This window comes from Neolewinella persica DSM 23188, from assembly GCF_000373105.1.
Lineage (GTDB): Bacteria > Bacteroidota > Bacteroidia > Chitinophagales > Saprospiraceae > Neolewinella > Neolewinella persica.
This window is the reverse complement of record NZ_KB890413.1, coordinates 1-56475: the sequence shown is the minus strand read 5'-3', so window position 1 is coordinate 56475 and position 56475 is coordinate 1. Positions and strand designations below refer to the sequence as shown.

Annotated in this window: 57 protein-coding genes and 1 pseudogene (1 of these 58 only partly in view); 25 read left to right on the top strand and 33 right to left on the bottom strand. The window is 52.7% G+C overall.

Going from position 1 to position 56475, the window contains the following annotated elements:
• The 4 genes from B036_RS0100295 to B036_RS0100280 all read left to right on the top strand — a co-directional run.
• Positions 1-1216: the 3' portion of a metal-dependent hydrolase family protein gene (locus B036_RS0100295; protein WP_020566684.1), read on the top strand. It extends 164 nt beyond the left edge of the window; the window shows 1216 of its 1380 coding nt (coding positions 165-1380); its start codon lies beyond the left edge, outside the window; it ends in the stop codon at positions 1214-1216.
• A gap of 284 nt (positions 1217-1500) precedes the next feature.
• Positions 1501-2538: a radical SAM/SPASM domain-containing protein gene (locus B036_RS0100290; RefSeq protein WP_020566683.1), complete on the top strand. Its 1038-nt coding sequence runs from the start codon at positions 1501-1503 to the stop codon at positions 2536-2538.
• Positions 2539-2719: 181 nt separating this feature from the next.
• Positions 2720-3322: a DUF1801 domain-containing protein gene (locus B036_RS0100285; RefSeq protein ID WP_020566682.1), complete on the top strand. Its 603-nt coding sequence runs from the start codon at positions 2720-2722 to the stop codon at positions 3320-3322.
• A gap of 48 nt (positions 3323-3370) precedes the next feature.
• Positions 3371-4522, top strand: coding sequence for a hypothetical protein (locus B036_RS0100280; protein ID WP_020566681.1), 1152 nt, complete (start codon positions 3371-3373; stop codon positions 4520-4522).
• Between the two features lie 167 nt (positions 4523-4689).
• Here B036_RS0100280 and B036_RS0100275 read toward each other — a convergent pair whose 3' ends face one another.
• Positions 4690-5829, bottom strand: a complete 1140-nt coding sequence (locus B036_RS0100275; protein ID WP_157471971.1) for a hydroxymethylglutaryl-CoA reductase — start codon at positions 5827-5829, stop codon at positions 4690-4692.
• A gap of 263 nt (positions 5830-6092) precedes the next feature.
• On the opposite strand from B036_RS0100275, the gene B036_RS0100265 reads away from it, so the two are divergent.
• Positions 6093-6827, top strand: coding sequence for a metallophosphoesterase (locus B036_RS0100265; RefSeq protein ID WP_071596742.1), 735 nt, complete (start codon positions 6093-6095; stop codon positions 6825-6827).
• A 61-nt stretch (positions 6828-6888) separates the two neighbouring features.
• Here B036_RS0100265 and B036_RS27495 read toward each other — a convergent pair whose 3' ends face one another.
• From B036_RS27495 to B036_RS0100245, 5 genes are all read right to left on the bottom strand, one after another.
• The gene (locus tag B036_RS27495; RefSeq protein ID WP_020566677.1) at positions 6889-7518 is read right to left on the bottom strand and encodes a glycosyltransferase; all 630 of its coding nucleotides are present in this window, start codon (positions 7516-7518) and stop codon (positions 6889-6891) included.
• Positions 7493-7810, bottom strand: a complete 318-nt coding sequence (locus B036_RS33845; protein ID WP_052333897.1) for a hypothetical protein — start codon at positions 7808-7810, stop codon at positions 7493-7495. The genes B036_RS27495 and B036_RS33845 overlap by 26 nt, the downstream gene beginning before the upstream one ends.
• 86 nt (positions 7811-7896) lie before the next feature.
• Positions 7897-8928 carry an aldose epimerase family protein gene (locus tag B036_RS0100255; protein WP_020566675.1) on the bottom strand — a complete coding sequence of 344 codons (1032 nt, stop codon included), beginning with the start codon at positions 8926-8928 and terminating at the stop codon, positions 7897-7899.
• Positions 8929-9031: 103 nt separating this feature from the next.
• Entirely contained in the window at positions 9032-10153 is a 1122-nt protein-coding gene (locus B036_RS0100250) for a methylmalonyl-CoA mutase family protein (RefSeq protein WP_020566673.1), read from the bottom strand.
• A 147-nt stretch (positions 10154-10300) separates the two neighbouring features.
• On the bottom strand, positions 10301-10825 hold the full coding sequence (locus B036_RS0100245) for a hypothetical protein (protein WP_020566672.1): 525 nt from the start codon (positions 10823-10825) through the stop codon (positions 10301-10303).
• Between the two features lie 568 nt (positions 10826-11393).
• Between B036_RS0100245 and B036_RS31440 the strand changes: the two genes are divergently transcribed.
• Entirely contained in the window at positions 11394-13673 is a 2280-nt protein-coding gene (locus tag B036_RS31440; RefSeq protein WP_157471970.1) for a M43 family zinc metalloprotease, read from the top strand.
• A 102-nt stretch (positions 13674-13775) separates the two neighbouring features.
• On the opposite strand, the gene B036_RS0100235 is transcribed toward B036_RS31440, so the two are convergent.
• A complete protein-coding gene (locus tag B036_RS0100235; RefSeq protein ID WP_026231537.1) occupies positions 13776-14357 on the bottom strand; it encodes a DUF2911 domain-containing protein in 582 nt (193 codons plus the stop codon).
• Positions 14358-14693: 336 nt separating this feature from the next.
• Positions 14694-15533 carry an alpha/beta hydrolase gene (locus B036_RS0100230; protein ID WP_020566669.1) on the bottom strand — a complete coding sequence of 280 codons (840 nt, stop codon included), beginning with the start codon at positions 15531-15533 and terminating at the stop codon, positions 14694-14696.
• Positions 15534-15706: 173 nt separating this feature from the next.
• On the opposite strand from B036_RS0100230, the gene B036_RS0100225 reads away from it, so the two are divergent.
• Together B036_RS0100225 and B036_RS0100220 are read left to right on the top strand one after the other, a co-directional pair.
• On the top strand, positions 15707-16408 hold the full coding sequence (locus B036_RS0100225; protein WP_020566668.1) for an alpha/beta hydrolase-fold protein: 702 nt from the start codon (positions 15707-15709) through the stop codon (positions 16406-16408).
• A gap of 15 nt (positions 16409-16423) precedes the next feature.
• Positions 16424-16981, top strand: coding sequence for a DinB family protein (locus tag B036_RS0100220; RefSeq protein WP_020566667.1), 558 nt, complete (start codon positions 16424-16426; stop codon positions 16979-16981).
• 63 nt (positions 16982-17044) lie between these two features.
• On the opposite strand, the gene B036_RS0100215 is transcribed toward B036_RS0100220, so the two are convergent.
• The 9 genes from B036_RS0100215 to B036_RS0100175 form a co-directional block, all read right to left on the bottom strand.
• The gene (locus B036_RS0100215) at positions 17045-18499 is read right to left on the bottom strand and encodes a YHYH protein (protein ID WP_157471969.1); all 1455 of its coding nucleotides are present in this window, start codon (positions 18497-18499) and stop codon (positions 17045-17047) included.
• 90 nt (positions 18500-18589) lie between these two features.
• Entirely contained in the window at positions 18590-19678 is a 1089-nt protein-coding gene (locus B036_RS0100210; protein WP_157471968.1) for a cytochrome-c peroxidase, read from the bottom strand.
• Positions 19668-20633 carry a YHYH protein gene (locus tag B036_RS27485; RefSeq protein WP_083926093.1) on the bottom strand — a complete coding sequence of 322 codons (966 nt, stop codon included), beginning with the start codon at positions 20631-20633 and terminating at the stop codon, positions 19668-19670. Before B036_RS27485 ends, B036_RS0100210 begins: the two co-directional genes overlap by 11 nt.
• A gap of 85 nt (positions 20634-20718) precedes the next feature.
• Positions 20719-21336 (bottom strand): DUF6702 family protein, encoded by a 618-nt coding sequence (locus tag B036_RS27480; protein ID WP_020566663.1) that lies wholly within the window; start codon positions 21334-21336, stop codon positions 20719-20721.
• A gap of 69 nt (positions 21337-21405) precedes the next feature.
• Complete coding sequence (locus tag B036_RS0100195) at positions 21406-22374, bottom strand: YHYH protein (RefSeq protein ID WP_044101467.1); 969 nt, start codon at positions 22372-22374, stop codon at positions 21406-21408.
• 171 nt (positions 22375-22545) lie between these two features.
• The gene (locus B036_RS0100190; protein WP_020566661.1) at positions 22546-23208 is read right to left on the bottom strand and encodes an MbnP family protein; all 663 of its coding nucleotides are present in this window, start codon (positions 23206-23208) and stop codon (positions 22546-22548) included.
• A gap of 73 nt (positions 23209-23281) precedes the next feature.
• Positions 23282-23749 (bottom strand): hypothetical protein, encoded by a 468-nt coding sequence (locus B036_RS0100185; RefSeq protein ID WP_020566660.1) that lies wholly within the window; start codon positions 23747-23749, stop codon positions 23282-23284.
• Positions 23746-24054, bottom strand: a complete 309-nt coding sequence (locus tag B036_RS0100180) for a hypothetical protein (RefSeq protein ID WP_020566659.1) — start codon at positions 24052-24054, stop codon at positions 23746-23748. Before B036_RS0100180 ends, B036_RS0100185 begins: the two co-directional genes overlap by 4 nt.
• Positions 24038-24613, bottom strand: a complete 576-nt coding sequence (locus tag B036_RS0100175; RefSeq protein WP_020566658.1) for an RNA polymerase sigma factor — start codon at positions 24611-24613, stop codon at positions 24038-24040. The genes B036_RS0100180 and B036_RS0100175 overlap by 17 nt, the downstream gene beginning before the upstream one ends.
• Positions 24614-24820: 207 nt before the next feature.
• Between B036_RS0100175 and B036_RS0100170 the strand changes: the two genes are divergently transcribed.
• The 3 genes from B036_RS0100170 (at position 24821) to B036_RS0100160 (ending at position 27484) form a co-directional block, all read left to right on the top strand.
• Positions 24821-25381 (top strand): hypothetical protein, encoded by a 561-nt coding sequence (locus B036_RS0100170; RefSeq protein WP_020566657.1) that lies wholly within the window; start codon positions 24821-24823, stop codon positions 25379-25381.
• Between the two features lie 145 nt (positions 25382-25526).
• Positions 25527-26114 (top strand): MarC family protein, encoded by a 588-nt coding sequence (locus B036_RS0100165; protein ID WP_020566656.1) that lies wholly within the window; start codon positions 25527-25529, stop codon positions 26112-26114.
• A gap of 137 nt (positions 26115-26251) precedes the next feature.
• Positions 26252-27484 carry a serine hydrolase domain-containing protein gene (locus tag B036_RS0100160; RefSeq protein ID WP_020566655.1) on the top strand — a complete coding sequence of 411 codons (1233 nt, stop codon included), beginning with the start codon at positions 26252-26254 and terminating at the stop codon, positions 27482-27484.
• 29 nt (positions 27485-27513) lie between these two features.
• Here B036_RS0100160 and B036_RS0100155 read toward each other — a convergent pair whose 3' ends face one another.
• Positions 27514-28296 (bottom strand): hypothetical protein, encoded by a 783-nt coding sequence (locus tag B036_RS0100155; protein WP_026231533.1) that lies wholly within the window; start codon positions 28294-28296, stop codon positions 27514-27516.
• Positions 28296-29642 carry a tRNA (N(6)-L-threonylcarbamoyladenosine(37)-C(2))-methylthiotransferase MtaB gene (mtaB, locus tag B036_RS0100150; protein ID WP_020566653.1) on the bottom strand — a complete coding sequence of 449 codons (1347 nt, stop codon included), beginning with the start codon at positions 29640-29642 and terminating at the stop codon, positions 28296-28298. The genes B036_RS0100155 and mtaB overlap by 1 nt, the downstream gene beginning before the upstream one ends.
• A 513-nt stretch (positions 29643-30155) precedes the next feature.
• Between mtaB and B036_RS0100145 the strand changes: the two genes are divergently transcribed.
• The 3 genes from B036_RS0100145 to B036_RS0100135 all read left to right on the top strand — a co-directional run bounded on the left by B036_RS0100145 (position 30156) and on the right by B036_RS0100135 (position 32052).
• Entirely contained in the window at positions 30156-30899 is a 744-nt protein-coding gene (locus B036_RS0100145) for a glycosyltransferase family 2 protein (protein ID WP_020566652.1), read from the top strand.
• A 411-nt stretch (positions 30900-31310) separates the two neighbouring features.
• Positions 31311-31688, top strand: coding sequence for a hypothetical protein (locus tag B036_RS0100140; protein WP_020566651.1), 378 nt, complete (start codon positions 31311-31313; stop codon positions 31686-31688).
• 136 nt (positions 31689-31824) lie between these two features.
• On the top strand, positions 31825-32052 hold the full coding sequence (locus B036_RS0100135; protein WP_020566650.1) for a DUF433 domain-containing protein: 228 nt from the start codon (positions 31825-31827) through the stop codon (positions 32050-32052).
• A gap of 12 nt (positions 32053-32064) precedes the next feature.
• Here the strand turns inward: B036_RS0100135 and B036_RS0100130 are convergent, their stop codons facing one another.
• Both B036_RS0100130 and hisS read right to left on the bottom strand, forming a co-directional pair.
• Entirely contained in the window at positions 32065-32445 is a 381-nt protein-coding gene (locus B036_RS0100130) for a hypothetical protein (RefSeq protein ID WP_020566649.1), read from the bottom strand.
• A gap of 21 nt (positions 32446-32466) precedes the next feature.
• On the bottom strand, positions 32467-33813 hold the full coding sequence (gene hisS, locus B036_RS0100125; protein ID WP_020566648.1) for a histidine--tRNA ligase: 1347 nt from the start codon (positions 33811-33813) through the stop codon (positions 32467-32469).
• Between the two features lie 187 nt (positions 33814-34000).
• Between hisS and B036_RS0100120 the strand changes: the two genes are divergently transcribed.
• On the top strand, positions 34001-34369 hold the full coding sequence (locus tag B036_RS0100120) for a four helix bundle protein (protein WP_020566647.1): 369 nt from the start codon (positions 34001-34003) through the stop codon (positions 34367-34369).
• 474 nt (positions 34370-34843) lie between these two features.
• On the opposite strand, the gene B036_RS0100115 is transcribed toward B036_RS0100120, so the two are convergent.
• The gene (locus B036_RS0100115; RefSeq protein ID WP_020566646.1) at positions 34844-36187 is read right to left on the bottom strand and encodes a tetratricopeptide repeat protein; all 1344 of its coding nucleotides are present in this window, start codon (positions 36185-36187) and stop codon (positions 34844-34846) included.
• A gap of 194 nt (positions 36188-36381) precedes the next feature.
• Here B036_RS0100115 and B036_RS27475 point away from each other — a divergent pair, with 194 nt between their 5' ends.
• Positions 36382-36948 carry an RNA polymerase sigma factor gene (locus B036_RS27475; protein WP_020566645.1) on the top strand — a complete coding sequence of 189 codons (567 nt, stop codon included), beginning with the start codon at positions 36382-36384 and terminating at the stop codon, positions 36946-36948.
• Entirely contained in the window at positions 36945-37691 is a 747-nt protein-coding gene (locus tag B036_RS0100105; RefSeq protein WP_020566644.1) for a hypothetical protein, read from the top strand. Before B036_RS27475 ends, B036_RS0100105 begins: the two co-directional genes overlap by 4 nt.
• 574 nt (positions 37692-38265) lie before the next feature.
• On the opposite strand, the gene B036_RS0100095 is transcribed toward B036_RS0100105, so the two are convergent.
• Complete coding sequence (locus B036_RS0100095) at positions 38266-39222, bottom strand: alpha/beta fold hydrolase (protein WP_020566642.1); 957 nt, start codon at positions 39220-39222, stop codon at positions 38266-38268.
• Positions 39223-39247: 25 nt separating this feature from the next.
• Positions 39248-39979, bottom strand: a complete 732-nt coding sequence (locus tag B036_RS0100090) for a TetR/AcrR family transcriptional regulator (protein ID WP_026231532.1) — start codon at positions 39977-39979, stop codon at positions 39248-39250.
• Between the two features lie 516 nt (positions 39980-40495).
• On the opposite strand from B036_RS0100090, the gene B036_RS0100085 reads away from it, so the two are divergent.
• Positions 40496-42769 (top strand): aconitate hydratase, encoded by a 2274-nt coding sequence (locus tag B036_RS0100085; RefSeq protein ID WP_026231531.1) that lies wholly within the window; start codon positions 40496-40498, stop codon positions 42767-42769.
• 109 nt (positions 42770-42878) lie between these two features.
• Positions 42879-43568: a hypothetical protein gene (locus tag B036_RS0100080; protein WP_020566639.1), complete on the top strand. Its 690-nt coding sequence runs from the start codon at positions 42879-42881 to the stop codon at positions 43566-43568.
• 36 nt (positions 43569-43604) lie between these two features.
• Here the strand turns inward: B036_RS0100080 and B036_RS0100075 are convergent, their stop codons facing one another.
• From B036_RS0100075 to B036_RS0100055, 5 genes are all read right to left on the bottom strand, one after another.
• Complete coding sequence (locus B036_RS0100075; RefSeq protein WP_020566638.1) at positions 43605-44141, bottom strand: hypothetical protein; 537 nt, start codon at positions 44139-44141, stop codon at positions 43605-43607.
• Between the two features lie 194 nt (positions 44142-44335).
• Positions 44336-44803, bottom strand: coding sequence for a DinB family protein (locus tag B036_RS0100070; RefSeq protein WP_020566637.1), 468 nt, complete (start codon positions 44801-44803; stop codon positions 44336-44338).
• A gap of 97 nt (positions 44804-44900) precedes the next feature.
• A complete protein-coding gene (murI, locus tag B036_RS27470) occupies positions 44901-45749 on the bottom strand; it encodes a glutamate racemase (RefSeq protein WP_020566636.1) in 849 nt (282 codons plus the stop codon).
• Positions 45750-45831: 82 nt separating this feature from the next.
• Positions 45832-46338, bottom strand: coding sequence for an OmpH family outer membrane protein (locus B036_RS0100060; protein ID WP_020566635.1), 507 nt, complete (start codon positions 46336-46338; stop codon positions 45832-45834).
• 280 nt (positions 46339-46618) lie between these two features.
• Positions 46619-47137: an OmpH family outer membrane protein gene (locus B036_RS0100055; RefSeq protein WP_020566634.1), complete on the bottom strand. Its 519-nt coding sequence runs from the start codon at positions 47135-47137 to the stop codon at positions 46619-46621.
• Between the two features lie 432 nt (positions 47138-47569).
• Between B036_RS0100055 and B036_RS0100050 the strand changes: the two genes are divergently transcribed.
• The 3 genes from B036_RS0100050 to aat all read left to right on the top strand — a co-directional run bounded on the left by B036_RS0100050 (position 47570) and on the right by aat (position 49149).
• Positions 47570-48037, top strand: coding sequence for a redoxin domain-containing protein (locus B036_RS0100050; RefSeq protein WP_020566633.1), 468 nt, complete (start codon positions 47570-47572; stop codon positions 48035-48037).
• A 34-nt stretch (positions 48038-48071) separates the two neighbouring features.
• Positions 48072-48371 carry an ATP-dependent Clp protease adaptor ClpS gene (locus tag B036_RS0100045; RefSeq protein ID WP_020566632.1) on the top strand — a complete coding sequence of 100 codons (300 nt, stop codon included), beginning with the start codon at positions 48072-48074 and terminating at the stop codon, positions 48369-48371.
• Positions 48372-48462: 91 nt separating this feature from the next.
• A complete protein-coding gene (gene aat / locus B036_RS0100040; RefSeq protein WP_020566631.1) occupies positions 48463-49149 on the top strand; it encodes a leucyl/phenylalanyl-tRNA--protein transferase in 687 nt (228 codons plus the stop codon).
• Positions 49150-49310: 161 nt separating this feature from the next.
• On the opposite strand, the gene B036_RS0100035 is transcribed toward aat, so the two are convergent.
• On the bottom strand, positions 49311-50174 hold the full coding sequence (locus B036_RS0100035; protein ID WP_020566630.1) for a DUF2911 domain-containing protein: 864 nt from the start codon (positions 50172-50174) through the stop codon (positions 49311-49313).
• Positions 50175-50365: 191 nt separating this feature from the next.
• Here B036_RS0100035 and B036_RS0100030 point away from each other — a divergent pair, with 191 nt between their 5' ends.
• On the top strand, positions 50366-51688 hold the full coding sequence (locus B036_RS0100030; RefSeq protein WP_020566629.1) for a serine hydrolase domain-containing protein: 1323 nt from the start codon (positions 50366-50368) through the stop codon (positions 51686-51688).
• Positions 51689-52369: 681 nt separating this feature from the next.
• On the opposite strand, the gene B036_RS0100025 is transcribed toward B036_RS0100030, so the two are convergent.
• From B036_RS0100025 to B036_RS0100015, 3 genes are read right to left on the bottom strand one after another with little or no spacing between them, the layout of a single operon-like run.
• On the bottom strand, positions 52370-53470 hold the full coding sequence (locus B036_RS0100025; protein ID WP_020566628.1) for an AAA family ATPase: 1101 nt from the start codon (positions 53468-53470) through the stop codon (positions 52370-52372).
• 51 nt (positions 53471-53521) lie between these two features.
• Complete coding sequence (locus tag B036_RS0100020; protein WP_020566627.1) at positions 53522-54793, bottom strand: DUF4350 domain-containing protein; 1272 nt, start codon at positions 54791-54793, stop codon at positions 53522-53524.
• Complete coding sequence (locus tag B036_RS0100015; protein ID WP_157471967.1) at positions 54786-55517, bottom strand: hypothetical protein; 732 nt, start codon at positions 55515-55517, stop codon at positions 54786-54788. Before B036_RS0100015 ends, B036_RS0100020 begins: the two co-directional genes overlap by 8 nt.
• 302 nt (positions 55518-55819) lie before the next feature.
• Between B036_RS0100015 and B036_RS0100010 the strand changes: the two genes are divergently transcribed.
• Both B036_RS0100010 and B036_RS34060 read left to right on the top strand, forming a co-directional pair.
• Positions 55820-56149 carry a DUF2853 family protein gene (locus tag B036_RS0100010; protein ID WP_020566625.1) on the top strand — a complete coding sequence of 110 codons (330 nt, stop codon included), beginning with the start codon at positions 55820-55822 and terminating at the stop codon, positions 56147-56149.
• A 140-nt stretch (positions 56150-56289) separates the two neighbouring features.
• Positions 56290-56475 (top strand): annotated as a pseudogene (locus B036_RS34060) (transposase); the annotation flags it as partial.

The following is a 56475-nucleotide window of genomic DNA, read 5'->3' as shown; positions in this document are numbered from 1 at the left end:
CCTTACCCCTTTACTGGGCCAGGACTGTACCCTGATCCGCCCAGCCCGGGTGTTCGATGGCGAAAACTTCCAACAGGGGAAGGTCGTCCTCGTCCTGAACGATCAAATCGCTGCTTTTGACACCGAGAAAAACATGGACGTTCCCGCTGGCTGTACTACGGTCGATTACCCCGACGGCACGCTCCTTCCCGGCATGATCGAAGGCCACAGCCACCTGCTGTTGCACCCCTACAATGAAACGGACTGGAACGACCAGGTACTCAAAGAGTCTTACGCCGAAAGGGCGATCAGGGGAGGAATTCACGCAGAAAAGACGGTGCGTGCTGGTTTCACTACCGTCCGCGACCTCGGCTCTGAAGGTGCCGGCTATGTCGACGTCGGGTTAAAGGAAACCATCGAAAAAGGCGTCATCCAGGGGCCACGCATGATCGTGGCCGGAAAAGCCATGGTGACCACCGGCAGTTATGGTCCCAAAGGCTTTGCCGACCATGTAACGGTACCCCTCGGCGCGGAAACTGCCGACGGGCTCGATGAGCTCACCCGCGTTGTCCGTGACCAAATTGGACGGGGCGCCGACGTCATCAAAGTCTACGCCGATTACCGCTGGGGCGCCAACAAAATGGCCATGCCGACCTACACGCAGCGCGAACTCGAACTGGTGGTGGAGATCGCCAACAGCAGCGGCCGGCAGGTGGTGGCCCACGCCGCTACGGCGGAGGGGATGCGCCGCGCGGTGATGGCCGGAGTCGCCACCATCGAGCATGGCGACGGCGGTACCCGTGAAGTCTTCGAACTGATGAAGAAACACGGCGTCGCGCTCTGCCCGACCCTCGCCGCCGGTGATGCCATCGAGCAGTACAAGGGCTGGAAAAAGGGCGTAGATCCGGATACCGACCGGATCGTCAACAAACAAAAGTCCTTCGCCCTGGCGCTGGAAGTCGGCGTTACCATCGCCGCCGGAGGCGACGTCGGCGTCTTCCCCCACGGAGATAATGCCCGCGAACTGGAGATGATGGTCGACTACGGCATGACGCCCCTGGCCGTCCTCCGGTCCGTCACCGCGGGTAACGCTGCCGTCTTCGAACTGGCGGACCGCGGCCAGATCAAACCCGGCCTGCTGGCGGACCTGGTGGTGGTGCAGGGAAACCCACAAGCGGAGATTTCTGCTTTGCGGAAAGTGAGGGCGGTGTTTAAGGGAGGCGTTTTGGTCAGGTAATCGTTCGGGTTTTCGGGTTGTCCAGTTGTCCGGGTATTAGCTTATCCAATACGCTAGTTTCCGACAACCCGACAACCCGACAACCCGACAACTCCGATAATTCGGTCTGGTTTTCTCAGCAACTCGGCAGACGAACTTTTGTCCGGCTGCGCCAGGCCAAAAGAATTCGGCTGACGAGTTTGGTGAACGACACCCGATAACTCCGACAACTTGATGATCCGGCAACCTGATAACTTGACCCCCCGACAACAAGAGAACCTGATATCCCGACTATCTTTGCTCCCATGGCCAAGCTATACCCCAAAGACACGATAAACTTCCTCCGCAAACTAACGCCCCGCCGCGTTACCAATGCAGTCAAGGTAACGGCCAGCTACTACGCTACGCGTTGGCTGCAACGCCCGGTGGTGTGGGGTAAACCCTTCACCGTTTCCTTTGAACCAACCACGGCCTGTAACCTCAGGTGCCCCGAATGCCCCAGCGGTCTGCGCCAGTTTACCCGTCCGACCGGTAACCTGAAAGCCAATTTTTTCAGCCGGACGATGGACGACATCGCCGATCAGCTGCTTTACCTGATCTTTTACTTTCAGGGAGAACCTTACATCAATCCTGACTTTCTGGACATGGTTAAGGATGCCTCTGACCGCGGCGTGTATACCATCACCTCCACCAACGGCCACTTCCTCAACGACGCCAACGCCAAACGGACCATCGAAAGCGGCCTTGATCGCCTCATCATTTCCGTAGACGGAACTACGCAGGAGGTCTACGAGCAATACCGCAAGGCCGGCAAACTGGAATCGGTGCTCCAGGGCGCCCGAAACCTGGTGAAATGGAAAGAGGAACTCAACAGCCCTACGCCCCACCTTATTTTTCAATTCCTGGTCGTCAAGCCCAACGAACACCAAATGGAGGACGTCGTCCGCCTCGCCGACGAAATCGGCATCAACGAAGTAAAATTCAAGACCGCCCAACTCTACGACTACGAAAATGGCAACCCCCTGATGCCGACCGACGAAAAGTACGCCCGCTACTACAAGAAAGCAGACGGTACCTACGGACAGAAAAACAAAATGCAGAACCACTGCTGGAAGCTCTGGCACAGCTGCGTCATTACCTGGGACGGCCTGGTGGCCCCGTGCTGCTTCGACAAAGACGTGACCCACCGGCTGGGCGACGTTAAGGAAGAAAACCTGAACCAGGTTTGGGAAAGCGCGGCCTACGATGACTTTCGGACCAAACTCCTCAAAGGGCGTTCTGAGATTGACATCTGCCAGAACTGTACCGAGGGATGCGAGGTTTGGCTGGGCGCGGAGGTTTAGTCTTGTAGTCTGGTGGTCTTGTTGTCTAGTAGAGCTGCCGCATGGCTCTGCTCGCTCCGCTCGTAAGTATGGAAATTTGCCTAATTTTGAAAGTAAGCGTTCGAAAACTTGCCGGCTTAGCCTTTGCAATATTTCTTGACTACCAGACTACCAGACTACCAGACTACCAGACTACCAGACTATGTACAAGCCCTCCTCCCCCCAAGACTTCATCGCCCACGCCCCCGACCACTACCGTATCGGCCTGCAAGCCATGCGGGAGGTCCTTTTGACCACGGACATGGAAGAAAATATCAAGTGGAACATACCGGTCTACGGCTACGGGAAGAAGAATGTGGTCAGCTTGTTTTATGCGAAAAGCTATCTGGGTGTCTGGTTCGTTAACGGCGCGCTTTTGGCGGACCCCAACCAGTTGTTGGTCAACGCCAGTCCGGAGAAAACGGTGGGGCAGCGGCAGCTACGCTTCGAAAACAGTGATGTAGTAGATTTAGAGCTGTTACGGGGTTTTGTCGAAGAGGCGATACAACTGCAAAAAGACGGTATAGAATTTGTGGCTGGCCCCGCGCTGGAAACGGAGATTCCACCGGAACTGCAAGCCGAAATGGAAGCTGACCCGGCGTTAGCTGCTGCCTTTGCGGACTTCGCGCCCTATAAACAGCGAGAATTTTGTGAGTTAATAACTACCGCCAAGCGGGCAGATACCAAGGAGCGAAGGTTGATCAGTGCGGTACAGATGATCAGGGCAGGCGAGGCTCCCGGAGACAAATACCGTAAAAAGCCTTAATTTCATCGTGGTCAATAGCCGTTAAGTAACGGTGCAGACCCACCTGCCATGCCTGATGAAGCCCTACCCATAGTCAACGTTTTTATCTCTTTCCGGGAGGTAGGTGATGCCGGTGGTATCAACCAGGTGATTGATATCCTGGCCGCGCTTAACGTGGAACATTCCCGGCGGAAGGCTTTTGAATTGCGATACTTTTATGACCGGACGCTGGCTTTTGATCGCTACGATAAAGGCGTTACCGTCAACCTGGAAAAGGCAGACCTGGTCATCGTGCTGGATACACAAGCCTACGTTGGCAGTGAGTACATAGAAGAACACGAACGCTCGTGGGTGGAACTGGCCAGTAATGATTACAAGAAGGAAGTCCTGGTCCTTCACCTGGAACCTCCGTTGATCTCGACAAGCTGGGTGACCAGATTATTGGCCACCGAAGTACCGGAAGAGCCTGGAAAATTCTTCTACGGCCACGCCCGGAAGAAGGAGCTGTGGCCCATCGTTTCAGAGGAGATCGAAGATGCCGCATTTCGGATCGCTGAACGGAAAAAAACAGCGGCGTTGGCAGCCTTCCGACCGCTGGTGCCGGCAGCGGTTGCTTCCGGAGGGGGAGTCCAACCGGAGGAAACAATCTCCACCTTCACCTGGGTAGGTTTGTTAATCATGGTGATGTCAGTGGCCTGGGGGCTAGGCTTGTATTTTACCGGACCGGATGCGACCACTCTTGTGAGGGCCTCCGGCCCGATTACCTTCAATGAGGAATCAGCTCGCAGGGGAGGAAGGTCTTATCTTGACCCCGTCAGAGGCTTGGCCGATGAGCCGATGGCCCGTGCGCTTTCCGTCAATGGAAACGGAGGGGCAGTTAATGGTGGCTCAAATTATTACCCCAGTCCCGCTTATCAGTCCACCGTCAACCCCGTTGGCGTTTACCGTACAGAGACCTACGGCCGCTACGAATCCTGTCAGGGACGAGACGCGCAAGGGAACAAGCCATGTAAGCGCAACCGACGCTGGTACATCGTTAACGAGGCAAGGGATATTCATCATCAGATCAACTTCACCGAACGGACGCACAAGGACATCTATGCCATCCGCCCCTTTAGTAACGGATTAGCGCAGGTCTACTTCTACGATGGCAGACAGATGTACCTGGAATTTTGTGTGGGGTTGGATGATCGGGTGGTGGAGTGTGTCTTACGACCTTGATGACTGGTCGAGGGCTTTCAGCCCGAGCCGGGCAAGGGAGCGCAGCGATTTTGTCCGGGGTATGGTCGTATGGTTCACACGACTGACCTGCTCCAAAAGCTTCTGAGCGGAGCGAGCATTCATCTGTGGCAGCACTACCCCCTACCTACTACCAGGCCGAATGCCGTCTAAGCGTTAGGCCTCCGGCCTAACGATTGGTGTGCCTGCACAAAATGCCCTTCCGCCAAAGCTGCCAAAATAGACAATTCCCCCGCCAGGCAAACCCCGGCAGTGATCTCCGCCAGCTTGCGGGCTTTGCCCGCACCGTAGCAATCCATTATCTCCAGGCACTCTCGTTGGGTGCCCAGTCGGGTCCCTCCGCCAACGCTTCCGACAATGAGGTTTGGAAAGGTGCCCGAAGCATAAAGATTTCCTTCGGGAGTCGTTTCCAACCGAATGATACCGACGGCAGCTTCGGCCACGCAGGCAGCATCCTGCCCGCAGGCGATGAACAGCGCGGCAAGGCCGTTGGCACAGTGGGCCTGTACACCCAGGGTGCCGGATTTTAGTGAGCCATAGGCCGCTGCGCGGCCAAAACGCTCCATGGCCTCGGGCGTAGATTTTAGGACGGAGACTACAACCTCCCGGGGCAACACCACTTCGATGCCAACCTTTCTTCCCCGCACGTGCTGGAAACTTTGAAAATTAGCTTTTTTATCACCCGAAGCATTGGATTCTATGTAAAAGGCAATTACCTCCTCTTTGCAGGTTCGGAGAATATGCTGACAAATATGATTGGTACAAATGGTAACCATATTTTGCCCGGCGGCGTCACCCGTAGTAAACTCAAAGACGAGCGTAACGCTATTGCCTTCAATGATGGGCTTAACCTGTTTGAATTCAGCGTACTGGCTGGTCTGTCCGGTAATATGCCGAAAAGCTTCTGCCTCCGATAATGCCCAGGCTACAAACCGGCTGGTTGTGGCCAGGTCGATAAACTTAAAATAGGGCGCTCGTTGAACCCCTTCATCGAGTATTTCCGCCTTAGCGCCTCCACTTAGGGTGATTGCCTTCATGCCCCGCGAGTAGGAGGCGACTAATGCTCCCTCAGTAGTGGCTAGTGGAACCTTAAATTCACCCCGGGCGTGGCTGCCCTGCATCAATAGCGGCCCGGCCAGGCCAACGGGGACTTGTGCCATACCGATGAAGTTCTCGATGTTGCCACGGAGATCGTCAGGCTCGGGATGGGGGATTTTCCCTGCAAGGTGCGGGTGATCTGCCTCCAACGCTGAAGGGTGATCAGGAAGAGACGTCGGTGAAATTGGCATGGGCGGACTTACGTTCAGGTTTGTGAACGACTGAAACGGGGGGCTAGTTCAGCGACCATCCATCATCATACTGGTTAAAGAACAAAATCCACGATGATTATTCAAGGTGCTACAAACTTCGTTCTTCGACCATTTGCTGCTGAATTCCTTCCCTTGCACCTGCGGCCGCGCCCGAAAAATCTCCGGTTTCAAAATATCCCTGTGCATTGAATCCGTACTTTCCCGATAGCATATCGTATTTTACCCGCGTTATCCCTCAAATCGTGCACACCAGAATAGCCCAAATTACGGACCTTCACCTTCTTTCCCCCGGCAACATGCTGATGGACATAGACGTGAACGCCCGCCTGCAAAGCGTGCTGGATCATGCGTCAGAAAATAATCCGGACGCCTATTTTCTTACGGGTGACTTCTGCGCGCAGGATCCCGTTCAGGAAATTTACCACCAACTCCGACCCCTGCTCGACGCCTTGGGGAAACCTTATTACATCACTCCGGGAAATCACGATGATCGGGGAATGTTACGCAATGCCTTTTACCTCGATGGCCACAACGATGAGCCCATCAAAGGATTGGTGCGGGTCAATAACCTCGATTTTCTTTTCATCGACTCGGCCCACGGAGTGGTCGACAAGGAACAACTTGTCTGGTTGCGCAAAGCGATTACTCTTTATCCGCGGGCCGCTATTGTCATGCACCACCCTCCGGTTCCGATGGGGGTACGGTTTATGGACAATAAGTATCCGCTGCGGGAAACGGAAGACCTGTTACATATTCTTACCTCCGATGGCCGGCGACGTCGCATTTTCTGCGGCCATTTTCATACTTCCCGGACGGTAGAACACGAAAACCTGCAGGTGCACCTTTGTCCTCCGACCAGCTTTTTCATCAAGCCGACCGCCGATGATTTTGAGCAGGTAATCCTGCCACCAGCTTATTTAATGTTAGAATGGACAGAAGGCGGAGATTTTCGGGCAGTGCCGACTTACGTCCCTTAGGAATGCCAACAAACTAAGGCGGTCGGGAATTGTGGTTTATTTATTTCGCATGCTTAAATGCTTACTTGTGGGGAAACGCCCACCGGTAGATGCTTAGTAGCGTGGTGTGTGGGATACTCAACTTATAGCAGGTGAAGATTAACAGGAAAATCAACTGGGTGAATACAATGCCGTAGGTGAAATAACGACGGGAAGAGGTCGTCACTGCTTGATCCATTAGGTTGAAATTCCCCGTTCGCTTCCTTAACCTGACCACCATATCGTGCCCCTCCAAAAGCAGGAACTCTTCCCGATAGCCGCCTATGTCTTTGAAATCTTGCTGATGAACGAATAAAGATTGGTCGCCAAAACGGAAAGCATCAACGTTGAATTTGCTTAGGCGACTAAAAAGGCGCAGCCACCAGCTTTCTGATTGTCGGTCAAAGTGCACGGAAAAGCATGCCGGAAGGCCTTTTTGGGCGGCGGCGCGCAGGTGCATTGGGAGGTTGGATGGCGGTAAGGTATCAGCATGAAGAAAATACAACCAGCTGCCGTTGGCGATGGCTGCGCCGGCGTTCATTTGCCGGGCTCTGCCTGGCGCAGAAGCAATGACGGTTGCGCCCATTTTTCGCGCCAGGTCAGGCGTGCCATCAGTACTCCCTCCATCAACCACGATAACCTGGGGGTTACCTCCGGGCCATTCGTCGCTCAACCTCTTCAGGGTAGTGGGCAGTGAGGTCGCTTCGTTCAGCGTCGGCAGGATCACGGAGCACCAGGGCGTCGTGCTGGGGTTCTTGTTCCGAGTGGCGTTGTTCCCGGAGAGATTTGTTAGCGGCATCTTTGTGTTCCGGCAGGTAATGAACGATGGCTGCGGTAAGTCCGATGATCAGTAGCCACCAGTCAAGCAGGCCGGCTCCGCCGGCCAAAAGCACCTCAACAATCTTCGCGCCAAGCAATAAGCCAAAGGCGCCGTAAATGATAATTTGTTTAGTCGATGCAAGCATGCTGGATGTTTTAATGGTCTCTACGAGCGGCAGCGAGCATTTTCCTGCGGCAGCCCAATAGACCAATAACCCAATAGTCCAACTACTTACTCAAACCGATACACAGTAGTCGTACGATAAGTACCGCCAGGTTTAAGCAAGGGAGTTGTAAAAGCTTCCTGGTTGGGTGAGTCCGGGAAGTGTTGTGTCTCCAGACAGATGGCACCTTGTACCGGTAATGGTGTGTGGTCTCGTCCAGAAAATAATCCTGGCTTAAAATTTGCGGTGAAAACCTGTACACCTGGCTCCGTAGTGTAGCAGGATAATTGACGGCCGGAGGCCGGATCCCGGAGGGTAGCAAACTCCCGTAATTTGCCGTTGTACCCATTAATCGCCCAGTTGTGGTCATAGCCGCTGGCAAGGGCTATTTGGGGGTGGTCCGCCGCAATGTCCTGTCCGATAGGCTTGGCTTTGGTGAAGTCAAACGGCGTCCCGGCCACTGGCGCCAAAGTGCCCAGCGGGATCAGCGTCTCGTCCACCGGCGTGTATTGGTCCGCGTCGAGTTGGAGCAATTGACTTCTGACGTTACCACCTCCGGAAATATTGAAGTAAGTGTGGTTCGTCAGGTTAACGATGGTGGTTTTATCCGTGGTGGCGGTGTAGGTAAGGCGGAGCTCGTCATCGTCGGTCCATTCGTATTTACAGCTTACGTCCAGGCGACCAGGAAACCCCTCGTCGCCGTCGGGGCTTACGTGACTGAGGGTTACACTCGCCCGGTTATCGCCAGAGCTGGGCGCTGCTTTCCAGACGTATTTGTCGAACCCTTTAACCCCACCGTGAAGTGAGTTAGGGCCATTGTTGGCCGCCAAAGTATAGTCCTCTTCGCCAATACTGAATTTGCCTCCGGCAATGCGATTACCATAGCGGCCGATGAGGGCTCCATAGTAGGGGTTTGGTGCCAGGTAATCCTCCAACTGGTCATAACCAATCACCATCTCGACACCGTCTATTTTTATTGACGTGATGATGCCGCCGTAATCTGATAAGGACAAACTGTTGCCCTTGCTGTTCGTCAGGGTATAAAGGGTGGCTGGTCCGTCGGGGCTCTGCCCCCAGGCTTTGCTGGATATTCTTTGCATGGAAGAAGTAGATGTAGTATCGTTAACCGGCTCCGGCCCGCAGGCTGTCAAAAATAATGACAGGAAAAATAATGAAATGAACGGGTAGAACTTGTGCATAAAATTATAACTCAACGGCATTAGCAAATCCCCCCTGGTCTTCGATGTGCTTATAACGTAACCAGGCAGCTTTGACCAGGCCGACGGTGAGGTCTTCCAGGTAGGCTTCATCCACTTTTACCAAAGTACTGGGCGCATTGGCGTTCCGTGCTTCCATCATTACCTGACGAGACAGCAGACGACCGGAATCGGTGGCCGCCTGGTGCATTCCTTCCGCCGGAGCGAGAAAAAGGAGGTCGGCACCGCCCAGGCTGGCTGCCCGCGTTTGTAGCTGTAGGGCGATCTTGTTTTCTGCCTCATCTTGCTGCATCGTGGTGATGTCGGTGTGGGCCGAAATGTGCGCCGCAGGAGGATCTTCCACGCCTAATGACTCCAGGACCTTCGCCCAAAGAATGCGGAAGGCCCTAAGCTTGGCGATGTCTCCATGGAACGAGGTACCTACCGTAAAAGCAAATTTGAGATGGCGATTGGCCAGTGCGATGGAATAACCTTTGTCTTCTACCTGATGAAGGTACTCGGCTCCTTTAGCGATGGCAAGGGCCAGTTCTGAATCGGCTTCGCCGATCCCATTGTTGAAGCCTGCCGCATTTACTTGCAATACCCGGAATTGGGGCATCCAGCGGGAGACGAAAAACAGCAGACGGACCAAGGGAGGGAAAGGGGGCTCCGACCAGTCGAGTAGGGGATCAAAATCAACGGATCCTGAGATCGTCGTCAGGTCGTGGCCTGCTTTTCGGAGGTAACGGACGAGGTCGCGAAACAACTCTGCGGGGTCTTGTCCGGGGTAGCGAAGGGAACAGTGCAGGGAGACCTCAGCGAGGGGAATACCCTGCAGTATGGTGGCAATGTCTTCTACGTCGGGTTGTTGGTAGAGGCGGAAGAGCAAGGCTTCCGCACCCGCCGCAAGTTCCTCGCGGGCGTACAGGTTGATGTCCTTGTATTCGCCCGATTCGACGTAAGCGCCAGCTTCCCAGCTGGTGGCTTGGCGCAGGGCAATACCGGTTGGCTCGCCTAGTGCGGCCAAAGCTGCCGCAATGTCTGCGTCGGGTTGATCGGTTTCCAGACCGGCCAGCCAGCTTTCATTTCCGGCAGGCGGTAAGGTTGTGGAAGTGTCTGTGATAGGCATGGCTGGAGTTATCGTAAAGATAAAGTGAATGAAACAACCGGGGAGGTCACTTCTTTTCCTGGCTAAATGTAGGGAGAATACCGGGAATGTAGGAGCGCCCGTTTAATAAGTATGCTACAATTCAGACAGTTATTGAATCGACGTTCCTTAATGGTCTACCAGGGTAAGGTAATCCTTAATAACCGTCCGGGCGTGCTGACGACCGGCTTCATCAGGGAAGGCGGGTAGGATTGTATCGATCGGTGAAAATAGGAATAACGCTTCTTTGCCGTTGAGCACGGCCATTAATTTAACCAGCTCTCGGTTGGTTGGTGGAGTAGAGAGGAGGAGCGCTTCTTCCGCTCCGCTTCTTCGCTGAATTTTTAGGGTCCAATCAGTCAGGTCAGGCAGATCAGGCGCGATTTCAAAACGGATCACAGCCCTGTCTTGTAACCAATTGTCGATCAGGGCGGGCCGGAGATTAGCCGCTGATTGAAATAGGCCGCCGTGGCGGTAAATCGTAGCTCGGTTGGTAACTTCTTCGGCGTTGTAATGCCTGGCCCGGGTGTTTTTGAAAAACAGGTGGTTTGGCTCCGGGACAAAGTTTGGTCCTCGGGCAGCTTTACGGGCCGCCGTTCTGCCTTCGCAGGCACAACAAATTAATAGGATAAGCAAGGGGAGGTATCTAAACATGTCCCTTAAAGGTATTTAGGCGGGTTTGGGTTGGGCAGGAGTTTGATTTTATAGCTACGCCGAGTTTTTCGGAGGTGGCGCGGCCGCAGGTGCAAAGGGAGACTGGAGGAGTAATTTCTCTCAATAACGATAGCCGTCCGACGGGTTTCGTAAAACCACGGCACCCACCAATCAACAAAATATCACTGGTGCAGCTTGCCCATAAACCATCATTTGCACCTGCGACCGCGCCCAAATTGAGCCTGAACAAATGGCAAAAAAACAGCCGTCAGAAAATAATACTGAGTTATGCAATAAATGCAATATATGTATTGCTTAAACAATAATTAGCAATATTATTATTGTAATAGTTTGCGAAACTGCGAAATTTCGCTAGCTTTGGCAGGCTATTAAATCTTTAACACGTATTTTCCGGGCCTAACCAACCGGGGTCGCTAACCAAACCAATTCTTTTCTATCCATTTTTTGCTAGTCCACTGCTCTTCCCTGCACGGAAGGGAGATAGAATTTTTTTGCTTGTTTTCGCCCTTCGACGTTCCTGGAGATACCCCTTAATCACATCCTATATATGCGTTTTATTACCTATTTTTCCTCTCTCGTGATGCTACTCCTTTTAACTTCCTTCAGCCTCTCTGCTCAAAGAGACTGTGGCTCGATGGAAGTCCTTCAACAACAAATCCAGGATGACCCTGGTATACTTGATCGGATGGATCAACTCGAAGCCTTCACCCGTAACTTCCGTGCGGAAGACGGACAAAAGGCCGTTACCACCATCCCCGTTGTTTTTCACATTGTGTATAACAACAGTACCGAAAACATTTCGATGGCGCAAATTCAAAGCCAGCTCGATGTACTCAATGCCGATTTCCGCCGCCAGAACAGTGATGCCGACAATGCATGGCCCGGACTCGGTGCCGATACCGAAATCGAATTCTGTCTCGCTACAGTAGACCCTAACGGCAACCCTACCAATGGTGTCATCCGCCAGTCTACTTCCCAAACCAGCTTCAGTAATAGCGGTAACCCGGTGAAATTCGCCTCCAGTGGCGGTTCCAATGCCTGGCCCGCAGCCGATTACATGAATTTTTGGGTCTGTGACCTAGCCGGCACCTTACTTGGTTACGCCCAGTTTCCCGGCGGACCTGCCTCGACCGACGGTGTCGTTTGTGACTATGCTTATGTCGGTACGATAGGAACAGCAACTGCGCCTTTTAATCTTGGCCGTACGGCTACCCACGAAGTAGGCCACTACCTTAACCTCCGCCACATTTGGGGCGACGGTGGCTGTGGTGCCAGCGACTTTGTTAACGACACGCCCGATAGCGACGCCAGCAACGGCGGATGCCAGATCGGCACCGTCAGCTGTGGTTCTACCGATATGGTCCAGAACTACATGGATTACTCCGATGATGCCTGTATGAACATCTTTACCAATGACCAGAAAACCCGCATGAAGGCAGCACTCGCCAGTTCCCGGTCTGGTCTGGGCAACAGCAACGGTTGTGGAATCGCCGCTACGCCAACTTGTACGGATGGCCTTCAGAACGGTGATGAGACCGGCGTGGACTGTGGTGGCAGCTGCGCACCTTGTTCTTCCGGTTGTAACGATACGGAGGTTACTTTGACGATTATTGCGGATAACTACGGTAGTGAAACTACCTGGACCCTGAAGAATGCCAGCGGTGCTACCATTGCCAGCGGCGGTCCTTACGGCAACAATACCACGAATACGGAAAGCTTCTGTCTTGCCGATGGTTGCTACGACTTCACGATCAATGATAGCTACGGCGACGGTATCTGCTGTGCGTACGGCAATGGCTCTTACAGCCTGACCGGCGGCGGTGTAAACGAATCAGGCGGTAGCTTCGCGAGTACGGAAACGAAAAACTTCTGCGTTGGCAGTGGCCCTGCTCCTACTTGTACGGACGGTATCCAGAACGGCACTGAAACCGGTGTTGATTGTGGCGGTAGCTGCTCCCCTTGTGTTACTCCCCCTACTTGCAACGACGGTATCCAGAACGGTGACGAAACCGGCGTCGACTGTGGCGGCAGCAGCTGTGCCCCATGTGGCGGCGGTGGCTGTACCGACATTACTTTCGATACTGAAAACTTCGAGTCAGGCTACGGTAACTGGAACGATGGTGGTTCCGACTGTGTACGCAGCACCACCCGTCCTATTGAAGGTTCCCGTTCCGTTTACCTGCGCGACAACACTAATAGTTCCGTCCTCACTTCCGATGCTTATAACCTGAGCAGCCTCGAAGAACTTACGGTCGACTTCAGCTACTACCCCTTCAGTATGGAGAACGGCGAAGATTTCTGGCTGCAAGTAGACAATGGCAGTGGTTTCCAGACGGTCAGAACCTGGGTCAGCGGTACCGACTTTAACAACAATACGTTATACAACGAGAGTGTAACCATCACCGCGACCGGTGGCTTCGGTACTAACGTACGGATTCGCTTCCGTTGTGATGCCAGTACTAACTCTGACTACGTTCACCTCGACAACATCGTCCTGGGCGGTTGTCAGACTAGCGGTGCACGAGTGATAATCGGCAACAACGACCGCGAAACAACGGCCTTCGAAGCTGATGAGTTGGAGGACGAAGCAATGGAGGTAGACTACCAGGTGTTCCCGAACCCTGCTACCGGCCACTTCAACGTACGCATCGACGAAGAAGGCTACACTGCCCGCCTCACCGGCATGACCGGACGGGTAATTACCGAGCAGAAGCTAACGGTAGGTCTCAACCGCATCGCTACGGATAAACTGCCTGCTGGTATGTACCTCCTGGTGATTGAGGGGGCTGATGGCTACCGCGAAGTGGAGAAGGTGATTTTGAAATAGTCACTGAGTCAGATAGTCAAACAGTCTGTCGCTTAAATAATAAAGCCCCTCACCGGAATATTGGTGGGGGGCTTTACTATTTGATAGTCCTTGACTATATGACTATTTAACTAAAACAATGGGCACTTCCACCACCGTCTTGTCCCAACCCATTTTCAGGTGGATGGTGCCGGGGCTGGCTTCATAAAGACTGATGGAGAAGTTCTCAATGACTTCTTCCACGCTACTTGTCGGTACGGTGATGGTGGCTACGTTTCGCTCGGGCTTGTAAGCGTAAACGCCCCAGCCGTCAACGTCGAGACTGAAGAATACCTCCCAGTTGTCGGCAGTCGGGATGGCACCAATAGTGTACCGGCCAGCGGGTACAACCTGGTTGCCGATTTTGACGGGAGCGTAGAATTGAACCTCGGTAGCTTCGTTAGCTCCAAGGCGGTAAGGTTCGCCATACGGAGCGAGATCGCCTCCCCAAACGTCGCGGCCCTTTTTGAAGGGGCGACTGTAGAGAATCCGAATTTTTGGTTGAAGTGCCATAGCGGCGCTGTCGGTCTTTGCGAAAGAGCGGAAGGCGGCACGGGCGGGGAAGTACGCTGCGTCGAGCGGGCTTTTGTCAACGTCAACAAAATCTTGCGCAGATAGCGACAAGCCGAAGATCATGGAGAGTAGGAATAGTGACATGCGGGGCATGGGGGGGAGATTTGATTGGTTAGTAGATTGGTTGTAGGGTAGCCTAAAGCGCTTGCGATGGTGCCTGCCGGGCTTCCTTACGGGAGAAGTACAATTAAAATGATGGGGTGGTTGCCTGATGTTGAAGGGAGTACTCAATAAACTTTTAATCGGTCCCCGGTCAATGGAACGCTATCGACGTATAATTCCAGGTCAGCCTAAAGGCATGAAGCCGCACCGTTGACCCAAAGTATTTTACTCCCTGCTCTTGTCAAAGGAAGTCGCCGACAGGATTAATAGCAGCATTGTTTGCGTTTGTTTTCCTGGTCTTAGGTGACTTCAGGATATGGTTCCAGGTTAACCAGCCTGCATCCAAACCAAAAAGTCTACCACTACTTTTCCCCAGGTTTCCGGTTCGTGCCGCCCGCCTTTCACTTCAACGTAGGTGAAGTCTTTTTCTTCCTCCTTCCCTTTGCTTTTCAGGATGGCCATAAGTTGCATGGTGTCATCGATGGCATCAATTATGCCATTGTTGTTGCGGTCGGAGGTTTCATCTTCTGTACCCGCCATGAACCAAAAGCGGGCCGCAGGAAGTTTTTTTGCTTTGGATACATAGTTGTGGACGATCAGATCGGCGTCGGGCTTACTTTTCCGGAAAGGCTTACTCCGCCACCACAACGAACCACTAAAAACACCCGCAACGCCGAATTCACCGGGGTTGCGCCAGGTGACGTCAAAGGCGTTGAGCCCCCCGAGGCTAAACCCGGCAATGGCCCGCTTAGCAGGCAACTGATAAATATTGTAATACTTCTCAATCCATGGAACGAGCTCCTCCAGGAGAAATAGCTCATAAGCACCTGCTTTATCGCCACGGCCTTCATAGTCAAGTTGGTTGGAAGTGCCGTATTCCCGCATCCGATCTCCTGCATGGACACCAACCACGACGGTGGGCGAGAGTTTGCGTCCGGCATAGGCAGTTTTCAGCTGCTCCTTCATGTCCATCCTGAGCAGGTCCTGCCCGTCGTTAAAGACGACCAACGACAAAAGCCGCCAGGGGGGCAGGGCCGGCCGGTACACGTCTACCATCACCTCCCTTTCCAGGTGCTGACTGGGCATCAGGTAGGAGCGGACCAGTAACCGTTTCCGATTCGAGACCACACTGCCGAGTAATTGACGAAAATAACGGACGAGATACATAGTTGTAAAGATAGACAGGATCAAAGGATAGTGAGGAGAAACCTGAACTACAGAGACGCATAGAAAATTGCAGCTGGAGATAAAAACGATGATACGGCTAAAAAAATAACCACCAATCCCTTACTTATTCCACCAAAGGCCTACCTTCCGGCTCACCCAAGCGATATCCAACTATGCAGGAAGCATTAACCGAATTCTACAGCCACCACCTTGGCCACAATGTGAAAATTCTGACTTTCGGAACCAAAGGCTATCCGCTGGTCATATTCCCAACTACGCTCGGGAGTTATGGCGAAGCTAAAGACCGGGGCATGGTCGAATCCATTCGCTGGTTCGTAGATCGGGGCTTCATTCAAGTATTTTGTCCCGATAGCATCAATAACGACAGCTGGTATGGTGACATCCATCCCAAGCACCGGGTAGAACGCCACATCCAGTACGATCGGTTCCTTGCCGAAGAATTTATTCCCCAAATCCGGAATAATGCCGGAACAAACAAGATTGCCTGCTGTGGCATCAGCTTCGGTGGGTTCAGCGCCAGTAACTTCGCTTTCCGCCATCCCGATATGGTAAGCCACCTGTTTAACCTCAGTGGGGCGTTCGACATCAAGTCGTTCATGCACGGGTACTACGACGACAACGTCTACTTCAATAACCCCATCGACTTCATGCCAAATGCCGATAACCCGGAACTGTGGAAGATGAAGATCGTACTCGGCACCAGTAACTGGGACATCTGCCTCGACGGTAACCTGAAGTTCAGTGAAGTCCTGCGTAAGAAAAACATCCCCCATTGGCTCGACGTACGGGGAGATGTGGAGCACGACTGGCCGCTGTGGCTGGAGATGCTGCCGCATTATGTTAGCCTTATTTAGTATTTTGGTCTATTGATGAAAACCACCCTCCTAACCTCCTACCAAAAACAATTCGCCTACTACCGTCACCTCGGCGAAAAAGCCATGGCGCAGCTGACCGACGAACAACTTTTCCTCGACGATGCCGCAGGCTCCAACTCCGTAGCCGTCATCGTAAAACACTTGTCCGGTAACATGAAAAGCCGATGGACGAATTTTCTGACCTCCGACGGCGAGAAACCCTGGCGCAACCGCGACCAGGAGTTTGTTGCTGACTTCAATAACCGTGCAGAACTGGAAACCACCTGGAACGAAGGCTGGGCAGTATTAGAGGCTACCGTAAATGGTTTGCAGCCGGAACAATTATCCACCATCGTCTACATCCGCAACGAAGGCCATATGGTCGCTGAAGCATTAAACCGCCAGCTGGCGCACTACGCCTATCACGTCGGGCAGATCATCCTGCTGGGGAAGCAGCATCGGGGAGTGGAATGGCAATCGCTGTCTATTCCCAAAGGAGGTTCTTCCAAATACAATGCCGGTAAATTTTCGGAGGAAAAAGGTGTCCGCAATTTTATTGATGGTTTGATGTAGTGAATGGGAGAATTATAGAATGGGTGGAGATCCCCTCATTCTCCCATTCTATAATTCCCTGATTCACTGCACTACGACCTTTCGCGTAACTTCTTTTCCGCCGCCACTGATCCGCACAAAATACATGCCTCGGTAAAGTGTCTGGGTGTCGAAGTAGGCGATTGTCTGTCCGGTACGGATGATCTTTTGCTTCACCAGTCGTCCGCTGGCGTCACGAAGCTCCACGTTGAAATCCTGTCCGACCAGGCCGGGTAATTGCACGGCGATCAGGTCCGCTGTCGGGTTAGGGAAAACAGTGATGGCCGCATCGTCGGCAAAGCCTTCTACGGCTGTGGTGCCGTCATATATCGTTGTAGGCTCGGTTACTCCGGTTACGTTCCGCCGTTCGAATTCGCCGTAGAAAGTCGGCCCAACGGCATAGGGATAAGCGGAGGTCCAGTCTTCATTAACCGTGGCAAAATAGGCGTAGGTGCCCCCCGGATACTCCGGCGTGACGCAGAAACGGCCGTTGTGTACGTCGAGCACGTCCTCGTTGGGAGAGGCCACGTAACCATAGTCTTCCCTGAAATAGCCAAGGAAATATTGAGCGCTGATGGCTGGTCCGTCAGCAACATCGGTGCCGTCAGCATGGGTAGTTCGCTCGGTAATGTCACGTAGGTTGTAGCCGGATTTCATGCGGGTGATGCCACCGGTGCCGTCTGCATTTTTGTAGGCGTAAGCACCGTAGATGGGGAAGCCATCGTAGGCAAAACCAATCAGCGGCGCGTGGGTCGTACTGTCAATAGCGTAGAGGCCTTCGGCGTCGTAGAGGTTACAAACATCGGAAGTTACCTGTAGGTCCAGTTTGAAGGCAGAAGGGTTCTGGTGGTGGTGATAGTTGCCCATGGCGGGGTGGCCTTTGGCGCAGTCAAAACCCTCCTTTTCTGCCGGTACGGCATCGCGGTTCCAGGCCTGCGTGGTTTGCGGCCCGCCGGGGCAGCGGTCGTTGCCGGGCCCACCGCACAGGGCGTTGGTTTGGGGGTTCCAGGCGACACCGTCGCGGTAGTCAAACAGGGCCACACCGTTGATGAAGATACCGATATTACCACCCACGGTGTTGTCCGGTGTACCGGTATTCATGACCGGGTTTAGCGGAATTTTATAGATGCCATCCTGATTTTCCGCCTGGGAAGGATTACGATCCTGAAACGGGCCGGTAGGGTAGGCGGGTACTCCGGTAGCGGTCACGTAAACGAAGTCGTCGGTGTACTCCACTTTCTGACAATTGACCAACACATTATTCTCAAGCAATGTCGAGTTTCCGGCCATGTAAAAGGTGCCGGTTTCTGTGTTGTTTTGTAACCAACTGGTAATGGCAGGGCTTAATTGGGCACGGAGTAAAGGGGAAAAGGCCAAAAGGAGTAAGGGCACCAGGATGGCTTTTCTTCCTTTTCCCTTTTCTCCCCATATTCCTTTACTTAGGGCGCGGACGCTGGTGCAACGAAAGGTTAGTAAAAGCAGGGTAAACAAACGACGCATAATGAGTAATTTTTTGACTTTGACCTTTGTATTGCAGAAATCCTGCGGAGGCATTATGAAACGGGTCGAAGCTTTCTCCGGAAGCAAGCGCTACCGCTCGGGCACGGAGCGCATTTCGACCGGAAAAGCATACCGTCTGTCAAACACAAACGCTCGGTCATCAAGCGTAAGTAAGAAAGCGATCAGGTCCGCCTGGTCGTTGGACGCCAACGGCAGCGGATCGTTTAGTCGGTCGGCGTAATGTTCTAAAACCTGGCGAAGCTTCCGGAACCGACCATCGTGCATATAGGGGTGTGTAAAACTCAGGTTCCGTAAAGACGGGATTTTGAACAGTAAATTATCGGCCGGCAATGTCGTGATGACAATACGACCAAAGTCGTTTAAGGTCGTATCTACTTCCAGGCCATTTTTTGCGAACCCCTGATTAGTGAACAGAGGCTCCGTGTGGCAACTATTGCAATACGTTTTGAACAGCGCATAGCCTTTTTGCTCCTGGTCAGAAAAGGTGTCTTTTTGCTCCCTGACCCGGTCATACTTTGCACCTGCCGATACGAGGGTAAGCTGAAACTGAGCCAAAGATTTAAGTACGCGCTCTCCCGTGATCACCGGGTCGCCCCACGCGCGGGCGAAGCCCGCGGCGTACAAACTATCCCCCCGTAGCCGAGCCACCACATCCTTGATGTTGCTTCCCATTTCCGCCGGATGGCTGATGGGAGCTAACGCCTGAAGGTCGAGGTGGTGGTGCGCGCCGTCGCGGTGAAAGCTGGTCGACCAGGCCAGGTTGAAAAGGGCTGGTGCGTTCCGCGTACCGATCTGGTCGCCGATACCGTGACTCAGGTCATGGTCGGTGTGCGCAAAAGCATTGTAGGGAGAGTGGCAACTGGCACAGGATACGGTTCCGTCGGCGGAGAGGATCTCGTCGTAGAATAGGCGACGGCCAAGCTGGATCTTTTCCCCGGACAACGGGTTCGCATCAAAATTGTAGGTTGGTGCGGGGAAATAGTCAGGGTAAGCGAAGTCGCTTAACCTCTCCGCAGTCATGGCCAGACTGCCCAAAACCGCCAGCAGGAGGAAGGGGCGCAGAGCCTCTGGCCCCAAAGGAGGAGAACAAAACTGCGCCCGGAGGCGCTCCGCCCATTTACGGACTGAACCTCTCCGCACGCCTTGTTTATTTGGCATAAGCCCCCCGTAAGCAGTTAATGAAATTATTTGCACCGGCTTTATCAACGTGATAGTGATAGCCACGCTGCTCGTCGTAATGACCCCGGCAGTCGTCGAGGTCAACTGCGGTATTTCCACTTTCGTCTGCGTTGGCGTAAAGGCCGTAGCCGTCCATTGCGTAGCCGATCATCGGGGCGTGCCCGTCGGGTTGCGGTAAACGCTTGCTTACTCCGGTTGCGGCGTGGTAGTGGTAGCCTGCATGCAGGTTAATGTGCCCGCCGGCATCATCGAAGGGAGCCAGGGTATATGCCCCAAGGATGGCATTGGTCGGTGCAGGTCCGTCAAACCGTATGCCGTTGAAAGCAATACCGCGCAGGCCGATTCCACCACCTGGGCCCCTGGCAAACAAATTAGTGTTTTCACCGGCGACGGGTGTTGTCGGAATCAGGTAGGTCTGAGTGATGTCCGTAACGTAGGAAGGAAGGCATTCCACGCAGAAATTTCGGTATTCGGGACCTACGTTGGGATTGGCGGCGTTGGCGCAGTCTTCTTTGGTATCCGTGGTGAAGATGTTGCCTTCGGCGTCATACATTTTCCAGGTATCATCACCGTAAAAGGCGGCCATGTTTTTAATGAAGGCTCCGTCTACGTCATACGTTTCTCCTCCTTCAATCCAGATGCCTCCGGATTCTGGGCCGTCAGATATATTGTCGGGGCACCAGGGCCCCATCTGGTGGTCGGTGGGCGAGGAGCGGGAAATTATTTTGTAACAGGTGGATTTTGTGCCGTCTGATAAGGTGCACGCTACAGTTTCGACGGGAGTAACGAGGCTCGCTTCCAGAAAATGAGCTGCGTTTACGGCTACTTCCACCTCATTGGGAATTACCACTCCTTTTTCTCCAGTCTTAGGTCCGGAACAATTAAATAGGCATGCTAAAAGCAAAAGGAGCGGTAAATAATGATGATGTCTCATGTACAGATATATTTCGGGCAATTAATGAAGGACCTCTCAGTGGGAAGAGTATGGGAGGAGATTCATGGCGTTGCAATAAATTAAATTATACTGGCAACAGGTCTTCACGATTTCGGTAGGTAACTATTCCCAAAAGTACCAGGATCACCGCAGTAAGCACAACGAGGCCGATGGAGGAAACCGGCAGTCCGGCTTGCTGTACTTCCCGTAGTGTATTGTTGTCGAGGGCCAGACGAACCTTATGGTTGTTGTCTGCACCCAGCATAAACTGCTTTTTCGTTACGTCTTTTTTCAATACGACCAACGCACTCTGGTTCCGGTGAATATCGGCAAAGGCTGTATTAGTTACTTCTACCTGATGTATGTTTTCCGGAATTCCCCTGACCGTAAACGCCACGGTGGTTTCATGCCCAAGGGCTACCCGACCCGAAGTTAAAGTTGCTTCCTCTCCATCGTTGAAGCGGATAGAAATAGTATTGAGCATATGGCGTAATACCAGCTCTTCGAAACCCTGGGGCGTAGTGTAAGCGTCTTTGCCGAAGTGTGTTTCTACTTCGTACTCGAAAGCGGTCAGTGAGGTGGCTACAATGAGCTGCCAGTTTCCTTCCTCTTGCTCGACGAGCATCGTGCTGGAGATGTCAGCCTGGTGCGCATACAGGCCACATGAAGATAGGATGGCAAGTAATATTATCAGCTTTTTCATGTCAGATGATTTTTAGTTGAGGAATTGTACGCCGGGTGGCGTTCCCGGCGTATAATTTCCCGGACGTAGTTAATTGACGTAAGCTCCGCTAAGGCAATTTATGAAGTTATTGGTACCGGCAGCGTCGACGTGGTAGTGATAGCCGCGGGTATCATCGTAGTGGCCCCGGCAGGCATCGAGGTCGGTCGGCTCCGCTCCGGAGCTGTCAAGCTGACCGTAAAGGCCGTGTCCGTCGAGGGCGTAGCCGATCATGGGTGCGTGGCCGTCGGCCTGAGTAATCTCGGTCGTGTTGCCGGTAGCAGCGTGGTAGTGGTAGCCTGCATTCAGGTTAATGTGCCCACCGGCGTCATCGAAAGGAGCCAGGGTGTAGGCGCCCAGAATAGCGTTAACGGGGGCCGGTGCGTCGAAACGGATGCCATTGAAGGCAAGCCCTCGAACGGAAACGCCGCCCATCGGGCCGCCGCCAAACTGGGTGGAGCTGCTCAGCTTCACCGGCGTGGTGGGGATGAGATACGTTTGGGTAATCTCCGTTATGTAGGATGGCAGGCACTCCACACAGAAATTCCTGTATTCCACGCCAACATTGGGGTTGGCGGCGTTGGCGCAGTCTTCCTGGGTGTCGGTGGTGAAGATGTCTCCGTTGGCATCGTACATCTGCCAGGTATCGTCGTTGTAGAAGGTCGCCATGTTTTCGATGAAGGCACCGTCGACGTCGTACACTTCGCCGCCTTCCAGCCAGATGCCGCCTTTGTCGGCTCCGTCGGAAATGTTATCCGGGCACCAAGGCCCCATCTGGTGGTCAGAAGGGCTGGAGCCGGCAACGATCTGGTAGCAGGTGGTGGAGGTGCCGTCGGAAAGTGTACAGGCTACCGTCGTTACTGGTTGGGACAGGCTGGCGATCAGGAATAGGTCGGGATCGACATCGATGGTGACTTCGTCCGGGTCGGGTGTCGTCGTTCCATCGTCGTCTTCGCAGGCAGAAAAGAATAGGAGTGCCAGGGCGCTAAGGAGCACCATTTGGGAAATCGGGTAGTTCATTTGGAGAATTTTTGCGCCGGTTGGCGACGTTTTGTTTGGGATTTAGTGGTTGGACTACGGGATGCCGGAAGTCCTTCGGCCTGATAGATTTTTTTATTCTTTCTCTACCTTACTTATTACTGAAAAGCCCGCTCGCCTTCCAATTTGAGCGTTTTGATGAAAGAAACTATTTTACCTGAAGAGTTCTACCAAGAGGTCTGCTATTGTCGCTGACCGGTCATCCGGACTCATGATCTGATAGGTTGCGGCCAGGTTTATTTGGTCAAAAAAACGGTCCAGGTCAATTTTTACGGGGATGGTCTTACCGGGGCTGACCCCCAGGCTAACCGCTCGCTCCGAATTAAACGGCCCCTGAAAACCACCAACGTGGAACTGGAACCGGTTTTTCCGGGCCGGGCACTCCGGTGCGGTGCCCTCCAGCTTGAAGTTGATGTAGCCGCTGCGCCACGTCCAGTACATGCCATTGGTGGGGTCGAGATCGCCGCCGAAAGCGCCGGAAGCGGCGGTCAGGCTGTCGACGCCCAGGGTGAAACTAAGCTCATCGTATGCTACTCCTGCGGGAACGGACAGTGGGAAGCGCATCGTCTCCGGCTGCGCTGCATCGAGCAGATGATGGCGCTTATCGGAGGTAGAGACGACTTGGCCTTCGCTCCGCAAAGCAACATCTGACAGATAAAAACGCATTGCTTCCACAACTTTCTCTGCACCTGCGGCCGCGCCCGTATCGTCAATTACCAGTGCCTTTCCTCCCATAACCGGTTGGAAATCGATGAACACCTCCTGTGCGGAAAGCGTGGAGAAAAACAGGCATAAAATGGGGAGGAGGTGCTTCATGAGCCAGGCTGCATTCTCTAAAGGTTGGCGTTACCCGGAGTATTTGAGTGGTTTCCTTTTGAATCTTCACGGATTAATTATCCTGCGGCCTCCGTCGTCTTTTATCTTGTTTACCGAGAATCTGATCCAATGACTGGTCGATGAAAATCGGGAAATTCGCCTGCTGTTCCGGCCGGAGTAATTCTCTCACCTGGAGGAAATGTTCGTAAGTGCCGACAATCTTCTCCTGCTCATATTCGCAGTATTTTTCGGGGAATGCCCCGGTGACCGGTCCTTCGGGTTTAGCAAGTTGGCTGAAATACTCGGTAAGTAATTCTTTTTGGCGGTCGTTGGCTGTGCGCATCACTACGCGATGTTTTTCGACCAGCCCCTGGAAAGCGTCGTTCTGGTTTTTGTCCATTTCCAGAATAGCCAGAGAGGGCGGCCCGTCAGGAGCACCGCCCATCAGGGGACGGTAGAGGAAAAAGAACACCAGAATGGCCAGGTTGAGTACCAGCAGGCCAATAGTGGTATAGCGGTAAAAGGTCAGCTTATCCATCATTCGTAGAGTTGAAAGTCAGAAATGAGGGCGTCACTGCTGGTGTCGTACTGCGCTGTTTGTTGCGAAGCGCTGTTAAGGTAATTGGACAGCGCAGTAACGTTGAGGGCCACCAGCACACACGCGGCAGCAGCGATCATCCGCCATTGCTTCATGGGGATGACTTTGGCTTCCACCTTGCCGAGGCGGCTTTCGATACGACCAAGAAGGTCGGGTGGGGGGGTGGCTCTGGGGAGCTTTTTCAGCTGCTCCAGCGCATCCTCTAATTCAAATTGTCCGTCTGTTTTCATATCATTTTGCGGTTGCATTACCCCGGTTTGGGTAATCGGTGGTTAATCCGTTCCGTAATCCTTTTTTTGCCCTCATCAGCAGGCTTTCGATTGCTTTTAACGAAAGGTTCATAACCTCAGCCACTTGCTGTCGGGGCAGTTCCTCCACGTAGCTGAGCACAAAGGCTGTTTTCTGTCGGTCGGGTAATCGGTAAATGGCCGAAAAAAGTGCACGACTGGTTTCCCTGTCTTCCATTACCGCATTCGGATGGTGGAAATCAGGGACCTCCTTTTCCTGGGCGGAAAGTGCGCTGAACAGGCCCCGGCGTTCCCGCTTTTTAAGGGCCGTCAGGGAGGTGTTCACGGTGATCCGGTACACCCAGGTCGTTACCTGGCTTTCGGCTTTAAAACTCCCGGCGCTTCGCCATATTTTGGTGAAGACATCCTGGGTGATTTCTTCTGCGTCCGCCTCGTTTTGCACGTAGCTGAGTGCCGTATTGTACACCCGGCCACTGATCCGGCCGTAGAGCGTACGCAGCGCCAGGGCATTGCCGTTAGCAATATCCTGTAGTAGCTCGCGATTGTTCGGCTCGGGCATTCGTAGAAGTTAGTCGATGATTGGACTACGGTAAGTTACAAATCCTTCGGACGGGGAGTGATTTTTATTTTCTGGACATTTAGGGCGGGGTCGCAGGTGCAGAGGAAGGATAAAAGGAGCAAGGTGGAAAGGAGGCGGTACTCGCTTAATGCACAACGGAAGCTCTGGGTTTGTGTTATTTTCGGGCAAGGACTAAACCAGTAACATATGTTTCAGGAACTTCATGACGAGCACGATCAGCACCCAGATATCCTGGACCGGGCAGCCATTTCCAGGCCACAAGCTAAATCCTGGAATTGGCGGCTGACGGTTTTGATCATCCTGCTTTTCATATTGGCTGTGTGGTTACTGTCTAATGCATATGGGCAACTGACAAGTACTGCTGTCCGTTACACCGTCCAAATCTGGATGACCTGGGTTTGGGTAGGTGTTGGCACAACAGCGTTGGCGTCTGCCTTTTTGCTCCGTCGCCGTAGCCGGTTGGGCTGGGTTGGTGCCACAGTACTGTTGTCCTTCATGGCAGCTCTGTTTACCGTTTTTTTGGGTAAGCTATTATTCAATATGTACCACCGCATAATGTCGTTGTGGGAGTTAAGTGCTGATATTTTGTTAGAAATGAGCCTGCTCCCCCTCGGCTGGTTCATGTTGTACCTTATCAGCCAAAAAACCGTTCGTCAAATATTCGGCGTACCCCTCAAATGGTTTTGGATTTGCCTGGCGGTAGGTGTCGTATTAGGAACCGTTAGTATGGGGTGGTTGGTTTTTTAGCAATGCCCAAAGCTCTCAGTGCCACCTCAGTGCCTCCCTCTGCGAGAACCCCTTAGCTGCTTAGCAGCCTTCTCTTTTTGCGCAATTCCGGGAGGAACAACGCGTACCTTCGCCCTCCCTTTTCCTTTCCCCCTTTACTACGCTCATGGATTTCTCCATCCTCTCCACCGCCCTTCTCCTCTTCTTTATCCTCGATCCGCTGGGCAACATCCCGCTGGTCCTGGCCCTGCTCAAGGATATGGACAAAGCCCGACGCCAACGCATTGTCCTTCGGGAGTGCCTCATCGGCCTGGTCATTTTGGTGCTCTTCCTGTTTGGCGGTGAAACCTTTCTCAATGTATTCCACCTTGAAACGGACGCAGTACGCATTGCGGGAGGGCTGATCTTCCTGCTCATCGGCCTCAAAATGGTGTTCCCTTCGGCGGATGCGCCGCTCTTTCCTGCGGATCAGGAGCCACTCGTTGTCCCCATTGCCCTGCCGATGATTGCAGGGCCTTCAGCCCTGGCGACCCTGCTGGTGCTCTCCCACAACAACCCCGATGATCAATACGGCCTCCTCGCCGCGCTCCTCCTGGCCTGGGGCGTTTCTTCCCTCATTCTCTTCAGCGCACCGCTGCTCTACCGCGTGCTGCGTACTAAAGGCCTTACCGCCCTGGAACGGCTGATGGGCATGTTACTGCTGATACTTTCTGTGCAGATGTTTATTGATGGGATTCGGGGGGTGTTGGGGTAACTTTTCCGGTGTAGGGCGTAAAATAAATATGGGCGCGGTCGCAGGATGCAAGGGACGTTTTTAAGCCATAGAATTTGCTGCGGGTTCCCGTTTTTTGCTAGTTTGGCAGCCTGTTCCGCTAACCCCAACCTATTGACATGTTCAAATACCTACTCAGCCTTCTCACATTGCTTCTGTGCACCTCCTGCCACATAGGCCGGTTCTTTGTCTACAATTTTGCCAACATCACCGATCATAAGATTTTTCCCTATACGGAAGTCGGTACGGGAGATGATGTCTTCAGCTTCCCGGTCAGCGACCGGGACCCACTGAGTAGTGTGACCCTCACGGTGAAAGGGGAGAAGGTTCCCCTCACGCAGTGGCTCGACGAGGGGACCTCCACCACGGCTTTCCTCGTCGTCAAAAGCGACAGCATCGTTTACGAGCAATATTTCGACGGCTACCAGGCCAACGATATTTCCACCATCTTCTCGGTCTCCAAATCAGTCACCTCCCTGCTTACCGGCATCGCCGTAGATGAAGGCCTGATTGCCGACGTCAATGATCCCGTTACGAAGTACATCCCCGAGTTGCTCGACGGTGATCCTCGCTTCCAGCGGCTCACCATCCGTCACCTGCTCGACATGCGCTCCGGGCTAGACTACAAAGAATCCTACAGCAACCCATTTGCCGACATGGCGAAGCTCTACTACGGTACCAACCAGCTCAAACAATTGAGCAAGCTCGGCTTCAACCACGAGCCCGGGACCTATCACCAATACCAGTCAGGCACCACCGCCCTGCTCGGTATCGTGGTGGAGCGTGCTACCGGTATGGACCTCGGCCAGTATCTTGAAGCCAAAGTCTGGAAACCCATGGGAATGGAGTTCCCCGCCACCTGGAGCCTCGACGACAAGCGTCACCGCTCGGCCAAAGGATATTCCGGGCTCAATACGACTGCCCGTGATCTGGCCAAAATCGGTAAACTCTACGCCGACGGCGGAAAATGGCGGGGCAAACAAATCGTCTCCGCTGAGTGGGTGCGGCAATCGACTACGCCGAATATGGCGAACGACGGCTACCAGTTCCAGTGGTACAGCGTCACGGATACCTACGAGGACGAGGCCGGGGAAACCAACTACTTTCCGGATTCCCTGGCGGCCATAACCGCGGGACGGGACCTCGACTTTGGGGAAAGCTACGCCCGGCGCTCGCAGAAGCATCCGGGCAAATGGTACCTGGAAAGTTCAAACGGCGCCTTCTACGCCCAGGGCATCCTCAACCAGTTCATCTATGTCGACCCGACTAAGGACCTGGTGATCGTGCGGCAGGGAAAGAAATGGGATGAGGGGTATTTGTGGTTGTTTGAGGCGATTAGTGGGAACTGGTAGGCTTGTTCCCCGGCATTTATGCCGGATTGTTAAGTACCATAAACCCGCTGCAAATAGGCGAAGTCATTATAAGTTCCAACTGCTTTCAAGTCCTCTGGACCAATAATTCCACGGCAGAGCAGATAAAAAATGTTCCCAGTATAGTATTCCGAAAATTCACCAGCATAGGCAATGTTATAATTTCTTTGGAAGAGCAAGTACTCCTCTAGGACGGTAGAGTTTCCGGCTAATACTGCTGTCAAAAGGTCGTATTCATATTGTTCGATAAGTTCAAAGTAGGTAAGTGTCAAGCCCCAGTTTTTGGAGCTAGCCACACTATTGTTTTCTAGCAAAATCCGAATAGAATCCAGCCGGGGGTAATTAACGGAGAGAGATATTTTATCGTTGATGAAATCATAGAGTCGCCAACCTTCTTCCGTGAAATTCAACTTGATCTCAAATGCGGTATGATCAATGAAGTCTGCTTTCCAATTACCGTCGTTCGGCAATCTAATCTTTCCGGTCAACTGGTAAGATCCTGTTGATAGAAGTTCCGTTTTAAGACGTCCCATGAAGGGATGAATAAAAATATGAGAACGCCCGTTTTTCGGGTCTTGGACGTAAACCTCAGTATCATTTTCTTCTGCCGGAAATTTGTTGTCTACTGCCCGGTAATAGGCTTCGTCCTGATCACTCTCAATATTGCTGCCACCAAAAACAAGTGTACCGGCAGACCAGGTTTTACCCGCAGAATTATTGGGGACGGCTTGCCCACAGCTCATCAAAACCCAGCAGACAAAAACAGCGATAAAATAAAATCGATAATCAGTCATTAAAGATTAACGTGCTCCGCTACCGTTGCCGTCACCAATCCCTCCGCATTAACACCCCCCAACTTCATCTCCACCAAATGATTCACCCAGCTGTCCTCCGCCGGGAAGGAAACCTTGACGTAGTTGTCGGTGAACCCGTGCAGCACCCCGTCAGTTTTGGATTTCTCCAGCAATACTGGCCGTACTTCGCCGAGGTACCGTTCCTGATGCGCCCGCTTTTTCTTCTCGCTCAGAATACCCAGCATTTTATTGCGGCGCTTCCGCTCCGCCATGGGGACCACCCCATCCATCTCCGCGGCCGGGGTATTGGCACGCTCGGAGTAGGTAAATACGTGGAAGTAATCCACCGGTAGTTCCTGGACGAATTTGTAGGTCTCCAGAAAATCCTCCTTCGTTTCGCCGGGGAACCCGACGATTAGGTCCACGCCGATGCAGGCGTGAGGCATCACTTTGCGGATGTGAGCCACGCGCTCAGCGTAGAGCTCCCGCTTGTAGCGGCGGCGCATCCGGGCCAGCTGTTTGTTGTTGCCAGACTGCAACGGCATGTGAAAATGTGGCGCAAACCGCTGGCTGTTGGCCACAAAGTCGATCAGTTCGTTGGTGCAGAGGTTCGGCTCGATGCTGGAGATGCGGAAACGGGTGATGCCTTCTACTTCGTCGAGCGCGGCAGCAAGGTCGGAGAACAGGGCTTCCTTGCGGGGGCGTTCGCCCTCGATGACGGAAGTGCCGTTGCCGAAATCACCGATGTTGACGCCGGTGAGGACAACCTCTTTCACACCCTTGGTGGCGATCGCTTTAGCATCGGCTACCACCTGCTCCACAGTGGAGCTGCGGCTTTTGCCCCGCGCCAGCGGGATGGTGCAGAAGGTACATTTGTAGTCGCAGCCATCCTGCACTTTGAGGAAGGAGCGCGTCCGGTCCCCGAAGCTAAAGCTGCTAATAAAGGTATCGGCTTCTTTCACTTCGCCGGCCCGGACCATCCCTTTGCCGGCTCCGGTACTGATGCCGTCGATGTAATCCAGAATCCGGAATTTCTCTGCTGCTCCAAGGACGAGATCTACGCCTTCGATGTCGGCAATTTCTTCGGGTTTCAACTGCGCATAACAGCCTACGACAACAATTTTTGCACCTGCGTTCGCGCCTAATGCACGTCGCACGATGTTCCGGCATTTGCGGTCGGCAAAATCCGTCACCGAGCAGGTGTTGATCACCACCACATCCGAGCCCTCGCCAAACTCTACGGCCTGGTAGCCCGCTTCGGTAAACTGGCGGCCGATGGCGGAAGTCTCGCTGTAGTTGAGCTTGCAGCCTAGGGTGTAGAAGGAAACGGTTCCGAAGTTAGACATATTGGTCTGTTGGTTCTATTGGTCTGTTGGCGCACCGCCCAAAAGATCAATAGTCCGATAGACTAAAAGACCAATAAGGCGCGGACGCGGGTGCAAAGATACGGTGGAGTAGCAATGAAGTGAAAACCTCCCCTAAAAACCAAATAGTCTTGAATAGCCCTGTTCTTCTGTCAAAACCTAACAACTTTGTGGCCCAGACGGAACCCAGCGACTATATTCGGATGAAGTATCCGCGGGATAACGTCGCTCAATACAATTTATACGGAACCTCCATCCCAGACTGAAGTGAAGGGAAGGAAATTAGAAAGTAGCGCACGGTTTGGTGGATTGGTGGGCGAGTAATCGGACTGTCGTCCGCTGCACGGGGAATACTGTCTGATGGTTGCTTTTGCAGAAAAAAACATTCAGGGCGCGGCCGCTGGTGCAAGGGGAAGGACAAGGAGCAATGACTGGTACCCCAAATTGCCCATTACTCTTCCCAACTATCCACCAATCTATTACCTTTGCCCCAATATGTACAAAGACAAAAAAGTGGTCGTCGTGATGCCGGCCTACAACGCCGCCCTGACCCTTGAGAAGACTTACGCAGAAGTCCCCCGCGACCTGGTAGATGAAGTCATCCTCTGCGACGATGCGAGTAAAGATGAGACCTCCGCCCTGGCCAAACAGCTGGGCGTCGACCACGTGATCACCCACCCGCGCAACCGTGGCTACGGCGGTAACCAGAAATCTTTGTACAATAAAGCGCTGGAGATTGGTGCCGATATCGTTATTATGGTCCACCCCGATTACCAGTACACGCCGTTACTGATCCCAACGATGTGTAACATCATTGGAGAAGGGCTGTACCCCGTAGTACTGGCCAGCCGGATACTGGGTAAAGGCGCACTTAAAGGTGGGATGCCCCTCTACAAGTACGTCGCCAATCGTTTCCTGACGGCTACGCAGAACTTCCTCGTCAGCTACAAACTCAGCGAATACCACACCGGCTACCGCGCCTTCAGCCGCGAAGTACTGGAAACGATCAACTTCAACGCCAATGACGATGACTTCGTCTTCGACAACGAAATGCTCTCCCAGATCATCTACCACGGTTTTGACATCGCCGAGGTGACCTGCCCGACCAAGTACTTCGAGGAGGCCAGCTCCATCAACTTTGCCCGCAGCTCTAAGTATGGGCTTGGGGTGCTGCGCGTTAGTATGATGCACCGGTTGAATAAGTGGGGGTTGGCAAAGTCTAAAATTTACCAGAAGTAAATTTTAGACGGTCGCTGCGCGGCTTTGGCAGATTGGTAGGAGATAGATGTATAGACTGCTGCACGATCATGCTCGCTTTGCTCGGTATGGCATTATGGTACTCTGTGCTCCCTCTATGAGAGTAATCAGCGGCTTAATTTCCTTGTGGGAAAGGGGACTGCGGATAGCTTGTGTACCTTTTTAAAGCTGTCAAGTTGGGCGGGGCCGCAGGTGCAGGGAAGGGGGATTAAGGCAAGGAGAGGAGCAGTGTTTTGTCACGTACTGATCGACTTTCTTGAACCTTTTTAGGTAGATGTTATTGAAGCCTAAGATGCATCCTTATCGCCAATTCATCCATACCTATTGTCAGCTGCCGGAGGCAGAGTGGACGGTCATCTTATCGTGCTTACGCCGACGGGAAAAAAATACCGAATGATCTTACTACGCATCGTCTTCGCCGCCAATGTCCTCGTCGCTGGCTGGATCAGCATTACCAGCCTTTTCTTCCCCGAGCGGGCCGTCCGGACGGTTTTCGAAAACGCGTTCGCCTATTCCGAATCCATCCGTTTGGTGGGCGCTTTATGGGGAGCCATTTTTCTACTCTCCATTGTGGGACTTTTCCTCCCGGAGCGGATGAGCCTGGTCTTACTCTTTCAACTAATTTACAAAGGTGGCTGGTTGCTCTTTGCTGCGCTTCCGGCCCTGCGGGCTGGCGAAGCTTACCCAAAAGGAATGGCTACCTTCTTCGTGATTTGGGTAGTTGTATTGCCGTTTGTTATTCCCTGGGGGTATTTGTTTGGGGCGGAATAGATTGAGATGCGTTATGTCGAATGTTTATCATTGATGTTAGCTTACCTCTAAGCTGTACCATATTCATAGACATACGGAATTTGAAACTTTACTACGGTTGGTAACCTTTTCAACTTCATTAACAACACCATGTACCATGCTACAAGGCTTCAGTGAAATCGTTATCGACTCGAACGTTCGCTCGGGTAAAGCTTGCATAAAAGGCACCCGGATTACCGTTGGAGATGTGCTTGGTTATTTGTCCATCGGCATGTCTTTTGCTGAGTTGATGGAGGATTTTCCTAAGTTGACGGAGGAAGGGATTAAGCAGGCATTGGGGTACGCCGCTGCGCGGGAAAAGCGTATTCATGTTTCTGGTGTTTGAAACTCCCCTTACCTATTTTGTATTGGCTAAAAGAATAAACCCACCTTCAATAAAGGTGCCGACTACAGCGATGGCAATACTCAATGATATCAATGTTGACGCTGAACATAATCCGCTGAAGAGTGGATAATTAATGCCAACCAGAAAGCAGCCAAGGTAAAAAAGCAAGAATACTATTTTAGTTGAAGACTTAGGGTTTTCATCATTCGCGAATACAAACAATCGAACGGTGTAGAAACCAACGCCAAAAGCGATAAGCAATATTGGCAGATAAAAATTAATAAATGTGTATTCTTGAAATTTAAAAATATCCCCTAAAAAAGAATAGACGAGAGCGACTGAAATAGCTATGTAGTAAAAATACAACGTATTCAAGAGGAATAAGAGTCTCATATTGTTAGGTTACATCAGGAACTAAAATTCCTTTTCATTAACCATCCTCTGTTCTCCCGTCGCCATAGTCTTAACGGAGTACTCCCCACTCTCCGCTTCCCGGCTACCAATAATCACCACCTTCGGCGCATTGCGCTGATCCGCATACTTCATCATCTTATTCAACTTGGCGGCCTTTGGGTAAAGATCAGCGTGCACGCCTCTGGCGCGCAGGCGGGAGACGAGTCCGAAGCCGTGGGCCAGCGCTTCATCGTCGAGGCAAATCAGCAGGTACTGCAAGTCTTCTGCAGCGTCTGCCGGAAAGGCGTCGAGCTCTTCGAGTACATCATAGATGCGCTCAGCGCCGAAGCTGATGCCAACGCCGGGCATGTCCTTCATTCCAAAGATAGAGGTAAGGTCGGCGTAGCGACCACCACCGGCGATGGAGCCCATTTTGATGCTTTCCTGTCCGGGCGCGTCGGTATCGACGGCTACTTCCCAGATGGCCCCGGTGTAGTAGTTGAGGCCGCGGGCCAGGGTGACGTCGAATTCGATGCGGTTGTTGGTGGGTTGGGAAGCGATGAGGTCAAAGACTTCCTGTAATTCGGCAATGCCTTGCTGGCCGACTTCGCTGTTGGCAAGGAGCGGCGCTACGTCCGCCAGGTTGGTGGCGTCCAGAAATTGCTTAATAACGTTTATGGCACCTGCGTCCGCGCCCCGGTTACCCAGTTCTTCCGAGACTTTCTCCCAGCCAATCTTATCCAACTTATCGATCGTGATGGTCATGTCCATCATGTTGTGGGCCATACCCGCAATTTCCGCCAGCCCAGCCAGAATTTTACGGTTGTTGAGTCGGATAACCGCCTTTAGGCCCAGGTCGTGGAACACGCCGTCGAGCAGCTGTGTCAGCTCCGCTTCATAGAGTAGGCTTTCTGAGCCCACCACGTCGGCGTCGCACTGATAAAACTCCTGGTAACGTCCTTTCTGCGGCCGGTCTGCCCGCCAAACGGGCATGATGGCGTAGCGCTTGAAGGGGAAGGCCAGGTCGTTTTGGTGCATCACTACGTAGCGCGCAAACGGAACCGTGAGATCGTACCGCAGGCCGCGCTTACTGATGCTGGAGAGGACCTTGTTGCTGTCCTTATTCGCCAGGTCCTCCGCATTGGCTTTCCCCAAAAAATCACCGTTGTTCAACACCTTGAACAATAGCTTATCACCTTCTTCTCCGTATTTACCGGTCAGGGTTTCTAAATTCTCCATCACCGGTGTCTCGATCGGCTGGTAGCCGAACCGACGGAAATGCTTGCGAATTACCTCAAAAATGTAATCACGACGGCGTACTTCGGCGGGGAGGAAATCACGGGTTCCTTTAGGGATGGAAGGTTTCATGGGGCAAAGGTAAAAGATTCTCGATTCTCGATTGGTGATTCTCGATTCTCGATTGTGGGAAATGATAGAATTGCCTACGATTTTTTGATTTTACGATTTTGTTTTATTTTTCAATGTAAAAAAACTATTTGTGTATTAATTCAATTTTACCTATTTTTAGACTTATTTGCCTAAAAATAGCAGCAGAATGACCTCAAATGAACGCGCCGCTTTACTAGAGAATCGATTGATTGATTTTACTGTTCGGATATTAAATGTTTCGGAGCAACTTCCACATATTTACGCAGCACAGCATCTTTGTAAGCAGATTGTACGCTCCGGTAGTGCTCCGGCCCTTTTGTATGGCGAGGCTCGTGGTGCAGAGTCACCCAGTGATTTTCGACACAAAATCAGCGTATCGCTAAAAGAGTTGAGAGAAACCCACATCAATCTAAGAATCATCAAGCGGAAGGGATACATCGCTGCTGCTAAGTTGTCAGGGTTGCTTGATGAAAACAATCAGTTAATCAGCATCTTCGTAGCCATTGCAAGGTCCTTGGACAAACGTAAAAAGTGATATCTACTATCTGCATTCGAGCGAAGCGAGCACGTACCAGCGGCAGCCTCTCCAAAATCGAGAATCNCCAATCGAGAATCGAGAATTTTCCGAGCGAAGCGAGCACGNACCAGCGGCAGCCTCTCCAAAATCGAGAATCNCCAATCGAGAATCGAGAATTTTCCGAGCGAAGCGAGCACGCACCAGCGGCAGCCTCTCCAAAATCGAGAATCGCCAATCGAGAATCGAGAATTTTCCGAGCGAAGCGAGCACGCGCCAGCGGCAGCCTCTCCAAAATCGAGAATCACTAATCGAGAATCGAGAATTTTCCGAGCGAAGCGAGCACGTACCAGCGGCAGCCTCTCCAAAATCGAGAATCNAGCCTCTCCAAAATCGAGAATCACTAATCGAGAATCGAGAATTTTCCGAGCGAAGCGAGCACGTACCAGCGGCAGCCTCTCCAAAATCGAGAATCACTAATCGAGAATCGAGAATCTAAAGCCCCTCTAAAAGCCGTTCTGCCGCCCCCCGAAACTCATGCCCCGGCGCCTCGGAAATATCTTCCAGCACAATAATCGCCGCTTCTTTGCGCCCTTCGGCCAGGTAAGCCAGCGCTTCGTACCACTCTGCGGTAGGATAATAAAAACTGCCTTCCGGTATTTGCTCGAGCCAATCCAGCGCTCGGGTGGGTTGCTCCAGGGCCAGGGCAGAGACACCGAGGTAGAGCGGCGCGGCGGGGTAGGCCTGCGCTACGGGCAGCAGCTCATCGTAGGCAGTTTGGTAGTCGGCCCGGTCGTAATAATAGAGAATACGTTTAAGGTCCCGCTCACTTTCGTCGCGGGGGGCGTAGCGGTCGAAAATGTTGGGGTAGGGCTCAAAATGAGCAACAGATTTTCGTTGGACGGAGCCGGGGCCAAAGGTGGTCCAGGCTAACCAGCATAAGACCGTAAATAAGCCAACGGCAAGGATGGTCTGTAAATCGGGCAATTCGGTGGTGCCGATTTTAATGCCGCCTTTTCTGCGCGGGGACAGCTTCACTTTGGGCGCGGCCGCAGGTGCAGAGGAACGTTTGACGGCATACTTGGCCTCTTCCCGCATCAACGTCTCCATAAGGTCCTGCCGCCCGGCCACGGTAATGACTTCCGCCCAGTCTTCCCGCAGCTCCATTGCCTGGCGGAAAACGCTGTCGACCGGCCGGCGGGCTTCCACATCCCAGCGCTCGGCAACGCCGAGCTCTCCGGAGTAGTACCGGTTGATCAGTTCTTCGTCCAGCGGACTGGGCGTATGCACCGGATCAACGATGCCGCCAGCTTGCCAGCCTTCACGTACCATCAACAGGCACTTGCTTCGCTGGTCTTCCAGCTGCGCCAGGCGACCTTCCAGGTTGAGGACTTCCGCCATCCGCGTAACCGTCAGCTGATGATAATCGGACATCAGCAAAAGGTCCTGACAGTTTTTGCCCATCTCTTTAAACTGCGTAAGCATTAACTGCTGGGTGGCATTCAGGTGAATAGGGCGTGGAAGATGGTTGAGCGGGTTTTGGGATTCCGTCATCCCCAGTACCGCTAACGGCATCCGATCGGCGGCCATTACGGCCTCTTCCATTTTACCAGAGAAATAAACCTCCGCTACCCGCTGCACGTAATGGTTGACTTTGCCCACGTAAGGCTCCGTCTGATCAATGGACGCCTCATACCAGCCAATCAGCGCCCGACGCAGGTGACCAAGTACTACTTCATTAGCTTGCTCATAAGGCGCCGCCCATTGCAGAAACGGCCCACGCAAAGCGTGGAAGTTACGTGGTAGCGCAGCAAGGAACTGACCTTTGTGGTTAGACATGGAGCGAAGATACGGGGAATGTTGATTGTTAGGTTTTCACGATCCATCAGACGGGCACTCCAGCCGTCCGACAAATTCTTATGGCCTGGCGAAGCCGGACAATAGTTTGTCTGACAGCTATAATTTTTCAGACTTCTCACTAACGCCCGCCTCATCAGCGGTGCTAATCCTAACGAAACCCGACCTTACCCACCATGCCCCCACCTCCGAATAGCTCCACCACCACAATAATCGCTGCCTGCAAGGCCGGTGACCGTCGGGCGCAGGAGGTCTTCTACCGAACCTACTTCCCTAAGCTACTGCCCATTCCTTTGCGGTACCTCCGGAACCGGGAAGAAGCCGTGGCCGTCCTCAATCAGGGGATGCTGAAGATTTTTCAGGCGCTGGAGCAATACCACGAAAAGGAAAAACTGGAGGCATGGCTGGCCACTATTGTCCGGCGAACCACCCTGAATTTCATCCGCGACGAAGATCGCGCGCGCCGCCGCTTTCAGCCCGAACCCTATGATCCGCCAATCTCGGTCGCCAACACCGCCCTGGGTCAACTCAATGCCGAAGACATTCTCAAATTGCTCCACGCGCTGCCGGATTTTCTCCGAATTGTCTTTAGCCTGGTTGTCTTCGACGGCTACAGCCACGCTGAGGTCGCCACCGAGTTGGAAATCACGGTACAGGCCAGTCGCTGGCGACTCGCCAAAGCCCGGGAACTGCTCCGGCAGCGCTACCAATCTATTAACCGCATCAACGAAACCCTGTCATGAATACCTCCGACAACCAGAACTGGGAAGATCAATGGCGAAAAGAAATTGATGATCATACTCCCTTGTCAACCACTGAAGACTGGTACGGTATGACCCGACTATTGGATTGTACCGTACCCGCCAATGCACAGCACATCTTTGAGCAGGAACCCACTGGGCCTTTGCAGTGGCCATGGCTTGCCAACACAAAGGCGTTACCCAAGCTACCATGGTGGGGCTGGGCCGGGATTTCGATGCTGGTGGCCACCTTGGGACTTTGGTTGGGGTCCATTAACGGGGAAATCGCCTACCAGAAAATGGCGACGAATATCTTCACCCAGGATACCTTTCCCCCGAATTATTCCCTGAACCGTTACTGGACTTTCGACCAGCAAGGAAACCGCGTTGGCGAAATGAATTCTGATACGATATGGTTTGACTACGCGCTACGCAGGCGAGGCCCTCATGTTTTACTCAGTCCCGGAAAGGTATCAGATTATCGCATCGACACCGTACTGCACATCAGTGGGCGGGGCAATCTGTTAGCTGTTCGATATGATACCGTTCCTCCTCCAGTGAGGGTGCCGGGAAGTTTGACTATCTGGGGAGGAAGAGATGATCATCAGGAACACGATGACTTCGCCATAGACGTCGTACACGTAGTAGATACTACTTATTGGCTGGACACTTTAGGAAATCTGACGACCAGGATTGCCAGGGTTGATTCTATAATTACCTATTCACCAAGCGTACGGGATCAATAAGTAACCTCCCGGCGCTCCATCAACCGCCCAAACCCTCCAGCCTGCAACCCCATTATTACTCCGGCCTGAAGGTCAAGTTCTACTTGCAAACCGCTCAGGGCTGCTGGACGCTTGAATTTGCCTTGCTGAATTAGAAAGTGGTCGGTTTCTATTGCCATCACCGTATATAGGTAACACGCCAGTGGCCCTGCGGCCGTCCCCGTAGCGGACCTTTCCGAGAATGAATCGCCGGAGCTCCAGATGAAGGTCTCGCCAAATAAGTTAAATATCAGCCTGTATAAAGGTTATTCCTGGGAGAACGTTTTGGCGCGGCCGCAGGATGCAAGGGCCGGTTTAGGGAGCAGGCCAAGTAGGTCAGGATATGTCGCGTAGCGACTGCAGATTAAGTTGCCTGGGACAAGGAGGCACGACGCAGTCCCAGGTAACGAGAATGCACCATGGAAGTTTAACGACGCTACGCGTTGTGTATAAAAGGCTGTTTGGCCGTTAACCCCGGACTTCGTCCAGGGCAACCAATGTGTATTCGCTAGGAGAAATCAGCGCAAGTAAAACTGGATATTTACAGGACACAGCACTAAGTATAATAATCGCTAACTCCTCCACTAGCCGCCAGGTCCTCTGAAGTCACCATGGCCGGTAGCGGATCAATCTCACCATCGTTGAATTGGACGTTGTCTGGATAGGTTGCGTCGATCAGAAAATCCAGTACGGTACGGGTAACCCCGGGCGTGCCGAGATGGTGTCCGGCATTTTCAGGACTGTATAAGGCGCTCCCTTTCCAGTGGCTGTGGTTGCGTTGAGCGTTCCGGAATCCGGTGACGGTGTCCTCAGGGTCATGTATTATTAATGCTTCTACGTGTGGGAGTTGGCTGGCATTGAGGGCAACGTCGAATTCGTCGAGGCTGCGCCCCGTCCGGCGTTCGATGACGCCTTGCATTTCCTCGAAGATGATCGGGCGCAGCCCGAGGCTAATGGTGAATACCTGGAAAATCCACTTTACTTCTGAGAATGTGGCCATTACACAGGCGCGCTTTGGGTGCATTTCCTGCGGTAAATTGACCAGCGCTTCGATCAGGCACCCGCCACCGAAAGAATGGCACAAGACCATATCACAACCACCCAGGTGCCGTAGGACGGCAGTTTCAATAGCGACCAGGGTAGGATAATCGAGTGTCCCGGATGGGGCCAGTCCGTGCCCGATCGGGTCAAAAGCGACCACCCGGTACCCGGCTTCCGTCAGTGCCGGCACATAGTGCCGCCAGCGGCCGGCGTTATACCCCCAGCCGTAGGCGCAGAACACCACCGGGCCGCCATGAGGCCCCCAGCAGTAGACGGGGATGTTCACACCGTTATGCCGTGTATCCATCCTGATGGCGGTATCCAGAAAGGCTTTTTCTTTGACCCTTACGTTAGGCTTCGGTGGCCGGGCAAACAGATTGAAAGCCAGCTTGCCAGCGGCACGGGGACTGACGTACGAGGCCGCATTCAGCCCCAGACCGATGCTTTTGAAAAGTAATTGGCGAGTGTTCATGTCGAGTTATCGGGTTGTCGGGTTGTCATGGTTGTCCCATTGTCGGGTTGTCCCGGTTGTTGAGGGTAATCGGTAAATCGAGGCTGCGCAGCGTCCGGTGAATGAAGCGCTGTAAATGGCTGGGGTCGTGGTAAAGTTTGAAGAGTAATACGCTGCCCTGGTAGTCGACGAAAAACCGGTAAACCCGTTCCCTGGCCTCGGCGGCAGGGAAACGTTCGGAGAGCAGGGCTTCCATGGCCGCACACCACTCGGTATGGAAATTGCGCAGCCCTTCGCTGAAGACACCGTCCACCCCCGTTTCGAGCGTCATGTTGGCAAAGAAGCAACCACCTCCGTCGTTGTACTGAACGAGCTCGAAATGGCGGCGCAGCACGATCTCCAGCCGCATGGCTACGGAGCCTTCTTCTTTGGCGACAGCGAGCACCTTCCGCCGGTACCAGTCCAGCGCATACTCAATGACCGCATGCATCAGTCCGGCCTTGCTTTTGAAGTGGTGGAGCAGTCCCGCTTTACCGAGGCCCGCCGCCTCAGCGAGTTGCTGCACGGAGGTGTCGTGGTACCCATGGCGGTGGAATACCGCCCAGGAGGAACGTAATATGGCTTCGGGGGTTGTCTTTGTTATTGGCATATGCTTACCGACCGGTTGGTTGGTAAAGATACGTGAATTTATTGACATGATGAAGTCGTAGTCAATTTTAGAAGCAGGGTGTTCCGTCAGATAATAAATAGACACTACAGATTTTGTCCGTAAACGCATTGCTTTTCAAACAAGCCCCTTTCCGTCGAGCCTAAAGCGAGACCTACCGGAGAGAGGTGGAAAAACATTGTGCTTTGAGCCCGATAAATGGTACACCCTATGTCTAAACTTAAAATTTAAGTTGACTCATGTGAGTCAGTCATAGAACGAATTGGTTCTACGGGATTTATGAGTTAGGTGCTTCTTCAGCAGTTGGCTTTTTAACCTAAGGTTCGTACCCGACAGGCGGAACGTCCGGAAAGGTTAACCTGCGGGAGCCCGAACCTTCAGGCCAACCCTAAATGCCAATTACCGATAGGTTGTGTCACTTGTTGTACACAGGCTGAAGGCGGTCAAACAAGAAAAACAACGAATCTTGTTACATTTGTCGACTTTTCCCCAACTTACCTGTTGAAGATTAGAGCTGGCGCAGCAAACCGGAGCCGTGAACACTGCTTTTCACTAACCTTCCTTTGCACCTGCGTCCGCGCCCAAAAACAGAAGCCCACCACAAATAAAGAAAACGAAATAGTCAACATGGCATTTGATATCGATCTGATCAAGAAGGTTTACGCTGACCTTCCCGGCAAAGTTGCCGCCGCCCGCAAAACGCTGGGCCGTCCGCTAACCCTCACGGAGAAAATTCTCTACACCCACCTCCACCCGGAGAATCCGCTCAAAGAATATACGCGGGGTGGCGATTACGTTTTCTTCCAGCCCGACCGCGTAGCGATGCAGGATGCCACCGCGCAGATGGCCCTGCTCCAGTTCATGATGGCCGGCCGCGATAAAGTCGCTGTGCCGAGTACCGTGCACTGTGACCACCTCATCCAGGCGAAAGTCGGTGCCGAAAAGGACCTTGCCGTTGCCAACGACGTCAACAAAGAAGTCTACGATTTCCTCTCCACCGTTTCCGATAAATACAACATCGGATTCTGGAAGCCCGGCGCCGGTATCATTCACCAGATCGTACTCGAAAACTACGCCTTCCCCGGCGGCATGATGATCGGTACCGACAGCCACACGCCCAACGGCGGCGGTCTCGGTATGATCGCCATCGGTGTAGGTGGTGCCGATGCCGTAGACGTAATGGCCGGCATGCCCTGGGAACTCAAGCAGCCCAAAGTCATCGGTGTAAAGTTGACCGGTAAACTTTCCGGCTGGACAACCCCGAAAGACGTTATCCTAAAGGTAGCCGGCATCCTGACCGTAAAAGGCGGTACCGGTGCCATCGTGGAATACTTTGGCGAAGGCGCCAAGAGCATGAGCTGTACCGGTAAAGGCACCATCTGTAATATGGGCGCCGAGATCGGAGCAACGACTTCTACTTTCGGCTACGACGAAAGCATGAGCCGCTACCTGAAAGCGACCGATCGCGCTGATGTCGCCGAACTGGCCGACGGAGTAGCCGAGCACCTCACCGGCGATGCCGAAGTGTACGCCAATCCCGAAAAGTACTTCGATCGGGTGATCGAGATCGACCTCAACACTTTGGAGCCGCACATCAACGGCCCTTACACGCCAGACCGGGCTTTCCCGATCAGCGAGTTCGCTGCAGCAGTAGATGAGTTCGAATTCCCTCCCGTGCTCGAAGTAGGCCTGATCGGTAGCTGTACCAATTCCAGCTACGAAGACCTCGACCGGGCGGCAAACATCGCCAAAGACGCCAAGACTAAAGGCCTTAAATTCAAGAGCGAGTTTACCGTTACTCCAGGCTCCGAGCAGATCCGCTACACGGTAGAACGTGACGGTATCCTGGACGCTTTCGAGGCCATCGACGGTGTCGTACTGGCCAATGCCTGTGGCCCATGTATCGGTCAGTGGGATCGCCATACCGACGATCCTAACCGTGCGAACTCCATTATCACTTCTTTCAACCGGAACTTTGCCAAGCGCAACGACGGTAACCCACAGACCCGCGGCTTCGTCGCCAGCCCCGAGCTGGTAACTGCTATGGCCCTCAGTGGTAGCATGAAGTTTAATCCGCTGACGGATACCCTGACCAACGATAAAGGTGAGCAAGTGAAACTCGCTCCGCCACAAGGCTACGAACTTCCCCCCAACGGCTTCGCCGTGGAAGACGCAGGTTTCCAGGCCCCGGCCGAAGATGGTTCCGGCATCGAGGTAGTGGTTAGCCCAACCAGCGACCGCCTGCAGCTGCTGACACCCTTCAAGCCGATCAAGAATGAGCAGGTGCAGAACATGCGCATCCTCATCAAGGCGAAAGGCAAGTGTACGACCGACCACATCTCCATGGCCGGTCCATGGCTGAAGTTCCGCGGTCACCTGCAGAACATCTCCAACAACTGTCTGATCGGTGCCATCAACGCGTACAGCGAGAAGACCAACACCGTACTTAACTACGTCACGAACGACTACATGGCCGTTCCTGAAAGTGGTATGGCTTACCGGGACAACGGCATTGGCCAGATTGTCGTCGGTGAGGAGAACTACGGTGAAGGATCCAGTCGTGAGCACGCCGCAATGGAGCCACGCTGGCTCGGCGTTCACGCCGTATTGGTGAAGTCGTTCGCTCGTATTCACGAAACCAACCTGAAGAAGCAGGGTATGCTCGCGCTTACCTTTGCTAACCCAGCGGACTATGATCTGTTCCGCCAGGACGATAAGATCAGCATTGTTGATTTCAACGAATTCCAGCCCGGCAAGCAACTTACCCTTCGCCTCGATCACGCTGACGGTTCTTCCGATACGGTTAAGACCAACCATACCTACAACGCCGCTCAGGTGGATTGGGTACGGGCCGGTTCTGCCCTGAACAAGATTCGGGAAGACGTGGCTGCTGGGAAGTAGTCAAACAGTTCTGCGAGACTGTTTTATCGCAGGACCTAAAGAAAACCGCTTCGACCTTATTGGTTGAAGCGGTTTTCTGATTTCGGACAACTTTTAGCTATCATTGCCTATGCGAATTCCTGATAAGTATTATGGTTTCCCCCCCGTGCTCGCCTGGTTGGTCAGTTTGATCATGACCATTATGGGCTTCGTTGCCATGACGTTAATTTTTGACTTCGGTGATGAGCGTAGCTTCCTTGGCCAAATGCTTGGTTTATTCCTGATGGCTCCACTGCTCATGTTATTGTTAACTCCTTTGATGCGGGTAATTGGAGCGTATAAATACTACTCTCCGCTCTTTCTGGTTTTTGGAGAGAAAAAGGATCGGTACGAAATACACAGCGGTCCTTCTATTGACTATTTACTCCATTTAAGAGGTGTATCTCCTGGCCCGGAATTGCAACGGACGGTCCTTGCTTTTTACTTGCAGGGGCTATTGAATATCGCCGATAAGGTTGGCGGGTCCGAAGATCCTGCCGCCGTTGAAATCGTCGGTACCTCCTACTTTTTCTCTGATCGCTCGGTGGAACGAATGGGCTTCGAGGTGAGTCCTGGCGGCTGGTTCCACCGGCTGAACCTGATGTTCAACTTCCTGGAACTCTTCTTCCTGCACTCCCTCACCGCCGGAAAGGTCGACATCCCCAATGTACTGAAGGTGAAAAAGGCGACGATGTCTGGTGCGCGGCTGTTAGAGCACCGGCCATACATTCAGCGCTTGTACGATCGGATGGCTACGGCGCGGAACCGGGAGTGGGAGTAGTACGCCCGATTCCTGGCGGAGTGTATGCCGTTGAGCCTACTTCAGCTTCCGCCCTCCCACTACTTTACCGCTAACGTCTTTGTTGCTCAGCCGCTTCAGAGGAATCATTAGGCTGGCGTAGGCATCGGAAGAGTTAACGCGCCATTTCTTGCCGGAGTAAGTGACGGTTCCGCTGCGGCGATCCCAATCGGCGGCCATGATCACGTAGCGATTGCCAGCTTTGGGGTTGGGGCCGAAGACGAGAAAATCATCGTCATTGCGCTCAAAACTTACGGCGATGCGTTGCGTCTTGGGGCTGAAAACGAAAACACCGGGGGTGTTGCGCTTAAAGACAATCTGCTCCACTTCCCGTCCGTCGATGATCTTAACCTGCCCGTTGCGGATCTCGGATTTGCCGTCGCGCAGCTCCCGGGTCAGGATGAGGTCTTCGGAGAGGTAGAATTGGATGCGTTTCAGTTCATCTTCGCTCCAGTTCTGATCATCAACCAGACGTTGCGTCAGCGGACTGAGTTTAGGGCCACAACTGGAGAAGAGAATGGTGAATAGCGCTAACGCTGTTAGGATTCTGGTCATGATAAGAAATTTGCTTCTGTACAAATGACGTTGGTATGGGTGGATGGTTAAGTTGTTTTCTCCGGTTTAATGGGACTTTAACTTAAGTCTTAATTTGTGGTAAGAGGAAGGTAGAGGTGATATGGGGGCTGCTTTAGCAGCCTCTGTGTGCCGTGATGCCCTCTGTGAGAAACAACTGCTGCTTTAGCAGCCAATCAAACCAACCTCTTCATAGCCAACATAGTCCCCAAATGCATAGCCTCATGCATATTATTAAAAGTAAGTGCATCCTCAATGCTGGAAAGCGTAACGCCGTAACTAGTGGTGTATTCCTTAAAGTTACTGAAGTCGAGCGTTTCAAGGTCGGAGACGAGTCGGTCAACGCTTTTGGATAATCCTTCGCCGATGAGTCCGTAGTCGCCCTCAGGGCAGGGAGGCTCAGGCTTGGAACCTTTACGGTATCGACCTATGAACTCCTTATCGGAAGGAAGGGGCAAACCTGTCAATCCGTACGTGAGCAATTCCATGGTAGCGATAACGTGTCCGGCATTCCAAAGCAGGTTGTTGTTGAAGCCTGCGGGCACTGAATTCAGCTGATCGAAATTATAATTATTGTAGATGCCCTGAATGTTCTTACGCGTTGCGCGTAGTAGGGCAATGGCGTTTTGAGTCTTTTTCTCCATGCCGGAAAGGTAGGAAGTATTCAGGATTCAGTATTCTGTGGTCAGTTATCGGGATTTAGTAATCAGCACTCAGCGTTCAGAGACTGAATACTGATTACTAAATCCTGACCCCTGGTACCACCAGCCTCCGATCCCGATTAAGGAGGGGCAACCTGAGTAAGGCCCGTTGCGTAGGAAGGCTGGACCCGGTGCTGTAGAAGTTATGGGCGAGGCCGCTGGTGCCGGGTACGGGGTTAAGGAGCAGGGTGGGGGAGTATCCGGCCGCAGGCCGGGCTTCGGGCAACAGACGTTCGACCTGCCGCGCAGCGGCAGGTGCCGGGTCGATGATGGTCACCGAAGGTCCGCAAACAGCAGCAATGTCTTCCTTCACCATTGGATAATGCGTACAACCCAAAACCAGGGTGTCAAGACCCTGCATAAGCATCGGGTTAAGAATGGCGTGCAGCTTATCCCGTAGCTGTTCACTACCGGGTGCTTCACTTTCTATGAGCGACACCAAGCCGATGCAGGGGTCTTCGAACACGGGCCGGTCGGCCAAATACCGTGCTTTCAGCGCCAGGTACCGGGGGCTGTTCAATGTTGCATAGGTAGCCAGTACGCCCACCTTACGGCCGGAGGCTGCTGGTTTCACCGCCGGCTCCAGGCCAACAAATGGCATTTTTGGGAAGTCCTGGCGCAGGGCATCGATGGCGATACTGGTTGCGGTATTGCAAGCGACAACGATCATTTTCGCTCCGGCGCCAATGAGCGCCTGAGTGATTTTTTTACTGCGTTCCAGTATCTCGTCGGCCGGTCGGGGCCCATAAGGCGCATAGGCATTGTCTGCCACATAAAGCAACGATTCCGCAGGCAATAGCCTACAAACAGCATCGGCGACCGAGAGGCCGCCGATGCCGGAGTCGAAGACTCCGATGGGTGCAATAGTTGCAGGTTGCAGTGGTTGCATTTGTTACAAGTTAGATATTGATGGGTATTGAAGTCATTGTATCATAAACTCTGCAACAACTGCAACCTCTGCAACAACTGTGTTACAGCCCAAGCTTAGACCGGACAGCAGCGCTTACGTCAGATGATTCCTGACCGTAGAGCAGCACCTGCTGGTCAAAGATGAACTGGTAACCACCTTCTTCAGCAACGGCCTTAATGGCTTCGTTGACGGAGTCGTAGATGGGCTTCAGTAGTTCTGCACGCTTTTCCTGCAGGTCGTTAACCATAGTCTGCTCGAACTGGCCGATTTCAGTCTGACGAGTCTGCAGTTTGACAGATTCTTCCTGCTGTTGCTTGGGGGTCAGCTCGCCTTTACCGGCCAGATCCTCTAGCGCAGCGACGTCTGCCTGGAATTTTTGGACCATATTCTGTCCTTTCTTCTGCAGTTGCTTCTGCATGGCTTCCAGGTTAGATTCGGCAGCTTTCATTGCGGGGAGTTCTGCCAGAATGGCGGTAGAGTTAACGTAACCGAATTTCTGAGCGGAGGCAGTTGCCGTTGCAGCAAATACCAGTATAGCCACGAGGGCGAGTTGAAGAAACTTTTTCATTTGATTTAATTGAGTAGTTATCATTTAGCGGGCGCAAAGATAATAAGAATGTTGTACCGACTAAAGATGACGAAAGTAATGTCCCCGGTTGGGAGGACGTAGGGATTGTTTTTAAAGAGGTTGCAGGGGCGTAGCGCGCTTTGTTGCAGGGTCGCTACGCTCCGGTTGCAGTGGTTGCAGAGTTGCTAATGCTCCTCTGTTGCAAGGGTTTTGGCTGTAACACCTGCAGCCCTTGCAACAAGGCGCGCAGCGCCCCTGCAACAGGAGCGTAGCGACGCTGCTAGTTTTTCAACGCACGAAGGATATCGTCCGTCTTGTCGTAAGTATCGTTGGCAAAGATGATGCCGGCGCTACCTGCACGATCAAAGATGAAATCGTACCCACGGGTGGTGGCGTACTGCTCAACGGCCTCGTAGATGGCGTCCTGAATGGGCTTCACCAGCTCCTGACGGCGCTGGAAGAGGGAACCTTCAGGGCCAAAGCGGTCGCGCTGCTTGCCCTGTACTGCCTTTTCCTTAGCGATGATCTCTTCTTCCCGCTGAGCGCGTTGCTCTTCCGTCAGCAGCACCTGCTCGGCCTGGTATTTGTTGTACATGCCTTTGATGACGTCGTACTCCTGATTGATTTCTTGCTGCCACTTGGCGGTCAGCTGGTCCAGTTGCTCCTGGGCGTCCTGGTATTCGGTGATGCTGCTCATAATGCGCTCCATGTCAATGGAGGCAATTTTCTGAGCGCTTAGGCTGCTGCCGAAGCCAAATAAGGCGATCAGGGCAACAATAAGAGTGGTACGGATACGCATGATTGTGATTCTTTTAGGGTCCAAAAGTAATTCCGGCACCGGGCCGTCTGACCATATAGACGCTTCCGGCGGGACGAAGTTACGGCATTGGCATAGTTTTAAGAATTAGCCTTAACGCGTAACTGGTTGTCTTTCATACAACTGTACCGAAACGAAGGGAAACTACACTTAGGGTGTTTAACGTAAAATTAACGGCCTGTAACCGGACGGAGACCCTGAAAAGCATATTTTTTAGCCCCAACAAGTGCTGAAGGGAGGGCCGTTGGATCGCCCGTCTGCTCTTTCAACCGCTCCTTGCACCTGCGTCAGCGCCTAATCAACTAAGTGTCTAAGAGTAGCCTCTTTGGTAGGGCCCGGCAGAAATCTATCTCCCCTTCGGCACAACCTTCCGTCTTTTTCTGCGTATAAACAAGCGAACAAAATTCAAACATTATGACCCTCAAGGCAGGCGATAAAGCTCCACTCTTCACCCTCCACGCAGACGATACCAAAGAAGTATCTCTGAGCGATTACTCCGGACGAAACCTCGTTGTCCTTTTCTTCCCTCTTGCCTTTACGGGTGTTTGTACCGCCGAGTTGTGCACGATGCGCGACTCCCTGGCCGACTTCAACAAAATGGATACTGATATAGTCGCCATCAGCGTCGACTCACCATTTACCCTGGCAAAGTTCAAGGAAAGCGAAAAACTGAATTTTCCTCTCCTCAGTGATTTTAACAAAGAAGTAAGCCGTCAATACGGTTCTCTCTACGACACTTTTGTCTTCGGAATGGAGGGCGTAAGTAAGCGTTCCGCCTTTGTCGTTGATGCCGAAGGCATTATTCGCTACGCCGAGGTACTGGAATCAGCCGGAGATTTACCTAACTTTGCGGTGATCAAAGAAACTTTGAGCGGCCTTTAGCCGTTTGCCATAAAGTAAATTATTGCCAACCAGTATGTTATACGCGCACGACGGACAAGGTCAAGAGGACGTCTTACTCGAAGAAGATATTGAAACGGGTATTGGTGAACCCGCTGACCTCATTGTCTATAATGATGACCACAACACCTTTGATTGGGTGATGAAAAGCTTCGAGGAAATTCTCGGCCATTCTTCAGCGCAAAGTGAACAACTGGCGCTGCTGATTCACTTCAAAGGTAAAGCTACCGTTAAATCTGCCGCAATGGCTGAATTACGCCCTAAACGTGAAGCCCTTGTCGACCGCGGGCTCTCCGCTACCATCGAAGGAAGGTAGTCAAAGTCAGCTAGTCAAAGAGTCAGACAATTCGCCACGCTCTTTCTCTGACTCTTTGACTTCCTGGCCCTCTGACTAAGTGATTCCCCTAATGCCCTTATTTCGCCTCGATACTAAATTCCCGGAACTCTTCCCCGATCCCCTGCAAACCAACGGGCAGAACCCTGCATGCTTTGGTGGAGACCTCAGCCCCGAGCGGTTGTTTAATGCCTACCGACTTGGCTATTTTCCCTGGTTTACCGAAGGTGAACCCATCTTGTGGTGGCACCCCGATCCACGTTTTGTCCTTTTTCCTGAGAAGCTGAAGGTGAGCAAAAGTATGCGCCCTTACTTCAATCAAAAGAAGTTCACTCTCCGGTACGACACCAGGTTTCGGGACGTAATGAACGAATGCCGGGAGACCTATCGCCCCGGCCAATGGGGAAGTTGGATTACTGAAGACCTTATCGAGGGTTACGTAGAGTTACACGAAATGGGCATTGCCCACAGCGTTGAAGTTTACGAAAACGATGAATTGGTGGGGGGGCTCTACGGACTGGCGCTGGGAAAAGTGTTTTTCGGAGAAAGTATGTTCCACCTGCGGCCTAATGCCAGTAAGTTTGCCTTCATCTCCCTGGTGCGTAAACTCGGTGATGAAGGCTTTCGCGTTATCGATTGCCAACAGGAAACGGCCCACCTGAGGTCATTGGGAGGAGAAGCTATTCCCCGTGAGACCTTTATTGATCTGATCGGAATGATCGAAGAGGAGGAGACGGTACGCGGAAAATGGACGGTATAAACGTCAGGCTGAATACTTTGCCCTGCGACCTCCCCAATGTCATCATTCCAACTTTAGAGCAACTACGTGCTCACCTCATACGCCGATGTCTGGCAACAAAAAAAAACGGGCTCGCAGGAAATCTCCTGCGAGCCCGTTATCGGCCGAAGCGTCTTGGAAGACTACTCAGGCTTCATCATCAGTGACTTTTCGTTCAGGCGAACATAGTCCATGTTACCAGCAGCTTTTGCCAGTTCGAGAGACTTGGTGAAAGCAGCCTTGGCTTCTTTCTTCATTCCCATAGACTCCAAAATGATGCCTTCGCGGCGAACCATCCAGTAGCGCTGATCGTCGCCAGCCATTTTATTGGCCTTCTGGATGTAAGTAAGTGCATCTTTCATTTTTTCCTTGCCACCAGACTCGGAAAGGAAAGTTGCAGCCTGGTAGTAATCGTTCTGGCTCGGGCCGGCCATCATACGGTCGATCTGGCCCATTACGGCCTCCTTAGCATTGGTGGTTACGGGCAGGACAGCCATGGTGTTGCCCCAGCTCATTACGATGTCGGCACCATCCATGGTGTAATTCTGTACGTCGATGGTGAAAGTCTCAACCGGGCTCCCGGTAGCCATTGACTTGGCAGAAACAGTGGCGGCGGGTGTTTTCTCCACGTAGCTGTTCCAGCTTCCGCTTTCGTAAGGGAAAAGCATGACCTCCCACTTTCCGGCCATTGGCTTGGTTAGTATGGCATAGTCGCCAGCGGCGAGTTCAGCACCACCCACCATTACTTTATCCGTAAAGGTGAATTTGGTAGCCTGGTTGGCACCGGTACGCCAAATTTCACCGTAGGGTACTAGACCTTTCTCGGCGAAAATTTCGCGACCTTTCATGCCTGGGCGGCTGTAGGTGACGTGGAAATCGGTCAGGCCGATCTTGGTTTCCACCTTCACGGTTGGAGAAGCCGAAGGCATGGTTACTTGTGCGGTAAGGCCCGTAGTGAAAAGAAGAGCCATGGCGGCAAACGCCAAAGTGAATAATTGCTTGCGCATAAATTTGGATATTGGTTTGAGTTGGTAAAGTTACCTATCAGATAAGGTCACTTATGCAGCTTTTGTTCAATACCATGGGAGGGGATAGTTTTGGGAATCAGGCGTGAGAAGACCTATTCCTGATTCCTGAACCCTAGGCGCTGAACCCTGGTTCCTGAGCCCTGAACCCTGAAAACTCCCTACCTTTCGCCATGCGTATTTCTCCCCGTCTCCGTCTTTGGCTCATCAGCCTTTCTTTATTGGCTGCTGTTTTATTTGCTGCGTTCCTCTGGCTGCGGCCTTTGTTGCACATTGGGTCGGGGTATGCGGCGAAACACGCCTGTAGCTGCCATTTTTTGCAGGGTCGGGAATTGGCGGAAATCAGCGAGCACGACCTCAATTTTTCTGTGCTTGGCTTCGCCAGTCTGAGCAAGCAGGGCCAGGAGGTTCGGTCTTCATTTTTAGGACTAGTACCTCGCCGGGCCGTATTCCGGGAGGGCGTTGGCTGTACCTTGATCAATGATGAAAATAAGCCTTTGGTGGAGGTTCAGGGCGGGGCCGCAGGTGCAAAGGGGAGGGATGAAAGAGCAGTGCTGGCCGGCCCGGCCGCGCTGACCGAAGCACTGGATTTTGGCATGGCGCCGGTTCCCGGCGGCGAAGCGCGGGGACTGGTCATTATGCAAAATGGAAACATCATCGCCGAACGCTACGCCTCTGGCTATGACCAACATACCCGGTTACTGGGCTGGTCGATGACCAAGACGCTGACGGCAATGTTACTGGGGCGTGCGCTCCAGCAAACGTCCCTTGCACCTGCGGCCCCGCCTGAAGAACTTTCTGCACGAAACCAGCTCCTTCCTGAGGTCTGGACCGACAGTGCACGTGCCGAAATTACTATTGCTGACCTCCTGCACATGAACTCCGGCCTGGCGTGGAACGAAGCCTACGGCAGCCTCTCAGATGCGACGATCATGCTGCACGAACACGCTGATATGGCCGAATATGCCTACTCTGCTCCGGCTATCGCTTCCCGAAATACTGTCTGGAATTACTCCAGTGGAACCACCAATATCCTGACCCATTTGACCGACCGCGAACTACCAGGCCTCACCATCCAGCAACAAATTACCCAGCTGTATGCAAACATTGCTCCCAGCCTCCTAATTGAGCCGAGCCAGTCCGGCCTGCCCGTAGGCAGCTCCTATGGCTGGGCTACCGCCCGCGACTGGGCCAACCTCGGCCAGTTCATGCTGCAGGACGGTGTCTGGAACGGTGACACCCTGCTCGCCCCCGGCTGGATCGATTACCTGCGCGAACCCGCCGAAGGCTCCGAAGGCACCTATGGTGGCCAAACCTGGCTGCCCGGCCCCGATATGCCCTCACTACCCAAAGACGCCTTTATGATGCGTGGCTTTCAGGACCAGCGGGTGTTCATCATCCCTTCCCGGAATATGGTGATTGCCCGCCTTGGGCACGGGGAGGATAAGGTTACTGACTTTGATGGGTTGGTGCGGCGGATTTTGGAGGTGGAGTAACCACTAAGGCATTAAGGGCAATAAGATGTACACTAAGTAAGTAGGTATTGGAGCAACCACTAAGTCATTAAGGACACTAAGGTGTACACTAAGAAGGAGGTGTTGGAGTAACCATTAAGTGCATTGAGGCATTTAGGAAGGGAGGTGTTGGAGTAACCATTAAGGGCATTGAGGCATTTAGTGGCGGCATAAAGCGCTATCGAAAAACATCAAAAAGAACACCGCGAACTTCTCCCTGCGTAGCATGCTAAAATCCAGGCCATCACCGAATGAGAACAGTAACACGCAACCGCACGAGCGAAGCGAGCATCTCCTTGCGGCAGCCCAAACCACCTGTCAGATATCGCCAATCAGATATCGCATATTTCTAAAACGGACGAGCGAAGCGAGCATTTATGCTGCCACATCAACGAAGACGAGGGGTTCCCTTGATCCTTCGGATCATCGGTCACCCCTCGATAAGATAGACGACCCTCTGGGTCTGGGTGGACATACAGAGAAGGAATTTCTGCTTAGTATGACTAAGTAATAGCCAACTTCTCCTTTGCCCCGCAGTAGGTTCTAAATACCCTTCCCTTAGTGTAGTTCTTAATATCTTAGTGCCCTTAATGGTTATTCCCATGCTCGACGAGCGAAGTGAGCATCCAAGTGCGGCAGCACTATCCACTATTGACTGCTTCACTACCTAGGTACCTCAATAGCTCTAACAATCTCCGAGATCACGTCCTTAGCGCCGAACCCTTCCATTTCCCGTTCGGGCGTAAGGATGATCCGGTGGTTGAGGACTGGGAAGGCGACCTGTTGGATATCGTCGGGGGTGACGAAGTCCCGGCCAGACAGCGCAGCAACTGCTTTGGAGAGGCGGAGAATACCCAGGGAAGCACGCGGGCTGGCGCCAAGATAGAGGTCGGGATGCGTTCTGGTGCGGTGCACCAGTGCGGCGATGTAGTCGAGTAATTCATCCCGGATGAAGATCTTCTCCACCAGGGCGCTGTACTTCGCCACCAGCGCTTTGGTGAATACGGGATTGACTTTTTCCTGCTGCATCTGTCGGAAATCGCTCCGGAAACGGTAAAGGATTTCCTTTTCCTCTTCGTGGTCGGGGTAGTCTATGATAATCCGGACAAGGAAGCGATCAAGCTGGGCTTCCGGTAGCCGATAAGTACCTTCCTGCTCGATGGGGTTTTGCGTGGCAATGACGAAGAAGGGATCTTCCATCGTGTAGGTGGTCCCGTCAACGGTGACCTGTTGTTCGGCCATGACCTCGAACAGCGCCGCTTGCGTTTTTGCCGGTGCGCGGTTGATCTCATCGATAAGCACGATGTTGCTGAATACCGGGCCTTTGGTAAACTGAAATTTCGAGTCGGCCATATTGAACACCGTCGTGCCAGTAACGTCACTGGGCATCAGGTCTGGCGTGAACTGGATCCTGGAGTAATCAGCGGCTACCGTTTTGGCCAGCAGTTTAGCGATCATTGTTTTACCAATGCCGGGTACTCCTTCTACCAATACGTGGCCACCGGCCAATAAGGAAGCGATCAGGAGGTCGACAAATTCCTTCTGCCCCACGATAAGCTTAGCTATTTCAGCACGGACGCTAATGGCGGCTTCCCTAAGCTCCTCCAGGTCAATGCGATCTGCGGGTGCCATGCCAGTAGAAATTTCCGGCGCTGAAACCTCTTCAGGAATGAGCTCCCCGAGTGAACCACCGGGCGATGGTTCGTAATTTTCGGGAGCGTTTGGCTCTGGGGCCTGGCCGGTGATTTCGTCTTCGGGCATCATGGTTGATAAATCTTGAGGTTGAAGGTAGGGCTTTAGGAATTTCTTGTCTCATTAACGATCGTACAAGGGTTCGATCGCCCGGAAGAAACGAACGAGCTCATGGTCTTCGAGGTGTTTCTTATTTTGTACGATCCGGATTTCAATGAGGGCTCGGTTGATGATGTCTTCTGGTACGCCGATTAATTCCGCCAGGTTTTCGGGAGGCGGTTCGTTGTCTTTCCAACGAACGCCATAACGGTGTTGGAGGTGAAGCCGCAGGCTGGCCAGCTCTTGCCGCGCCAAGGCAATGTGGTGTCCTTTTTGGAAGACTAACCGGCTGATGGTGTCGATGAAGCGCTTACTGGAATTTTCCCGTTTATGGATAATGGGAATAATTCGTTGGCGACGCTTTCCCCGAAATACAACGTACAGGAAGGTGGCGAAGAGCAGGGTATACCAGGCGAGGGCCAGGGGGGGCTGCTCCTGAATATAGCTTAGGGCTTCGTTTCCGGTAAGCAGATTTCGTCCGCCACTGTAGCTGCGTTGGTTGTTGCGGGCGTTTTGCTGATTGCGTTGGCGGGCCACGGTAGGAGGTACCCGGCTGGCTTCATCCCAATATACTGGCCCTTCTCCGATTACGGTAAGGCAGGCCTCGGCATAGGCATACTGAAGGCTGTCAACGAGGTAGTAGTTGGTGAAGAAAACCGGATTAGTGTGAAAGTAAAAGTTGCCCTCTCCCCAATTCAGCCTGGTGAAATTGATGTTGAATTCGCCCACCGTGCCAATGGCTTCATTGTCGAGGGCTTCATCGCAAAGCATACCTCCGTTCAGGTAAAACGTGGCTTTGTTGTGGGGCTCGTAATTGTAAACGTTGAAGAGCTGAAAGTCTTCGTCTGTTGAATTTAACTGGAAGGTGACGGTGTCCAGCTGTTCGCTCAGTATTCTTTCATTGTCGTCATAGAAGTTATAGTAGCAATCATTGCCGAAAAGGTGGGTGGCGAGATCTTCCGGGAGGTCGTAGGCGGCAATGAAGGCTGAGTTGCCCCGCTCGACGAAGTCGAGCAATTCCGTTACTGAAGTTTCAGTGTAGTAGGCGTAGTTGCCGATAAATACGTAGTTGCCGGACTGGGCACCCACTCCTTTAAGTGTCGCCAGGCTATCCTCCATAAAGACAAGCCCTTCGGGCCGCGCCTCCATTAATTCGTAGAGGGCATAGAGGTCAAACGGCTGCTTTTTGTCGTAGCGGTAAGTTTCCGTCCAGCTGGTGAAACAGCCGGAACACCCGGAGGCAAATAATACCACCAGTAGGTAGAACACCCACGTAGATGTACGGCCGTTAAACATAGGGGTCAGGTTTAGCGGTCGCCGCCTGGATGGCGGCGTTGAGGGTGGTGAACTTACCGTAAACCAGGCGGTACCCTAATCGTTCGATGGGGTATTTTCCGTACCAGAACCTTTCGTAATTGGCGGTAACTTCCCGAAAATCCTGTAAAAATGCAGTGTGGCGAAGCTGTTGTTGGTAGTCCCGGTTACTGAAATCACGGCGGTACTTGATCAGCCCACCGTCCTGAAGTTCTTTAAGCAACTGAATGTAGAGTAACCTTACGGCCACATCGTACTGGCCAGCTCGTTCAGCCCTTTCGAGCAGACTTACGGATACGCCTTCTGCAACAAGTACCTCTTCCTCCAGATCGTCGATATTGATCTCATCCTGTTCCTCTCCTGCTTCCCTGGTCCGCTTGCGCATTTCTACATCGCCAAGGATGCGGAAAATTAAAAAACCTAAACCCGCCAGCAATAAGACCAGAATAACGATGGAAGTCCCGCTGGAGAGGTCAAAGGACCAGTTCTCATACGCTTCGAAATTCCACCATTTTTCAAGATCTTCTTCCAGTTTTTCTTCTTCCTGCTTTTTCTGCTCGTAAGCGAGGTCTTCTCTTAGTTCCTGGTGCCGCTCTGCCGGAAACATCGGGCTGGACTGATTCTCCTGCGCCATAAAAGCGAAGGGGGACAGGAATAAGAAAAGGATCCAGCCACCACGGATCAACGCGCTCCCGCGATGGAGCATAGGAGAGGCAACGAAAAAAAAATGACGGGCTGGATGCATGTAATTATTCGGGAGGGCTGAAGATACGGGATGAAAGGGAATTAAGCACAGTTGGGACATTTTCAGGCCAGCCAATTTGCGGGGGAGTTGATTTTCTGCAGTCCAGCTAATTGTATCCCCCAAATTATGCATGTCGTCATCTTATTTCAGGATTTATGCCAAGGGACTACAACATGTGGCCAAATTTTCGCATTATTGCTAAGAATTTTTCACCATAAATCGTCGGGGACGATACCAGTACCTCGACACAACCCACATCCTATATGAGCAAGTTTGATGAAAAACTAGCCACTTACGAGGCCGGACTTAAGAAACTGGACGCTAAGGCAGACATGGACCTCCTTCGCAAAGTAACCAAAGGCCTCGGCCCATCCATTTACAACAACGACAGCAACAAAGTGGCTTGTACCCAGCAGTCTGAGCTTGATCGTGTTGTTGCCAACTTCTGCGTTAAGAAGCTCGGCGCCTCTGCTGCCGAAGGCGAAGCTGCAGTAAAAGCTGTTTGTGCAGCCTACACCGAGCGCGCTAAGCACCGCGCCGTATTCTACTACATGGTAGTAAAAGAATTGGGTAAGGAAAGCGTTTACGCTTAAACCCTCTCTATACAGGACTGTCTTAGACATCCCCACATCGGTCAAACATGAGTCATCCCGAATTTTGGCGATGACAAAAAATTAGGCCTTTTGTGTATTTTCGAGGAGTTCTCACACTTCAAGAAAAACTCAAAAGGCCTATGTTTTTAAAGTTACTGCAAGATAAAGCAACTACTCCAATAAAGCGAAAAGCAGGTCCATTTCTCCTTCGTCAAGTAGATCGTTACACCCGTCAGATAAGGGTAGATTTGGATGCTGCTATTGATAAGCGACTGGTGGGGACTTTTTTCAACCTATTCGTCATCATTCTTATGTTTCGTGAGCGA

Excerpts from the sequence above, each read along its gene's own strand:
- B036_RS0100290 (WP_020566683.1), top strand. The coding sequence starts at position 1,501 with ATGGCCAAGCTATACCCCAAAGACACGATAAACTTCCTCCGCAAACTA.
- B036_RS0100285 (WP_020566682.1), top strand. The coding sequence starts at position 2,720 with ATGTACAAGCCCTCCTCCCCCCAAGACTTCATCGCCCACGCCCCCGAC.
- B036_RS0100280 (WP_020566681.1), top strand. The coding sequence starts at position 3,371 with ATGCCTGATGAAGCCCTACCCATAGTCAACGTTTTTATCTCTTTCCGG.
- B036_RS0100275 (WP_157471971.1), bottom strand. The coding sequence starts at position 5,829 with ATGCCAATTTCACCGACGTCTCTTCCTGATCACCCTTCAGCGTTGGAG.
- B036_RS33845 (WP_052333897.1), bottom strand. The coding sequence starts at position 7,810 with ATGCTTGCATCGACTAAACAAATTATCATTTACGGCGCCTTTGGCTTA.
- B036_RS0100255 (WP_020566675.1), bottom strand. The coding sequence starts at position 8,928 with ATGCAAAGAATATCCAGCAAAGCCTGGGGGCAGAGCCCCGACGGACCA.
- B036_RS0100250 (WP_020566673.1), bottom strand. The coding sequence starts at position 10,153 with ATGCCTATCACAGACACTTCCACAACCTTACCGCCTGCCGGAAATGAA.
- B036_RS0100245 (WP_020566672.1), bottom strand. The coding sequence starts at position 10,825 with ATGTTTAGATACCTCCCCTTGCTTATCCTATTAATTTGTTGTGCCTGC.
- B036_RS31440 (WP_157471970.1), top strand. The coding sequence starts at position 11,394 with ATGCGTTTTATTACCTATTTTTCCTCTCTCGTGATGCTACTCCTTTTA.
- B036_RS0100235 (WP_026231537.1), bottom strand. The coding sequence starts at position 14,357 with ATGCCCCGCATGTCACTATTCCTACTCTCCATGATCTTCGGCTTGTCG.
- B036_RS0100230 (WP_020566669.1), bottom strand. The coding sequence starts at position 15,533 with ATGTATCTCGTCCGTTATTTTCGTCAATTACTCGGCAGTGTGGTCTCG.
- B036_RS0100225 (WP_020566668.1), top strand. The coding sequence starts at position 15,707 with ATGCAGGAAGCATTAACCGAATTCTACAGCCACCACCTTGGCCACAAT.
- B036_RS0100220 (WP_020566667.1), top strand. The coding sequence starts at position 16,424 with ATGAAAACCACCCTCCTAACCTCCTACCAAAAACAATTCGCCTACTAC.
- B036_RS0100215 (WP_157471969.1), bottom strand. The coding sequence starts at position 18,499 with ATGCGTCGTTTGTTTACCCTGCTTTTACTAACCTTTCGTTGCACCAGC.
- B036_RS0100210 (WP_157471968.1), bottom strand. The coding sequence starts at position 19,678 with ATGCCAAATAAACAAGGCGTGCGGAGAGGTTCAGTCCGTAAATGGGCG.
- B036_RS27485 (WP_083926093.1), bottom strand. The coding sequence starts at position 20,633 with ATGAGACATCATCATTATTTACCGCTCCTTTTGCTTTTAGCATGCCTA.
- B036_RS27480 (WP_020566663.1), bottom strand. The coding sequence starts at position 21,336 with ATGAAAAAGCTGATAATATTACTTGCCATCCTATCTTCATGTGGCCTG.
- B036_RS0100195 (WP_044101467.1), bottom strand. The coding sequence starts at position 22,374 with ATGAACTACCCGATTTCCCAAATGGTGCTCCTTAGCGCCCTGGCACTC.
- B036_RS0100190 (WP_020566661.1), bottom strand. The coding sequence starts at position 23,208 with ATGAAGCACCTCCTCCCCATTTTATGCCTGTTTTTCTCCACGCTTTCC.
- B036_RS0100185 (WP_020566660.1), bottom strand. The coding sequence starts at position 23,749 with ATGATGGATAAGCTGACCTTTTACCGCTATACCACTATTGGCCTGCTG.
- B036_RS0100180 (WP_020566659.1), bottom strand. The coding sequence starts at position 24,054 with ATGCAACCGCAAAATGATATGAAAACAGACGGACAATTTGAATTAGAG.
- B036_RS0100175 (WP_020566658.1), bottom strand. The coding sequence starts at position 24,613 with ATGCCCGAGCCGAACAATCGCGAGCTACTACAGGATATTGCTAACGGC.
- B036_RS0100170 (WP_020566657.1), top strand. The coding sequence starts at position 24,821 with ATGTTTCAGGAACTTCATGACGAGCACGATCAGCACCCAGATATCCTG.
- B036_RS0100165 (WP_020566656.1), top strand. The coding sequence starts at position 25,527 with ATGGATTTCTCCATCCTCTCCACCGCCCTTCTCCTCTTCTTTATCCTC.
- B036_RS0100160 (WP_020566655.1), top strand. The coding sequence starts at position 26,252 with ATGTTCAAATACCTACTCAGCCTTCTCACATTGCTTCTGTGCACCTCC.
- B036_RS0100155 (WP_026231533.1), bottom strand. The coding sequence starts at position 28,296 with ATGACTGATTATCGATTTTATTTTATCGCTGTTTTTGTCTGCTGGGTT.
- mtaB (WP_020566653.1), bottom strand. The coding sequence starts at position 29,642 with ATGTCTAACTTCGGAACCGTTTCCTTCTACACCCTAGGCTGCAAGCTC.
- B036_RS0100145 (WP_020566652.1), top strand. The coding sequence starts at position 30,156 with ATGTACAAAGACAAAAAAGTGGTCGTCGTGATGCCGGCCTACAACGCC.
- B036_RS0100140 (WP_020566651.1), top strand. The coding sequence starts at position 31,311 with ATGATCTTACTACGCATCGTCTTCGCCGCCAATGTCCTCGTCGCTGGC.
- B036_RS0100135 (WP_020566650.1), top strand. The coding sequence starts at position 31,825 with ATGCTACAAGGCTTCAGTGAAATCGTTATCGACTCGAACGTTCGCTCG.
- B036_RS0100130 (WP_020566649.1), bottom strand. The coding sequence starts at position 32,445 with ATGAGACTCTTATTCCTCTTGAATACGTTGTATTTTTACTACATAGCT.
- hisS (WP_020566648.1), bottom strand. The coding sequence starts at position 33,813 with ATGAAACCTTCCATCCCTAAAGGAACCCGTGATTTCCTCCCCGCCGAA.
- B036_RS0100120 (WP_020566647.1), top strand. The coding sequence starts at position 34,001 with ATGACCTCAAATGAACGCGCCGCTTTACTAGAGAATCGATTGATTGAT.
- B036_RS0100115 (WP_020566646.1), bottom strand. The coding sequence starts at position 36,187 with ATGTCTAACCACAAAGGTCAGTTCCTTGCTGCGCTACCACGTAACTTC.
- B036_RS27475 (WP_020566645.1), top strand. The coding sequence starts at position 36,382 with ATGCCCCCACCTCCGAATAGCTCCACCACCACAATAATCGCTGCCTGC.
- B036_RS0100105 (WP_020566644.1), top strand. The coding sequence starts at position 36,945 with ATGAATACCTCCGACAACCAGAACTGGGAAGATCAATGGCGAAAAGAA.
- B036_RS0100095 (WP_020566642.1), bottom strand. The coding sequence starts at position 39,222 with ATGAACACTCGCCAATTACTTTTCAAAAGCATCGGTCTGGGGCTGAAT.
- B036_RS0100090 (WP_026231532.1), bottom strand. The coding sequence starts at position 39,979 with ATGCGTTTACGGACAAAATCTGTAGTGTCTATTTATTATCTGACGGAA.
- B036_RS0100085 (WP_026231531.1), top strand. The coding sequence starts at position 40,496 with ATGGCATTTGATATCGATCTGATCAAGAAGGTTTACGCTGACCTTCCC.
- B036_RS0100080 (WP_020566639.1), top strand. The coding sequence starts at position 42,879 with ATGCGAATTCCTGATAAGTATTATGGTTTCCCCCCCGTGCTCGCCTGG.
- B036_RS0100075 (WP_020566638.1), bottom strand. The coding sequence starts at position 44,141 with ATGACCAGAATCCTAACAGCGTTAGCGCTATTCACCATTCTCTTCTCC.
- B036_RS0100070 (WP_020566637.1), bottom strand. The coding sequence starts at position 44,803 with ATGGAGAAAAAGACTCAAAACGCCATTGCCCTACTACGCGCAACGCGT.
- murI (WP_020566636.1), bottom strand. The coding sequence starts at position 45,749 with ATGCAACCACTGCAACCTGCAACTATTGCACCCATCGGAGTCTTCGAC.
- B036_RS0100060 (WP_020566635.1), bottom strand. The coding sequence starts at position 46,338 with ATGAAAAAGTTTCTTCAACTCGCCCTCGTGGCTATACTGGTATTTGCT.
- B036_RS0100055 (WP_020566634.1), bottom strand. The coding sequence starts at position 47,137 with ATGCGTATCCGTACCACTCTTATTGTTGCCCTGATCGCCTTATTTGGC.
- B036_RS0100050 (WP_020566633.1), top strand. The coding sequence starts at position 47,570 with ATGACCCTCAAGGCAGGCGATAAAGCTCCACTCTTCACCCTCCACGCA.
- B036_RS0100045 (WP_020566632.1), top strand. The coding sequence starts at position 48,072 with ATGTTATACGCGCACGACGGACAAGGTCAAGAGGACGTCTTACTCGAA.
- aat (WP_020566631.1), top strand. The coding sequence starts at position 48,463 with ATGCCCTTATTTCGCCTCGATACTAAATTCCCGGAACTCTTCCCCGAT.
- B036_RS0100035 (WP_020566630.1), bottom strand. The coding sequence starts at position 50,174 with ATGCGCAAGCAATTATTCACTTTGGCGTTTGCCGCCATGGCTCTTCTT.
- B036_RS0100030 (WP_020566629.1), top strand. The coding sequence starts at position 50,366 with ATGCGTATTTCTCCCCGTCTCCGTCTTTGGCTCATCAGCCTTTCTTTA.
- B036_RS0100025 (WP_020566628.1), bottom strand. The coding sequence starts at position 53,470 with ATGATGCCCGAAGACGAAATCACCGGCCAGGCCCCAGAGCCAAACGCT.
- B036_RS0100020 (WP_020566627.1), bottom strand. The coding sequence starts at position 54,793 with ATGTTTAACGGCCGTACATCTACGTGGGTGTTCTACCTACTGGTGGTA.
- B036_RS0100015 (WP_157471967.1), bottom strand. The coding sequence starts at position 55,517 with ATGCTCCATCGCGGGAGCGCGTTGATCCGTGGTGGCTGGATCCTTTTC.
- B036_RS0100010 (WP_020566625.1), top strand. The coding sequence starts at position 55,820 with ATGAGCAAGTTTGATGAAAAACTAGCCACTTACGAGGCCGGACTTAAG.